Below are 55515 nucleotides of genomic sequence, written 5' to 3'. Positions count from 1 at the left end.
ATGGTTGTAGTCATGCAACACCAGCTTGCCCTGGTAATAGATGTCGAAATCCTTGTTTTCTTCATCTTCCTTTGTATCGCAGTAGAAGAATGGAATGTCTTTCAGACCGTCCCAATTAATATAAGTAGTTGGCTTCATAATATCTTTTTTGAATACGCTACATAACCTGTTATTTGCACACTTTCCATTATTCACAGAACATTTGATGAAACACTTCCTTCAGTCTTTTTATCTCACTGAAATTCAAATCTCCAATCTTTCTTTTCAGCCGGCTTTTGTCCACCGTGCGAATCTGATCCGTGGCTATCTCCCCATCACGCCCGGCTACAGAACACAGAACCCGGTAAGGATAGTTCCTTATGGTGGAGGTTATCGGAGCAATGACTACTATTGTAAGGTACATATTCAAATCTGAAGGAGTTACAACAACACATGGCCGTGTCTTTGCCATTTCACCCCCACGGGTAGGGTCTAACTCTACCCAATACACTCCATACTGTTCTACCATGTCCAATCCTCAAACTTTTCATCCTCAAACACATCAGGGATAAGCAACTCATCATCCCCATTCTCATGGGCACGTTTGGCAGCTTCCGCCCATCCCTGCCGTGGTTGTGCCTTTATCACAATATTGTTCCCGTCCAAAGAAATGCTCACAGCCGATTTCAAGGACAAACGCAACTGTTTCAATATCTCGGAAGGAAGTATTATCCCCTTGCTGTTTCCAATCTGAATAATGTTTGTTACCATAATGTTATAACTTTAAAATTGATTATCACAACACAAATATAGACAAAGTTATAACAATACCAAAAGAAAAGCCAACTTTTTTCCATTTTCACCGATAACCCGGCCAACGGCTGCACTCGTCGGGAGGCTAGTGCCCCCCTTGCCGTGCGGCGCTCCCCGACCTATGATTCTTATCATGTCTTGTGTCCTTTTCTCCGCTTCTAACAAACAAATCTGCATAAAATATAGATTTGCGTTTCCATTTGAATTTTAGTTATTTGATACCCTAACTATGAATAGCAAACAGATAACTGATTTTTAAAACAGCAGAATGTTTCTGTTTTATTAAAATAAAAAGGGAACAAATTTTTAAGGTAATACTTACGGAAAAAACAGACTTTATAACGTTTCTTTTTCGTACATTTGCAACAATATAATAAAAGCGAAACATATAATGGAGAAGCAAGGAGAAATCATACTATACCAACCGGATGAAGCTGTAAGGTTGGAAGTACGTTTAGAAGATGAAACCGTTTGGCTCACACAAGCGCAGATAGCAGAACTTTTTCAACGTGACAGAACCGTTATTACCAAACATATAAATAATGTTTTTAAGGAAAAGGAATTGGAAGAGAAAAGCAATGTGCATTTTTTGCACATTGCTAATTCCGATAAGCCTGTCAAGTTCTTTAGTCTAGACGTAATAATTTCAGTTGGATACAGAGTTAAAAGCGTAAGAGGTACGCAATTCAGGCAATGGGCAAATAAAATTTTAAAAGAATATTTATTGAAAGGTTATTCTATAAACCAACGGCTCAATGACATGGAATATAGAATGAACAATAGATTCTTCCAAATAGAGAAAACCATTGCTGAACATGATGCAAAGATAGACTTCTTTGTACGCACCTCATTGCCTCCGGTGGAAGGTATATTCTTTGACGGTCAGATATTCGATGCGTATAAGTTTGCTACAGATTTAATAAAGTCTGCCAAATGCTCACTTGTGCTTATCGACAACTATGTAGATGAATCCGTGTTACTCATGTTGAGCAAACGAAACAGTGGAGTATCAGCTACTATTTATACACAAAATAAACGCACAGCTCCAACTTGATTTAAACAAACACAATGACCAATATCCTCCCATTGAAGCTAGAACCTACAAAAGTAGTCATGACCGCTTCTTAATCATTGATAATACGGAAGTATATCATATTGGGGCATCGCTAAAGGATTTGGGCAAGAAAATGTTTGCTTTCTCCAAACTGGAACTTCCTGCCCATACGATAATTGATGTATTATGAAATAAGCTAATCACCCATGCGAGAAGCGGAAGAGAATATAAAATTCAAGATGGAAATTGACGTATTGGTTCCCATTCCACGTACTGTCACCCGTGATTTCACCAGTTTGAAGCACCTGCGTCAATGGCAGAAACGGAATGACATCGATGGTTCTCTTTACTGTTTTGCACACCGGGAATACCTGCTCAACGAAAAGGGAGAATGGGAACAATTTACCGTTATCGGCAAACAGGTAGTGACTATCGGAGAACTGGAAAGGCTTCTTTTGGCAATGAAGCAAAAGGGGTTCAACCAATACAGCCGTGAGGAATATGAAGAATTAATGTCTTCATATTTGAAAAAGTGAAGAATTAAAACCTTCATTACACATTTAAATACGAAAACAGGATGAAAATAGGATATGCCCGTGTTTCCACCAAGGAACAACATCTGGATATGCAACTGGAAGCGTTGAAGGCTGCCGGATGCGAGAAAATCTTCTCTGAGAAAATGACCGGACGTCAACAAAACCGCCCGGAACTGGATGCCTGCCTGAGCTTTCTCCGGGAAGGCGACACACTTGTCGTATATAAGCTGGACCGGCTTGGCCGTTCGCTGAAGAATATCCTTACGCTATTGGAAGATTTCAAGAATAGGGGCATCCAATTCACCTCACTGCAAGACAACATCAGTACGGAAGGCGCAATCGGCCAACTGATGAACAACATTCTCGGTGCTTTCGCTCAGTTTGAAAGAGACCTTATCTATGAGAGAACCCAAGAAGGCAGAAGAATCGCCAAGGAAAAAGGTGTCAAATTCGGCAGAAAGACACTTATCAACAAAAACAACATCGCCAAGCAGAAAAGCTGCATCCAACTCTATGAATCCGGAACGCCGGTAAGGGAGATACAGAAAATATTAAACATAGGCAGTAGCGGAACAGTATATCGCCTATTAAGAAGGAATGGAATTGCGCTGAAATCCGAGAACAAAAATAACAAATAACGAATAAACCTCTGCCCATCCTTCAAAGATGATTCTCAAAGATCGTCTGCAATTCCACCTCTCAGCAAGATTATAGGAAAGTCCCCTTCACGGGGACTGATTTTTTTTAATTTTAATACAATAACTCCATGCACTCCTGTACCGCTTTTTCCAATGCTTCTTCCAAACAACAAAAAGCGTCCGCATTACTTTCGGAGTCATACAACACATAATCTCCAGCCCTCACAACCACATGCCAGACCGCCACGTTTTGTTCTGTTTGAAACGTATATTCACGAGTCTGTATCATCCATTGGATACATGCTGCCAGTGTCGGGCACTCGCACATATACATCGGGGTATTCCTTCCCTCAATATCGGTGCGTAGCCTATCCTGTTTGTCATACCAATACTCACAAGGCACGTAATAGTATAATTCCTTCATCATAAGAGCTGTGTCGCTATTAACCAATCTCTCTTTGTTGATTTGTGTAATCAAATTTTCCATATTAGCATTATTTAAGTTGAACATCTGATTTATTCTTCAGCTAGATTCAAGACCTTTTCATTTTTTGTATCGGGAAGGTCTTTGGTCAGCCGACCTTTTTTTTGATGTCATTCCCCATCTGAGTTCTGAGCCTTTTTTCGGCATATCAAGGTCTGGATTGCAAGCAATAAGCCAAGTTTCACTTATGGAAAATGTCGGGAAGACACTTCTTCATCGTTATTTTCCATACAGTAAAGGCGCATGGCCGTAACTTGCCATTTGCGGAATCCCGAAACCTTTGCCGAGCAAAAAGCCGGACTCGGATCGGAGGAAAGAAGCCGGGGGAGGCAGCCCACAGAAAGGGCAATCCGATACAATCAAGAAATTAACCTGCTATACCCTTGTGCGAGTGAAATAATCCATCATAGACACTACATACCTAAGTAGTGGTATCAATACACCGATCACATATATCATAGCGTAGCCCAAAAGGACAAAAGGTAATGTTTTACGATAAAGACATGCAACAGCGAGCAATATAAACGAAAAAGAAAAGCCATAAACCCCATATTGAAAACCGGGTATCAACTCATAAACAGGTACGGGTTCCGGATGAAGCATGGCTCCGGCCACAATAGAATAAAGGCTGGTCAATAATATAAGCAGCGTATATAAGCAACTCTTAAGAATCCTGGGATCATTCCTTTTACAATAGAGAATCGTTCGGATATCACTTCTAAGAAACTCAATGCCCAGTAAGAGAGCCACCATAACGCCTGTATCAAAAGTAGAAAATACATTCATTCCGATCACCTTTGGCGCGAAGATATGTATTTATTCTGAAAAGCCACGTCTTTGCGTATTTTACGATGTCGCATCCGATAGTCCGGGAAGCATTTTTTTGGTTCTTTTTTGGGGTGACTGCCAAAAAAGAACCCCGAAGCCGAAATCCCGGGCAGACGGGATTTCTCCCGTCCACCTTACCTATTTTGCAATCTTCCCTCGTCCGCATAGCTATAATAGTTATTGCCTGCCACAATCACATGGTCAACCAAACGGATGTCTAATGTTTCAGCGGCTTTTTTAACTGCTTCCGTCAAGCGGTCATCCGCACTGCTGGGCTTGCGTGCTCCTGATGGGTGGTTATGTACCATGATAAAAGATACGGCGTTATAATACAATGCCTGCTTCATGATAACCCGTATATCCACAGGGGCGGTATTTATCCCGCCGCATGAGATACGGACTTTACGGATGAGTTTGGACGAACTGTTCAGCAACAGCACCCACATCTCTTCAGTAGCTATATCGCACAAAACAGGATGCATCATTTTATAAACATTATTGCTGGATAAAAGCGCAGGACTTTCAACTTGCCCTTCTTTCAGCCGTTTATATAGCTCAATCGCCGCATAAGCGACTTTTTTACGGCTGGGTGTTAGTGTTTCCAGTACATCAGACAAGCACAATCCTTCTATTTCCATCTGTTCATACTTATATTCTTCACGTTTCAGTTTCTCACTGTTCGTCAAGGTATAAATCAACTCGCTGTTTTCCATCACCCGATAAACGTCATTCACTTCAAATACGGTTCTCTTCGTTTTCATACTGCCAAAAATTAAAAGATTAATACTCGCAAACATCGCTTGTCGCCCCAACCATAAATTTTTCCTCAACTGATTGGGAACAGTGCATTGAAGAGAAAGCGGGAAAGACGGATCAGAACGGGATTGAACTGGTAAATACTACCTCCCGGAATGGGAGGATGGAGATTTGGCTTTTCAATATCGGGCGTTCCGGCCACGCCTACCTTCGCAATGTTCCTATCAGTTCAGGAAAAAATCATCATACCTCTCTTCCGGCATAGCCGGAGCGTAGAGCGTTAGGGATAGCAGGGAAAAGCCTGGAGGGTAACGAGGACTTGCAACGAATAGCCCGGTCAGAAGGGAACGCCCTGAAAAACTAATTCGGATACAGAAGATGAACAGAACCGCCTTCCAATCATATAAAAAAGCGTGAAAATCAACACATACTTCCGAAAAATCTTTTTCCGAAAGTACGTATAGGGCATGTGAAGGGAAAATTTATTTTCCCAGTCATTTCTATGTTATCGCTTTGGGGATATTTAAAGGGGTTAGGAGTTTAGGTCTTTATTATGTATTTTGGTGGATGGTTTTACACAGCCGATACCTTTTATTTAAAAATTTCTCTCTTTTATTTCACTGATATACCGACATATAAAAAAAACAGGGATTACCTATTCCCTTCATTAACGGGTGGACGGTTTTACACAGCTGACAAGTGAAACCGGACGCTTTTACACAACTAAAGCAAAAGGAGTGGACGGTTCTACACAACTAGAAGCAACAAACGGGACACTTCTACACAACTAAAACAGGCAAAGCGGATGACTCCACACATCTAATCACCCCAATAGGGACACTTCTACACAACTAATTCTATAAAAAACCGTGAAACGTGGACGGTTCTACACAGCTGGATCGTCCATGTTCACCGCCCCGTCCGTCTCCGGAGATATGAACTCTTCAGGAGCAGGAGCAACTTCCGTTCCATTGGCACTCTCCAACTCTTCCTGTGCCCATCCTTCCGGAAACCTGCCGAATACAGCCACGAAATCACTGATATATATCTGTTTCTTCTTTTCTACGCTTTCCGGGGAGTTTGCCCATAAAAGGAACTCTTTATACAGTCCGGCATCTTCCTCCACCTCTTTGATCTTCTTCCTCCTGACAGCCATATCCGTGTCCGGGTAGGCAATCTCGACATACAGCCCAAGCAGGTTCTTATAGAATTTCTTCACCACGACAGCATATTGTCCTTCATCAAAATAGTGCAGCGTATGCCTAGGAAACGAGAACAACACGGTATATGCCCATCTCTCATGATCGCCTTTCACAAAAGAGAAATTGAAATTGGTATATTTCAGGTAAGTATTCATCTTTTTCAGTATCGAGGCGACCTTCTTTTTCCGGTCTTTGGGTTCGGCAATCTCTATGCCGAGCTTTTTAGCCAGCTGATCGACTGTCAGCACATAAAAAGGAGCCTCATTCTTGGTGGTCTTATACTTGATCAGGTAAACCATCTTGGAAAGTTCCAGATAGAAATAGCGGTAACGGCTGGGCAGGCTACGGTAATCCTGAAGTTCCAAGAGGTTATAGAGCGAGAACATGAAATTCTTTATCTCCGGGCTTACCACTGCCGAGTACAGCCTTTTCGTTGACTTCTTCGTCTTGAAATCGGTCATTATGTCGAAACGTTTCAAGATCTGCACGAAATTATAGGATGTACGGCCATCCTCGCCAATGGTCGGATAGCAGAGGTTCTCCAATCCCAGTTTATAGAGAGCCGCCTCAAAAACCGTCTCGATAGGATGGCTGATTCTCTGTCCTGCCGTGTCGGTACATACATATTCCGGCTGCATATTCTTTCCGAACATGGCCGCGAGCTGCCGGCTATCCAGCTTGCGCTGCAAGTTGGTACGGTCATACCCCATCTTACGGCAGAAGTCTTCTACGGAGAACCAGGAAGTCCCGAACAAGTCTTTGAGGTGATAGCTGCCCAGGTATATGATCAGATCGAGCATGACATTTCCACCTGCCTCATACAACCGTTCAATCAGCACGGAATTATAGCTTTCCCCAAGCACCCTAGGGACACGAATCAGTTCTTTTGCCATGATAATACTTACAAAATCAATCCTTTCTCTGTTTTCATTGCCACAAAGATAGGCATACCGGCCAACATACGCGTCATAATTATCAATCAGTTTTAACGGTATGACCGGTATGGGAAAAGGAGAAGTACTTTCCTGAAGAATGCTTTATCCGCCCTTCATCAGAAAGAAAGCATCTTACACCTGTACCCCATAGACATCCTATATTACTTTTTCAGTTCTTCCGATAAAAAGGAACGGTCTATCAATACTTGCACCAATGGTTTCTCTTTGACAAACTCATCAAGCTCACGCTTTATCAATTTATTGCCCAACCCTATGCGTCGTCCAAATTCCTCGAAATCCTTCCGCCCTACCTGATGAGCAATTTGACTCCACATTGTCATCTGTAATCGACTCAACCCTCGGTCTAAGGTGTAGATCGTTAGGTTATCAGTACAGCGAAATCATCCGTTCTCTCATGAGTATCTACTTCTGTGGTGGCTCATGTATTGAGGATGTCACTACTCATTTGATGAACCATCTCTCGCTTCATCCGACACTTCATACTTGTAGTTCTGATACTATCCTCAGAGCGATAAAGGAACTGACGCAAGAAAACATCTCATACACATCAGATACGGGTAAGAACTACGATTTCAACACGGCTGACACTCTCAATACTTTACTGCTCAATTGTATGTTTGCATCTGACCAACTGAAAGAGGGTGAGAAGTATGATGCAAAGCCTACATACAAGAAGTTCTCTGGTTATCGCCCTGGCGTGGCGGTTATTGGTGACTTGATTGTTGGCATTGAGAATAGCGATGGTAACACAAAAGTTCCATTTCATGGCACGTTTTCTCGCCATGGCAGAGCTTAAGTAAACTTAGCTCTGCTCATCTGGCTTAACGAAAACCTTCGTTTTCATCAGAAGGACACGCTGAAGAGGTTCTTTGAGAGATTTGAACAGAACAGGCTCACTATCAATCGTTTCAGAGCTGATTGCGGATCATGTTCCGAGGAAATCGTGGAGGAAATAGAGAAACACTGCAAGTCCTTCTATATCCGCACTAACCGCTGCAGTTCGCTCTACAATGACATATTTGCTCTCAGAGGCTGGAAGACTGAGGAAATCAATGGCATTGAGTTTGAATTGAACTCTATCCTTGTTGAGAAGTGGAAGGGTAAAGCATACCGACTTGTGATTCAAAGACAGAAACGGATGGATGGTGTGCAGGATCTTTGGGAAGGAGAATACACATACCGTTGTATCCTGACTAACGACTATGAATCTTCCGTAAGAGAAATTGTCGAGTTCTATAACCTTCGTGGAGGAAAGGAACGTATCTTTGATGATATGAACAATGGTTTCGGGTGGGACAGATTGCCCAAATCCTTCATGGCCGAGAACACTGTGTTCCTTCTTCTTACAGCACTTATCCGTAACTTCTACAAGGCCATTATCCAAAGACTTGACGTAAAGAGGTTCGGACTCAATGCAACAAGTCGCATAAAAGCGTTTGTCTTCAGGTTTATCTCTGTACCAGCCAAGTGGATCAGGACATCAAGGCGGTATGTGCTGAATATCTATACCTGTAACAATGCTTACGCAGATATTTTTCAGACTGATTTTGGATAACGCCTACAACTTATGGGTATGATACTGCGTATTGTCTCAAGTCGCATTGTGGGGTAAGGGGATGTTGTAGGCAGAAGTGGGTGTTTCTGCCTCAATTTATCTGATAATTCAGTAATGAGAGGACGTGTACACGCAAGAAGGACGTTGAAGGGCTTAGTTGCGGATTTGAGGCAGGTAAGAAAATACAAAGAATTAACAGCAACCGAGAAACTGAAATACCGTATCGCAGTGAAAATGACGGCAGCCGACTACTTCCGCCTGCTGACACGATCGCATGAGGCGGGCGTATCACCAAGCGAGTACATGAGGGAATGTTTCCGTAACGGTCATGTGAAAGAACGGCTGTCGGAGGAACATGCCGGATACATCCGCCAACTCTGCGGCATGGCTAACAATCTCAACCAGCTTGCGCGTAAGGCAAACGCCGGAGGCTTCCACGATGAACGGTGGGACTGCAAGGTGGCAGTGGCAAGGATTCATGAACTTATAACCAAGATAGGGATATGATGGCGAAAATCGTAAAAGGAAGCGACTTCAAGGGTGCGGTGGATTACATCATCGACAAGAAGAAGGATACGCAGATAGTAGCAAGCGAAGGCTTGTTTATGGAAAATCTGGAAACTATCGCCATGAGTTTCAATGCCCAGTCACGGATGAACGATAAGGTGACAAAACCTGTCGGACATATCGCGTTGAGTTTTTCCAAAGAGGATGAGTTACGGCTGACGAACCGTATCATGGCAGGCATCGCGCTTGAATATATGGAACGGATGGGAATCAAGAATACGCAGTTCTTCATCGCCCAGCATTTCGACAAGGAGCATCCGCACGTGCATATTGCTTTCAACCGCATAGACAACAACGGCAATACCATATCGGACAGGCACGAGCGTCTGCGCAGTACCTGCATCTGCAAGGAATTGACCTTGAAATACGGCTTGCATATGGCTGGCGGAAAGGACAATGTCAAACGCAACCGCCTGAAAGAGCCAGACAGGACGAAATATGCGCTTTACGACATCATCAAAATGGAAGTCGGCAGATGCGGCAACTGGAACGTGCTTATCGCCAACCTGAAACGGCAGGGAGTGGAAGTACATTTCAAGCATAAGGGGCAGACCAGCGAGGTGCAGGGTGTTGTATTCTCCATGAATGGCTACCATTTCAACGGCTCCAAAGTGGACAGGCGTTTCAGTTATTCCAAGATTGACGCGGCTTTGCAGCACAACAGATGCAGGGAACGTATGGGAATAACAGCCGGAATATATGAAACGGCTACACCAAGCGCACCGTCCGGCACGGCACAAAGCGAGTTGTTCAACGGCTCTTGGGGATTGCTAAAAAGCAGTGGCTCATCTTATAACACTGCTGATGCGGAAGCCAATCAGGAAATGGTGGATATACTTCGCAGAAGGAAGAAAGTTAAGCGCAAGAGAGGTGTTGGGTTCTAATATTCTGTACTAATCCAATTCTCACGACACTTGCGCTCTATATTCATTCGGAGTGTAACCTACCTCTTTCTTGAACAGTCGGGTAAAATGTTGCGGGTACTGAAAACCGAGATTATAGGCGATTTCATTAACGGTGTCGTCTGTAGATGCAAGTTCCGTCTTGGCTATTTCAATAGACTTGTCATGAATGAAATGCAGGGCGGTTGAACCTGTTTCTTTTTTCAATAAATCACTGAAATAGTTGGGCGAGAGGCAGAGCTTGTCTGCACAATACTGTACAGTGGGCAAGCCTATCCGTTTAGCAGCCCCATCATGGAAGTATTCGTCAAGCAACCGCTCAAATCTTGCGAGGATGTCTCGGTTTTGGTTGTCGCGTGTGATGAACTGACGGTCATAGAAACGTGTGCAGTAATCAAGGAACGTCTTGATGCTGTCTGTGATGAGGTTCTTGCTGTGACGGTGTATCGGATGGTTCAATTCATATTGAATCTTGTGGAAGCAATCCATGATGATTTGCCGTTCTTCCACACTAAGGTGCAATGCCTCGTTTGTCTCGTAGGAAAAGAACGAATATTCACGCATTATCCGCCCGAGAGGTGTATTCCGCAGCAGGTCGGGATGGAACATAAGCAGGTAGCCATCTGGTTGGAACTGCATGCCGTCATCTTCCGCACCGAACACCTGTCCGGGCGCGATAAATATCAGTGTGCATAATTATTCCTAAGTCTGTGAAACCGGAACGCATGAAGCAGAATCTCGACATATTAGACTTCACCCTGTCGGCCGACGACATGGCACGGATAAAGACGCTGGATACCGACAAGCCTTTCTTACTCGGCTCGCACGAAGATCCAGAAATCGTAAAATGGTTCATGCAGTACAAAAACGCCTGAACATCAACAACCATATTTCGATAGCCGCTATCGACTATATTAAGAAGTTATTCGTATATGCCTTTATTGTAATCCGTCATGTACTGAGTAAATGTTTTGCCTGTTTGCTGTTTGAAGAAGCGCATGAGATGGCTCGGATCAGAGAAATTGAAATCATCCGCCATTTCACTGACAGTGCGGTTGGAGAATAGCAATTCGTTCTTCAGTTCCTCAAGCAGACGTTGTTTTATCAAATGGGTAGCTGATACTCCGAATTGGGCTTTTACTGAGTTATTGAGTGTGATGCGACTGACATGAAGCATGTCTGCATATTCCTGCACCCGCTGGTGGGTGCGGATATTCTGTTCCAACAAGTCCTTGAACCGAAAAGCGAAATTGTTTTTAGCAATTTCAGCGGGCAAGCAATAGGCGGCAGCGTATGTACGATTGATAATCAGCAAAAGATAATATAGTAAGGAAACAATGATATTGTACGTATCGGACACTGGATTCATCAGCTCATACTTAATCTTTCCGAGCAGCCGCATATATTCCTTCATTTCGTCATGTGTGGCATTGATGTAAGGCGGCGTATCTGTCTGGTAACAATACAAAAGGCGAAAAACGAAGAACTTGTCGGCGATAAAAGTACGCATGAAATCTTCGCGGAATATAAGGAACGTGTAATCCAACGCCGTCTCATCTACATGCCACTCTTGTTGCTGATGGGGTGAAAGCAGGAGAACCATGCCGTCGCGCAGTTCAATCTTGCGGAAGTTCAGTAGCAAATATCCGTTTGCCTTACGGAAAAAGTAGAAGCTGAAGAAGTCTGTCTTAAACCGCTTGTTTTCTGTCAGCACAAGTCCGATGTCCTTGTTTATGGCAGTATTGATGTAAAAATCCACGCCGCAGCGTGTCTTGTTGAACGGTACGCTGACCAGTCGATCAGGGTTGATTATCTCGTCCATATCCTTGTCGTTTTTGCAAAGATAATAATTTCATTTATCAAAATGGCATAATTACCGTTTTTTCAGGCATAGATGTTTCGCCGGATTCTTCCGAACTTTGCACCCGTAATCAATAACAAGACATATAGTCATGAAAAAGACATCTACAGTACAATTGGTGCGCAATGCCACCTTGAAAATCAGGTATGCGGGACACACCATGCTAATTGACCCCGTTTTAGCCGACAAAGGCACTTTGATATCGGCCCTCGGTGTGAATAAAACACCGAGGGTACACCTCACCATTCCTATTCAGGATATTATCGGAGGCGTGGACATGGTGCTCCTGACCCACAATCACATCGACCATTACGAGCCGAGTGTCCCCACACATTTGCCCAAAGAAATTCCTTTCTACGTTCAGCCCCAGGACGCGGACGCCATCAGAAACGACGGATTTACAAATGTGATACCCATCGAAGAAATAAAAACAATAGACGGCATATCCATTTACCGCACGACCGGACATCATGGTTTCGGGCAGATCGGGCAGATGATGGGACCTGTATCAGGTTATGTGCTAAAAGCCGAGGGCTTCCCGACCGTTTATATAATGGGTGACTGCCGATGGGAAGCATGTATCCGAGACACCGTGGAACGGTTCAATCCTGACTATATCGTGGTAAACTCCGGAGGTGCAATCTTTCCCGAATTTTCCAAAACGGACGGTCCTATCATCCCCGACGAGAACGAAGTGATGCAGATACTTGACGAATTGCCTTCGCATATCAAGCTGATAGCCGTACACATGGATGCCATCGACCATTGCCAGACCACCCGTGCAATTCTGCGCAATGAGGCAACGCATCACGAAGCCGACATGAGCCGGCTGATTATCCCGGAGGACGGAGAAACAGTTGTGTTATGAGTGTCTGCATTAAATCCCTGATAAAAAACATGAACATAGTGGTAGGGTGCACTATAGGATGCCCTTACTGCTATGCCCGTAACAACTGCCGCCGTTTCCACATTACCGACGACTTTTCCGTGCCTGAATACATGGAACGAAAACTGCGCATCATCGATACGTCCCGTCCTCATGTGTGGCTCATGACAGGAATGAGCGATTTCTCCGATTGGAAGCCTGAATGGAACGCAGAAATTTTCGAGCGGATCAGCAGCAATCCCCAGCACGCCTATATCTTTCTGACGAAGCGCCCTGACAAAATCAGTTTCTCCTCTGACGACGAGAACGTATGGATGGGCGTGACCGTTACGCGCAGTTCCGAGAAAAGGAGGATTGATGATTTGAAAAAGAATATCAAAGCACGACACTACCATGTCACGTTTGAACCTCTCTTCGATGATATCGGCGAGATTGATTTCGAGGGAATTGACTGGATTGTCATAGGCACAGAGACCGGAAACCGAAAAGGAAAGTCATATTCGCGCCCCGAATGGGTGCTTAGCATTGCAGAACAGGCAAAGGCTCATGGCATACCGGTGTTCATGAAAGAGGATTTGCTGCCGATTATGGGCGACGAAAGAATGATTCAGGAATTGCCGGAACAATTTACCAGACGAATACAATGAATATGGATACAATAAAGGAAATAGATGTAAAGAGTGTAATGACCAAATCCTCTCTGCCGGTGGGAGGATATTCGGTCAACCCTTATGTAGGGTGTCCCCACGCCTGCAGGTATTGCTACGCATCGTTCATGAAACGGTTCACCGGGCACACCGAGCCGTGGGGTACGTTTTTAGATGTAAAAAACTGGAAGCCGATAACGAATCCTCATAAATACGACGGTGAACGTGTTGTAATAGGGTCTGTGACGGACGGTTACAATCCGTATGAAGAAGAATTCCACCGTACCCGAAGGCTGCTCGAAGAGCTGCGAGGAAGCGATGCCGAGATTATGATATGCACAAAGTCCGATCTTGTCCTTCGCGATCTCGACCTGTTGAAGAGTTTTCCCAAAGTGACTGTGTCATGGTCTGTCAATACGCTCGACGAGCAGTTCTGCGCAGATATGGACAACGCCGTAAGCATTGAACGCCGTCTGAAAGCGATGCGTCAGACATACGAGGCAGGTATCCGCACCGTATGCTTCGTCTCGCCCATATTCCCCAGAATAACAGACGTAAAGGCAATAATAGAGGAGGTAAAAGATTATGCTGATTTAATCTGGCTTGAAAACCTGAATTTACGCGGGCAGTTCAAAGGCGGGATAATGACGTATATCCGTGAGAAGTATCCTGACCTCATACCGCTTTACGAGGAAATTTACAATAAAAAAAGGCTTGAATACTGGCAGGCATTGGAGCAGGACATTTCAAATTACGCCAAGGAGCAGGGCTTCCCGTATCGTATAAACGATCTGCCATACGGACGCTCGGAAAAAGGCAAACCTGTCATCGTAAACTACTTCTACCACGAAAAAATACGATTGACAAAATGAGGCTATGCCGGACTGATGCAGAAAAGTTGTAGCGCGGATAAAAGCACCATGTATGTGGATAATATCCGGCAATCTTCCGAGCGTATGCGGGAGATGCTCAACACGCTGCTGGATTTCTTCCGTCTGGACAACGGCAAGGAGCAACCCAACCTTTCCCCTTGCAGGATTTCCGCAATCACGCATATTCTTGAAACGGAGTTCATGCCCATTGCCATGAACAAGGGGCTGACTTTGATAGTGGAGAGCCACACCGATGCGGTGGTTTTGACCGACAAGGAACGTATCCTGCAAATCGGCAACAACTTGTTGTCAAACGCCATCAAGTTCACGGATAACGGTAGTGTATCATTGGCAGCGGATTATGATAACGGTTTGCTGAAACTTATCGTTGAAGATACCGGTACGGGCATGACCGAAGATGAGCAACAACGAGTATTCGGTGCATTTGAACGTCTTTCAAATGCCGCCGCAAAAGACGGCTTCGGATTAGGCTTCCTGCAACCAGCCGTTATCCAACAGCCGGGTTAAATGCGTCCTCCCTATCTCGGCCGTCCCTTGCAGGACGACACAGCGGTCTTTCTCCTGGAGCTTTCTTAATTCCTCCAGTGAAGCCGCCATTTTCTCCGCCATTGTTGCCATAACCGTTTTTATTTAGATTCTGATTATTTTCGTGCAAATACTCGTTTTTAGACACGTGTAAATACTCGTTTTTAATTATGTGCATTTACTCGTATTTGTTGCAAAAATACAATATTTGTTCCGATAATCAGCTACTAATGAAGTCTTTTTTTACTTGTTGTATCGTCGAAACGGCCTTTCCCGTGAGCTTCGCCACGTTCCGGATCGAGTAGCCTTTCTTTAACAAGGCGATCGCCTCCCGGTATTCCTCTTTCCTCTGTTCGGCCGTTTTCCGGCTTCCCGGCTTCCGTCCCAGCCTGCCCCCTTTCTGGATGTACAACTCCCGTCCGCTATTAAGGCGGTCGATGATCCCCTGGCGTTCGATCGCGGCCAGTTCCCCCAACAGGGTAGTGATCAGAGAGGACAAGGGGTTTACCGTCTTGTCCGGCCGTAACGTTTCCAGGTTCAGGTTTTGAATATACACGCATATTTTATGCGTGTGCAGCGTATCGAGTGACTTTAGGATCTCCAGGGTTGAACGCCCCAGGCGTGAGATCTCGGTCAGCAACAACATATCCACCCGGTTCTGCGGATCTGTGCAGTATTCCAGGCAACGGCTTAAAACCGGGCGTTCGATATTGGCCTTTCGTCCGCTTATCTTTTCCTCAAAGACCGCCGTCACCTCGTACCCCCGTCCGGCTGCGAACCTCTCCAGATCGACAACCTGCCGTTCGGTCGATTGCCTGGCCGACTGCGAGCTTACACGTGAATAAATAACCACATTCATCCCTTTTGCTTTTGTTCTTCCTTATCTATTGTTTTAATCACCTTATCCACCTCTTTCAAGGAGGCATTATTTCCGGATCTATCCAAAAAAGAAATTCGCTAATTAACCTATAATTACTATCTTTGCATTGTAATGCTTGGTAAAGCCTCTGTTATCAAAACACGTAACCAAGTCAAGGATATACCCGTTCATCAAGAACGGGTTTTTCTTTTGCGACAGCCCATTCATAAGACAAAGGATATTATAACAGGTCAGTAATCACAGCCGCCGGAATATCCAGCTTTGAGAAAGCGAACATCTTTTTCCCCAGATCCTTTAACGAGGCTCCGATATGGTACACGTCCGTTTCATCAACGATCAGGAAACGGTCGTGACTGTCCCGGTACGTCCTGATGTCGATAGGTGGGTACTGGCTGTTATGCCTGTCAAGATCAAGTTGGAGTTGCTGCGTGATACGCTGGGTGTAAATGGTGGCCGAGACACCGACGCTGCGTTTACTCAACATGAGCAAGACCGTTTCGTCCACATAGTTGTCGATAAGCACGATCGAACGCCTGGCCGACTTTACCAGATCGGTAGCGAACTTGTACGCATCGAAAATCTGGCCGTTATAAAAAATGCCTTCGACCGGGGGCAAGGCAGTACGCACAAAAAAATCTATCTTCTCGGTATGTTGAGCGACAGTCCTTTCAAGTTCTGACAAACGTTTATTAATGGAATACCCTTTTAAAAGATAGTCCTTTAAAACCTTATTCGCCCATTGCCTAAATAAAATACCTCTTTTACTATTGACACGAAACCCAATGGATATGATCGCATCCAAATTGTAATAAGTCAGATTGCGCATCACTTGCCGTTTGCCTTCCTGTCGAACTGTTCGGAAATCCCGAACAGTTGAACTTTCCTCTAATTCTTTCTGATCATATATGTTTTTTATATGCTCGCTTATATTTGCTTTGCTGGATTGAAAAAGATCCACAATTTGCGCCTGTGTCAGCCAAACGGTTTCATCTTCCAGCCTCACTTCCAACTTGACCGCTTCATCCGGCTGGTATAATATGATTTCTCCCTGTTCCATTACTTATTTACCTTTTCTTAATTCATCAAGCCTCTGCATCGCACCGCTGAACTTCTCACTAAACATCATATCATCGGGCAAAACAAACCAGGTGGGAATACCTCTCGACTGTGGATTACCTATACATTCATCTTGCCCGTTCTGTTTGCGGTAATCGTCCCATTCACTATAAGCGATGTTCCAACGAATACCTAATTTATAGGTATTTTCCCATTTAATAATAGCCAGTGAATAGGCCGGATCATCTTTGCCGTCATAAATCACTTCTACAACTTCAACCATCCCTTTAGGGGAATTTATAAACTTCGGATTTTTATACGAATAAGTGCTCATGTCTTTTATTTTTTATTTATAGCACACAAAGATACTCAAAAACAAATATATACATATATACATACGTATGATTAACGTATAAAAACATTTATGGTTATTCTAATCTTTGATTAATTCCGGTACAGAAACAAAACGTACCGAAAGGTGGAAACCGGATTTATTTCGGTACGCTTCCCCGATCGGCACAAAAAACACGCAAAAAACGAAAATACTACTTTTAGTATTTTAGTATATTAGTTTTTGACTATATTTGCGGACATGACAACCATTTAAAAAACTGAATTTATGAGCAAAGCAAAAGTAATCTCCGTATTGAATCACAAAGGGGGAGTAGGAAAGACTACAACCACGATCAACCTGGGCGGCGCGTTACGTCAAAAAGGGTACAAGGTTCTTTTGATCGACCTTGACGGACAAGCCAACCTGACTGAATCGCTGGGCTTCTCTGCGGAGCTTCCCCAAACGATCTACGGTGCGATGAAAGGCGAATACGACCTGCCGATCTACGAGCATAAGGACGGCCTTAGCGTCGTTCCCTCCTGCCTGGATCTCTCGGCCGTTGAAACGGAGTTAATCAACGAGGCCGGGCGGGAACTTATCTTAGCCCACCTTATCAAGGGCCAAAAGGAGAAATTCGATTATATCCTGATCGACTGTCCCCCCTCGCTGTCGCTGCTCACGCTTAACGCACTGACGGCCTCGGATCGGCTGATTATCCCGGTTCAGGCTCAATTCCTGGCAATGCGTGGAATGGCCAAACTTATGCAGGTCGTCCACAAGGTGCAGCAACGTTTGAACTCGGATCTTTCGATAGCCGGGGTTCTGATAACCCAGTACGACGGAAGAAAGAACCTGAACAAGAGCGTTTCGGAACTGGTACAGGAAACATTCCAGGGCAAAGTGTTCAGCACCCATATACGCAACTCCATTGCGCTGGCCGAAGCCCCGACACAAGGGCAGGATATTTTTCACTATGCCCCAAAATCTGCCGGGGCAGAGGACTACGAAAAGGTATGTAACGAACTGCTAACAGAAATAAAGTAACCATATGGCAAAGAAGAACGATTTAAAAAACAGTATGTCGGCCGGGCTGACCGGGGGATTAGACAGCCTGATCCAATCCACGGCCGGGCAAAAAGAGGCTCAAAAGCCGAAGAAAGCGAAAACCGTGCATTGTAATTTTGTCATGGACGAAACCTATCACCAGAACTTAAAGCTGATCGCGATCCGCAAAGGCGATTCGCTAAAATCGGTATTGCAAGAGGCTATATCTGACTACTTGGATAAAAACAGTTCCCTGCTATAATAGCGTATCGGGAATATACAGGGCAAACACTCCACAAAAGAAATTCTCCAGGAAAAAGGTACGCAGAAAAGCAACCCTACACATAAATTACAGATGATAAAAGCAATAAAAAACCCGTTGGCAGGATTAATCTTGCGTATGTTTAACCTGCCAACGGGTACGATATTAATAAACGTTTGGATTAAGGTTAGACGTTTACGTCTTTATCTGCTTTATCTGCATTACCCCAGTCTGTTGTCTCTGCATCAAACTGGATCGGATTCAACACAGCCTCTCCCTGATCATTATAACCACCACCGAAAATCAACGTGTAGATATGACGCTTGCCCGCTACCCATGTATCTCCGAACGGAACATAAATTGTTTTGTATTCGCTTGCTGAACCCAACAGATAAACTCCGTTCTGCCGGATTTTGCAGGAGATCTCCAGATAACATTGCTTCGCATTATCGGCATCATGCTTGGTTTTGGTGTCTGTTCCGGAAACGTTCCAAGCAGTCAGCGTCTGTGGTATATTCAGCATAGGAGTAGTTGTGGTAATATCGGTAACTGGGTCATTACCTTCGACCGTGATGGATTTGTCTTTCACTACGGTAAATGTGCCCAGACCTGATGCTTCACTTGGTAAACCATCAAGATCACTCCAATTCCCCGTTACATCGGCTGCCGCAGGCAATGTGAAGACGCCGCCCATTTTGACATTATAAATCTTGATCATGTTGATGTCCACCTGCATGTTATCGTATTCGGTCTTTGCTTTGAATACGACCTGTGACAGAATATGCTTGAAGTTAAATTTCACTACTCCGTTGTTCATGTCTTTTGTCCGGTCTTTGGCTATGGCATACATCACGTCGTAGTTTTCATGACCATTGTTGGCTCCATACTCATCGATGCAGCTATACCTTATCTTTTGGACATCCTTGGTGACTTCCCAACTATAAAACCCCATCATATCGTCACTAACCGTTCCGGGATTGAACGCGTAAAAGTCCAAAGCCTCGGTAGGCCAATAACGAAGGTCGCTCGCTTTTTTATAATCCCACTTATTATCTTTGTACACGATGTTCACTCCGTCATGTCCAAATACCATGTGGTCCGTTCCCATGAAGACAGTACCATCCGCCGTAAAAGCGAACACGTCGAAATCGGTGTTCTTCAAGTTGTCGGGGGTAGTAGGGGTAGCCCTCGTTTCCGCCGCATTACTTAACACGTTAAAACCAATCGCATTCCGTGAGGAGGTTTCCACATTCGCAATCTCCTCGTCTGAGCAACCCATGAGTAGAGCTCCAAAGATTGCCCAAAGCATTACTGTACTTTTTTTCATAAATAAAAACAATTTAAATTGATACATATAATTAACAAACTCGTATTACAACACTATATCCATATTCACATCATCCCAATCATCAACGTCCACATCAAATCCCGCACCGTCACTTCCCGGCTCGGATGGTACCTCATAATCAAAATTCAACACCAGATGCACATCACCGACATGCCCCGCTACCGGGACATCATGCACTTGGTCGCTCACGTCCTGTTCCAATACAGACATGCTGCCGGAACGGTTCTTGAGATACAGCCGGAAAACATTGGGCTCTCCTTCAAGTGCGGAATGTCCAAACGTATAGAATCCGCCTATAATCTGATTCCGTGAAACCATTCCATCAAAGAGCAGGCTCTCCGAAAGACCGGCGGGCAAACTGTCGGCGGACATGTTAAGCGAGCCGGACATGCCGGAAAGAGCGGCCCGCAAATCCGCCACCCTATCCAGTCCCCGAAGACCGTTCACCTCATACGTGTAGTGACATACCATGTTTACGGGAGTCAGCCGTACTATCTCCGCGCTTCCTCCCGGAATGTCCTTGAGGATAACTTCGTCTATATGGTCGCCACACAGCCAAGGTGGGGTGACAGCCATTGTCCGGTTATCCGGCGACTGCACATCACGCGTATCGGCAGTAAAAAGCGTGTAACTGCCGTTTTCTTTCCAAACCATCCCGTCGGTATCGTAGTTGAAGCAAATTACCCGGTAATCATTCTCGGGAAGCTCCACTTCCCCATCCTCTCCTCCGGGGAAATCAAATATCCACGTGTTGCTTTCATCGTCGGTCGGATAAAATACGACCCTCATGCCTTCAGGCTTGTCATGATTGGAAATCTTGGTCCAGTCGAATACTACCCGCACCGTGGCAAAGTGCGGATGATCGTAACATAAATCCTTATGCTCACAAGCCGTCAGTCCCATCCATAAAAATATGAACACCAGACTAAAGCGTATCAGTATCACTGCCTGCCTCCTTTCTTCCGGCTATAATTCCCCCGCCCGATCAACCACACCAAAGAGATACCCGCCTTGGTCGGGCCGAACCAGCAGCGTTTTTTAGTGGTCTGCCATACATAGTGACCGTCCAAAGGGATGTACTCCTTGTACAATCCTCCAAGGTAGCCGATTCCCAACGTGAAATCCACATTGAACCGATGTCCCACAGGTAACGAGTAGCCGTAAGCCACGCCTCCCCCGTAACTCCATTTATCCCCCAAGTAACCTTTCCCACCCAATTCGAAATCATAGGTGACGATCTGCCCGTACAATCCGACATGATGCCCGGAAAACGGTTTTTCCACCGCTCTCCGACCGAACCAGCGGCGCAACTCCACATCTCCCCCATAGATACGCCAATAATTATGCTTCCGATCACTTTTCCACCAGGCATACATCCAATTCCCGGCCACAGACCAGTTCTTCCCCAAACAGAACTCAACCCCGATGTCAGGTATCAAAACAGCGTCATAAAGCAAGTTTGTTTTCACCGCCATGCAAAACGGCCGTTTCTTTACCGGAGCTATGACGGTAACGGTATCACGGATGCACAACGTATCACGTGTATGTATATATACCGTATCTCTGACGGGATTTATCGGATCACTATCATAGCATATTTTCACCATCGACGAACGAAGTTTCGGAAAATGGAATTTATACAAATATGAGTATGGCCTCCCCCCTTTCAGTCTTTTCAGTTCTCCCCCCCAATAAGGGCTGTCCTGGTTTTCCAAACGTACGATCTTCTCCAACAAACGAAGGACATCCTCCCTCTCCGGAACATTCACATCCGCTCTCACCATCGTTATAAGTCCGTTCCAGTCGCTTCCCGAAAAATGAAAATCCCTCTCCAATACCGGAATCTTTATATAAGGTGATATATACCGCCACAAAACCTCTGCTCGTTTTTCAGACAGCCTTCCATTCAACAGCCCCCCTCCTTCCGGGGAAGCTCCTCCTATTATTTGAATTTTCCTGATAAGACGGACGGAGTCGTTCAATGCGGAACAGATTTTAGCAAACCGCTCCATCTCGTTCCCATTGTCAAGTAAACATGTATCTATATTTACCTTTCCTTGATGAAAATAGATCCTTACCGAATCACGCTTCTCCTGAGCGGATATTTCTCCGCTTATACTCAACACGAGCACGAACAATACACATTTAATATAAAAAAACATCTTTTCGTCATTTAATCATTTGTTAATATGACAATCCAAACCCAGGCTTTTACACCCCCTGAATTTCAACCGCTAAAGATATGCACTTATAAACCAACCTCCAAAGCAAAAAACAAGTATTTTAAACTTATAAATACTTAAAAAGACAACCACACAACAGCTACAACACTTACCACAGCAGCCAATCACGCTTACACAACAATTAAAAACACTTAACATCATAAAGAAAAGTACTTAAACATACAAAAAAAAAAAAAAAAAACAGTTATTTTTGCAGGAAACATTATACTTAATAACACTTAAAACAATAAAACACATGAAATTCAGCACAAAAGCCGCTACTTTTCTAAGTTCAATAAAAACTCAAACTTACGACAAAAAAGAAAGAGAAATGATAATAACGTATCAACAAAAACGAGTCTTTCATCTATCCCTGCTCATGCTGGTCTTATGCGCACCCATATACATATATTCAGTTCCATTTCCCAATGAACAGTTTTATTATATTAACAGCGTATTATTCCTGTTTATCATTATGTGCACTCTCGCTTATTTTAAAAAGAGAGTAAATCTGACCACGACCTTTTCCATTATACTGATAGCCATACATATCGAGATTTTTATCGAAATAATTTATTGCTCAATATGTAGCGGACATGAATATAGTTATCAAAGAGCATTGATAATGAGTAACATTACTATCTCTCTCTTATTTACCATGCTTTCCATCTGTGCCTATATGAGTAATATCTCCATCCTATTGTCCTCCCTTACCATAGCTTCCTATACAATCTGCACACTTATCACCGACGAACCGTTCCTATACAGTTATCTGCCTTTGATCATCATCATATACACCATGATCCCCTTATTAGGAAGATCCTTACGCAGTAATATCAGCAGCTTGCTAAAAAGTAGCAACTTGCTAAAAGAGGAAGAGGAAATGCTTTTGAAACGTCTCCAAATGAAAAAGGAAGAACTATTCGCGTTCGCCGAGTTGTTAAGCGAGAATAACCCGGAAGAAAAGACAAGCTCCCTGTTAAACATAATAGGGGAACAATCCAAAGAAAATCTTTTTACAGCCCTTGCCGCATACCAGAAAAAGGAAAAAAGTAAACTTGATACAATCAGGAGAATATATCCCAATTTATCCCCGTCCGAATTAAACATCTGCCGTTTAATACTGCAAGACAAGACCGTCAGCCAAATATGCGAATTATTACATCGGAGTAGCGGAAACATAACCAGCCAACGAGCGAACATACGTGCCAAACTCGGACTGAAAAAAAGCGACAATTTAAAAGAAGCATTACAAGAACGCATGAGGCTGTATGAAGAAGAACACCACCGGCAAGAGGAGTTTTCAGCCATGCGTTAGGGATTGCAGAGTAAAGCCCACAGCCTTTAGGCGAGGACTTGAAACGTAAAGCCCGACCGTCCCACGGGAACGCCCAAAAGAAAAAGAATCCCCCGAACATTCATCCAGGGGACATCCAAGCCGTCACGTCAATTATAATACAGATTCAGATCATCCGTGCCAATCTCCTTTCCGTCCCGGAAAACAAGGCGTAAATCAATCCTCTCTCTGTTTTCATTGCCACAAAGATAGACATACCGGCCAACATACGCATCATACTTATCAATCAGTTCTAACGGTATGACCGGCATGGGAAAAGGATACACCTATATTGCATATAGCGGAAAATTTGTAAGATTACCCTGTACTTTATAAGGCAACATAGAAAATCTCTCCGCATGCAATTCCGGTCTTTTTCCCAGTAATGCTGTCAACGAATTGGCCCGGACATTCCCTTCGGCCTTCACTTCTATCGGCACCATTTGGGCATTACGTTGAATAACAAAATCCAACTCAAGACGCGAATTGTCTGTGTTATGGTAATAAATCGGTGACACGCCCTTACTTTTCATCTGCTGCAATACATACTGTTCAGTCATTCCTCCCTTGTATTCCTTAAATATGTCGTTTTTAATCAAGACTTGGGCCGGATCTGTCTTGACCATAGCACCCATAAGCCCCAAATCAACCATATAGAGTTTGAAAGCCGACAGGTCTTCATAAATATCAAGCGGAAGCTCCGGTTTGGTACATCGAGGCACTTTATACAACAACCCGGCATTTACAAGCCATTGAATGGCCATCTCAAAATCATTGGCTCTGGCACCTTTTCGCAAAGCTCCGTAAATGAATTTCTTGTTTTCTTTAAATAATTGGGAAGGAATGCTGTTCCATACCATTCGGACACGCGGAACCTGTTCTTTGGGCGCATGTTTTGAGAAGTCAAGATCATAGCCTTGCAAAATCTCCGACTGTATTCTTCTGACTTCCAGCAAGGAATCCGTTTCTACATATTTGAGTACAACTTCCGGCATACCACCTACATAATAATATTGCCGAAGGAGATCCGTATATTTGTCATGCAGGAGGCTTATCGTTTCAAAATCCCCACTCATAAGCAATTTACAAGCTTCTTCTTCTCCCTTGGCGACAAGAAACTCTTCAAAGTTCATAGGAAATATATTGATGACATTTACCTTCCCTACGGGATAAGACACATCCTGATGAAGGGATATCCCCAAAAGTGAACCTGCCACAGCTATATGATACTCCGGAACCTCCTCTTTAAAATACTTCAAAGATTCCAGTGCTTCCGGGATATCTTGTATCTCATCAAGGATAATAAGCGTATCACCCGGAGTAATGTCAACGGAAGTCATCGCACGCAGCCCCCGTAAAATTCTGTCAACATTGAAATCCTGAGAAAAAAGCTGGCGTGCAAGGTTATTCTTACGGCATACCACATAAGCCTCTTTTTTGTATTCAAGTTTGGCAAACTCATGGAGCAGCCATGTTTTCCCAACTTGTCGGGCACCATTTAAAATCAGAGGTTTTCTATCCTCACGGTTTTTCCATTCTATAAGTTGTTGCAAAACAAATCTTTTCATCTACAAACAGCATTTTTATACATGTAAAAACAGCGTATAATACATTTATCCGCACTTATTTAAAGCACAAATATACTAAAATAAACAGATAATAGAAGCAATCTTATACATTTTTCCGCACTTTAATCAACTCCAATGGAAAGCAGTAGCCAATTTAGGATTGCCTTCTCCACGCTCGATGGCCACCAGCGTATTGATGCCCACGCCCGCCAGTTCGGAGAAGTTCCAGCTGATTGACCTTCAAACTCTTCCTGCACTCTTTAATCATCTTTCCTAGCTCTTTCATATTCACAACACATTGTGATTTTAGTCAGTTTTCATCCTAGTTCAAAGAAAAAAACAGCCGATAAAGCAACTATAATCATTGTATTCATATAGATTAACATCATATATTCAAGTTAATCTATATATTTACATGGATTATTTGTATATTTGCAAAAAAGGAACAACCATGTGGAATGAAATGAGCAATCCAGCTGTGCTGATGAGAATCGGCCAGCGCATCAAAGAGACACGTATCAGGCAGCATATCACGCAGGAAGAACTGGCAACGGCTTCCGGTGTAAGCCCCTTGACCGTTGCGAACATCGAGAAGGGCAAATCGGTATCGCTGCTGTTGTTCATCAGCGTACTCCGCTCGCTCGGCCTGCTGGAGAACCTGGAGCAACTGGTACCGGAAATCCGGGTCAGCCCGATAGAGCTCAAAAAACTGCAAGGAAAGAAACGCTACCGTGTACGCCATTTAAAACAAGATAACCATGAATGATTTGATAGTAGATGTAAAGCTATGGGGAGAAAGCGTAGGCTCTCTCTATTGGGAAAAGGAAAGCAATGCCGCCTTGTTCGACTATGAACGGAAGTTCATCCGCTCCGGTCTTGACATTTCTCCCATCATCATGCCCATCAGCCAGTACAGGAACACCCCCTACCGGTTCCTTGAAAACCGTACCGACTGTTTCAAGGGGTTGCCCGGCCTGTTTGCCGATTCACTGCCGGACACTTTCGGAAACCAGATCATCAATGAATGGTTTGCCAGCAAGGGATTGTCCGGAGAAGAGATTACCCCTTTAGACAGGCTTTGCTATGTAGGCAAACGTGGCATGGGCGCACTGGAGTTTGAGCCGTCCTCGCCAATCAACGGCATGAACGAATCATCAGTGCTCCATATCGAGGAACTGACGGAGCTTGCCAAATCCGTATTCACGGACAGAATGGCTTTTCAGGTCCAACTGCGCCAGGAAGGAAGAAACATTCTGGATATACTGAAAGTGGGAACATCTGCCGGAGGTGCCAAGCCCAAGGCCATCATCGCCTACAACGATATTACCGGAGAGGTACGCTCCGGACAGGTAAAAGCTCCTGAAGGATTCGGATATTGGCTGTTGAAATTTGATGGCGGCAAATACAGCGAACACACGCAGATAACGGACAATCCACAAGGAATAGGAAATATCGAATATGCCTATCACCGGATGGCAAAAGCCTGCGGTATCGATATGATGGAATGCCGGTTACTTCAGGAAAAAGAGTCATATCACTTTATGACACGCCGTTTTGACCGTATGAAAGACGGAGAGAAAATCCATGTACAGACATTGGCCGGGCTTGCCCACTATGACCGTGACCAACGCCATTCATACGAAGAGATATTCCGTATCATGCGGCAGATGAACCTCCCTTATCCAGAGCAGGAGGAACTATACCGAAGAATGGTGTTCAACGTCATGAGCCGGAACCATGACGACCATAGCAAGAACTTATCTTTCCTGATGGATAGACAAGGGAAGTGGAAACTGGCCCCAGCATACGACCTCTGCTACTCATACACACCGGGCGGCAAATGGACGAACCGCCACCAGCTGTCACTCAACGGCAAACAAGACAATTTCACGATGGAAGATCTGCAAAAGGTAGGTGAGAACATGGGTATCCGGAAACACAAACAGATTATCGAAGAGATACAGGAAACCGTATCGCATTGGCATGAGACTGCCAAGGATTGCGGGGTCAAGCCGGAACACGCCGATTTTATCGGAGAAAACCTGCTCTTGTTCGGCAAGCAACTGCATACGATCCATATGCCGGACATTGCCAACGAACAAGAGCAGGCTTTCATGAAGGCTATGCGAAATGATGACTTCAATACCATTCTGAAACTGAAGATGAGAGGATATCAGCCATCGGAGAACACACTGAAAAGCCTCCAGCCGGATGTATCCGCCACCACCTTCATCGCTGCCGCCAAAATCTTCCAAATGGAAGGGATGCTAAAAAGCCTTCAGGACATAAAACCCGCGCAAAGCCCGATTACAGGCGGCAATAAACGTAGCATGGAATTGGGGGATTAGCACACAAACTACATCGCGCACAATTCAATATAACAGTAAATATATTAATTGTTATATATAATATTTTGATTTAACAATTAATATATTTACCTTTGTAAAATGACAACGAATCACATCACCCAAGCCATGGCCAATCCGGAAATCATAGTGGAACTGGGCAGACGATTTAAGGAATACAGGCTAACCTATAGGCTCACCCAAAAAGAGGCTGCCGAGAAAGCCGGTGTCAGCCTTATCACCTTACGCCAGTTTGAGAACGGGAAGGCCTATAACATCAATATGGGCAACTTTCTTGCCCTGTTACGAGTAGTGGACTGTCTGGAACAGATGGATGATCTGATGCCGGAAATACCTGTTTCAGCCTATACAATGGAACGAATAATGAATAAAAAGCCGAAAAGGATAAGACATGGAAAATAATGTTGTGAGTGTTATGTTATGGGGAGAAGAAGTCGGAAAGCTCTATTGGGACGAAAGAAACAAAAGAGCCGTCTTCAACTATCATCCGGATTTCATCAAGAAAGGAGTGGAAATCGCCCCACTGACCGCTTCTGTCAAAGGACCGGCGGCAAAGGGTATGCCCATACTCGGAAACAAAGAAAAGACTTATCAAGGTCTCCCACCGTTTTTGGCAGATTCATTGTAGTGCCACTATTTTATAAGCAGCACTGCAATTGTTCCTTACCCCAGCAAATGCACCTCCTGTAACCTCACCAACCCCAAATACATCTTCAAGAACACCTCCTGATACACCTTCAGATCCGGGAAATAGACGAAAGACTTCCGGGCAAAAGAGAGGCACGTGAATGGCCGTTCATTCGGAACCTCCATTTCCGGATAGCGTTTCTTCGCCTGGTCAACCGCCATCTTGTTCAGTGAAGCCACGAAGTTAGCCTGGCGTATCGGATTCCATTTCGGGGTTTCAAGAATCACCATCCCATCTTTCCGCTCAGGAATAACCAAATATTCATCCTGCACGTTACGGACGTAATAGCACACAAAAGACAAGGCCTCATAGACATTATCCCCTACATGAATACCGATAACCCGTTCTTCAACCGGTGTACCGGCAAAGCATTCCGCAATCTGTTTCATGGCATACCCATGCAACAAGGCAGCATCAGAAGCCAACAGATAAGCCGGTGCGGTACGCTCTCCTCCCTTATCGATGGCAGCAAAGACAGAAGGACTCCAACAGAGATGGATGAGCTTTCCTTTTTCTTTCTCACGAAGGGAAGCGACACATAAACGGTTATCAAAGACCAAACGGGCTTCTTTCGTTTCCGGATGGAACTGGAACACGTTCCGTACCCTGTCCGGCTTATGGATATCCATCATCAGATAGCCCTGCCAACCGGACACGTGCTTTGTCTTCAAGACGGTTTCGCTTTCCTCCACATCGAAAAGATAAGACAAGAGCTTTTCTCGCTTACAACATACGAAGAGAGAAAGCTCGTCCTGTTCTTTCATCTGCTGCATATCCAAGGAAAGAACAAAAGCCAATTGCCAAGGAGTAAGCTCGGAAAAGCCATGTAATTCAATACAAGACAACGCATCCTTCTCCGGTGAGTAAACGACATATCCCCGGCCACCTATCTCATATCTCAACATGAAATCCCCCTGTTCAGTGGGATGATAATTCTGTAAAACGGTCTGATAATTCATAAAGCAAATATATTAAGTTAGTATTCATCATAATGAGAAATCGGGACCACTCTTGCGTTTCCGTTTCTTTTTGGACGGTATGAGATCATCCTCTTGCGACTTCTTCCCGCTGCCGGTAATGTCAAGTTCCGGAATGGCCATAACTCCCCCACCCTGCATATAGAAAGCCTCACGATCCACCCGCTCACGGAACTCCCCTACCCTATCGATATGTGGCGAGAGACCGACAGCCACACCATCGAAATGCTTCTGGATATTCTGATAAGTGAGCTTACGGGAAAGATCCGCACCTTTAAAGACATGAGCATTTTCCACGTTTTCCATATAAAAGGAAATCCCGTATGCGCCTTTGCTGTTTACATGTTCCGTCACACGGATCGATTCTTCCGCCAACCTTTTCTTAAAATCCTCATAGCCTAAAGAAGCGTTCAATGCCTTAAACACATGGTCATAGAGATAATGCTTCTGTTCATCGGCGCTCATGCCCCGGCCATCAAAACGAATATTACCAAAACGATATTTCTGAGGAAGTGAAACGTCCTTCAGGTAAAAGCCTGAATCCTTGATGCCATAGACATAATAGGATTTGTCCTTCTTGGTGACCAGACGCATATACAATCCTTCTTGTTCCAGGTTCCTTCGGAAATCGGATGTACTTTCGGAAAAAGAGTAGATGCGGTCAAGCTGTTGTAACAGTTCATCCTTGAACAAGGGGTTGAAAAAACCTCCTTTTTCCAGCAATGCGAAAAGGTTGTCATAGCTTTCATCCCCCAATAGGACACGCCATTCTTCATTGGCCAATTTTATTTCTTGCAAGGGTTTATTCAAAGACCGGTATGTATCGGATTGTTCCAGGACAGCCGATACCTTATCCTTGTAATTATAACTACGCATGGCTTTCTTCAAGGCCGCATCGAAATAATAGTTACGGTATTGCGCCTCTCCCAACGTGGTTCTCTTGCCTCCTTCCCTTTCCAAAGGCAACAGACCGTACTTCTGCTCCAGTTCCCTTGAGATCTTTTCGGAACGGCTGTAATTATTTCCGGAAGGAATGCTTTTGCCTTCTTCATCAATTGTGGTCAGCAGCACATGCACATGGCTGTGTGCCTTGTCGGTATTTAGGACAACGGCATAACAGGACTTTCCGTACCCCATCCTCTCGATATATTCCCCGGCAAGAGAAAGCCACTGTTCATCGGAAAGGCTTTCTCCCGGATAGAGGCTCAGAATAAATTCCGCATAAGGTAGTTTCACCCGGTCATTCAACTGGGAGATAAGTTTCATGTAGGCTGGCATGGCGGCCAGTTCGTCACCAGTGGAGGTGTAAAGCACTTTTCCGTTTCCTTCCTTGACCTTGGAAAGCTGGTATTCAATTTTCCGGCTCATGGACAGGTGGGATGAGAAAGAAGGTTGTATCTCGGCTATCATAACAATTTCCGGTTAATGGTTTCTACATCCGAAAGGTATTGGTTAATCCGATCCAATGAATACAATATATTTTCATCGGACGGAAGCGTATTGATATGTTTGGCAAGCTGGTTGATATTGGCTCCTATTTTACGAAGTTCATATATCATTTGCACATCGGTTTTCGATATGCTTCTGCCTTTCAAGGCAGACTCTCTGATAAAGGAAGAAAGGGATTTTCCCTCTTCCTTTGAACGTTGAAGAAGCTGTTCTTTCTCGGCTTCCGTCAAGCGGATCTTTATACTTATATCTCGATTCTCTTTCATATATACAGAGTATGTGAGTGTAACGAACATTGGTCGGCAGCTCGGCTGTCGCAAGGTTTTTTGTACCCACAAAAACATACCTTGCATTAGCAAAGATATACAATAATACTCAGCTGTGAAACAAAACCAGACAAAAGTCTTGATTTCTTAATCCAGATTAACCGCTCACTTTGTTACAAAGTAACTACGCACATTGTAACAGGCGAACGGAAAGCCATTAGTTACAAAATACATAATTACTAATTATATTATTACAAAGTATGAACATACATACTTAATTATAAGATTAAGTATGTACATATTTATATTTATATTTATATATGTAATTACTTATACAATTAAGTAAAAAAGTGTATAATAAATTAATTATAAAAGTATGCAATTATTTAATTTATTATTTATATATTTGCGCACATACTTAAAAACGTACATTATGGGACAAATATTACCAGGAGTAGTCGTAGCTTTTGAGAATCCCAAGGGCGGGGTAGGGAAGTCTACGCTGACAGCTTTGTTTGCAGGTTATATTCATTCGCAGTCAAACGAAGAGGGGGGCTTATCCATTGCCGTGGTGGATATCGACGACATGCAGAACACTATCGGAAAATTACGTGAGGACGAAGCCGAGGACGGAATCATGAAAAAGGAAGAAGAATATGAGGTTATCAATATCTCTTCCTCAGAGTTCATCAACCAACTGGATTTCCTTCAGGACAATTACGACATTATACTTGTCGATTTTCCGGGTAACCTGAAACAAAACGGTGTAGTTGAAACGCTGCACTTCGTTGACGTGATCATCATTCCCTTCGAACCGAACCAGACCGATTTAAGACCTACATTGACCTTTTACTATAACATCTATGAAGGGATTATCGAAAGCCGTCGAAAGATTGGTAAAAAGACTACCGTGCGTGGTGTTATGAACCGTGTTCTTCCGAATGTGCTGGAGTTCAAAGAAATTTTGAAAAATAAAAAAACCTTGCCTTTCGAGTTGATGCAAAACTACATCAAGGATTCAAGGGTTGACTATCAACGCAATTTAAGTACGCTGAGTAAAGCGTACCATCATCCCTGTGATGCTTTCTGTGAAGAGGTATTGGAATTAATCTGTAACCATATAGGAGAATAAAGCTATGGCAACCAACAAAGAAAGGACATCATCAGCCGCCATGAGAAAACTCTTGCTGCAAAGCGCCAGTAAGAAAGAGCAGGAAATCCAGCAGATCGGAAGTGTTGCGGAAAGCACTATCCCCCAACCTGCGATTGAGCACCCCATCCATGAAGAGGTGAAAGAATCGGCTCCAGTCAAAGAAACCGTCCAAGAACCTCAGCCGGAACAAATGGAAAAGCCGGAATCCAAACCTTCCGTGCAGTCTTCTCCAAAAACAGAAGAAAGCAAAGTCTGCGGAAAAAAATTCTCGGAATATCTGGAAGAGCGAAAATTAAAGAACACCGAAGTAATCCGGATATCCAGCGAAACCCACAGAAAGCTGAAGCAGATTGCTATGGCCACTGGATTAGGAATGCACAACATCGCAAACAACATTCTTGAAGACATATTGACCAGCCATAACAAGGAGATTCAAGCGATACTGAAGAAGTATATGAGCATCTGATTCTACTTTCGGAAAAATATATACGCCTGTTCGACTGCATCCGTCGGGCAGGCGTTATTTTTGCACACCGTTTTAGTGAAGGCCGGCATTGAACCGGGACACTTTTACACAACTGCGGAAAAATCCCTTTGCCTATTATCCTGGACAATATGTTAAAGAATTCAAACCTCTACTTGTTTCCACCTCAAAATTTTTTCCGAAAGTAAGAATACGGTAACAAAATCATTTCTTCGTTTTATTTAGGTTTTTAGGGATTTAAGTATTTGTGGGACACTTTTACACAACTAATAAGGGAGGTTTTCCGTATAATCAACTATATTATTGCAAGTTAGCACTTACTGGCATCTTCTCGTAACCGGGACACTTCTGCACAACTAACCGACTATTCGGGACACTTCTGCACAACTGAACAGGAAAGTCGGGATACTTTTACACAACTAGAATCTGCATTCGGGACACTTTTACACAACTAAATCAGGAATCCGGGACACTTCTGCACAACTAAACCGGCCATTCGGGACACTTTTACACAACTGGGGGATCGGAAACAGCCGTAGTCGGGACACTTTTACACAACTAAATCAAGAAACAGCACGAAAAAAATGCTTTGGAATCTTCATTTATAGGGAGTTAGATTCACTATCTCCGTAAAAAAACGTATCTTTGCATCAGTAAACAACAAGTGTCCGCCTATGAAGGAAAGTAATACACAAAAAGAGTTGAGCAGAGTCCCCAGGACTCTCAGCGAGTCTTCCAACACGAAAGTATTGGAAGTTCTATTTGATGCAGGCGGCACTGTCATGTCTGACATTATCATTTACGTGGCATCTTCACAAATGAAAGATCTGTTCGGCGACTGCTGGTTCTCCATCAACGATTTTTGTGAGGTCATGGGGTATGAACGAACCAAGTTGCAACGAAAACTGACCGAGAAGCAGCTTGATTTCCTGTTCAGCAACCAACGTCCGGTATATATCACCGAACAGAACGGCCAAAAGATAGAGCATCCGATAGAGAACACCTTTGAAGCGGCGTTATACCGTTTAGGGACATCCAACCTCAGTGTAGCATACGCCATGAACGGCAAGACGCAATATAAGTTCATTCAAATACTGGACCGCTTTGAGATAAAGGATAACTTCGGCACGAAAAAGCGCACCAAGCGGAATTACAACGTGCATCTGAGCAAAGATCTGATGAATACTTTGCTTACCGAATACAATCTGCTGGAACTGAAAGACTACCGTAACCTGCCCAACCGCAAAGGCTACCGCAAGTTTTATCTGAACCTGGCGAAAATGATTTACCTGATCAAGTATAAGATTGACCAAGGACAAGCACCTTATTTCACCGTTACGGTTGACCAACTTGCCAAGGAATTTGATGTAACGGTAAAGGACAACCATGACCGGAAGAAGAAGGTGACCAGCATCTTAAACGGTATCAACAAAAAGCTGGAGAGAACCAAATTCCAATACCAGTACATCAAAGGAAAAGGGGAGAAGTGGCCCTACACCGTACAGTTTTTCTTTGACCAGGAAACATTGGAATATTTCGACGAAAAGATAAAGGCGATACTGACCTCGCAATATCACGATGCGCTTAAATCATGCTTCTTGTTAAACAAGAAAGGCATTCCCGTGAGCAGACATTATCAATATAAGGATTTCTTTAAATTGGGAACCGGCGAATATTATCATGAATTTACCGCATGGCTTTATTCTGAAGAGGACAAGGAGATTAAGGAGAACATCTACCGGGATATCTATATAAAGGTAGTAGGCATTCGTCCAGAAGACCTTGCCGTCAACTTAAATCCCTAAAAGTTGGAACAAAAACCATAAAATAGTATCTTTGCAGCGGATTGTCAGAAAATTGGCAGCCCGCTTTTTACATACGTCCGTCTGTCTAACAAAAGAGTGGCATCTATCGTTAAGGAATTAACAACAACAGGCGCATGCCTGTACCAGTATGAAACTGGTACGGGGCGTGCCTTTGTTGTTGGAACGCCACGTCCATGTTAGAGGGTACGTTTCCGTACCCTTATATAAACATAAAACAAATTCAATGGTTCAAACAATTGCCACCCTGATAGATGAGACGCTCATGGTAATGGGCGCCCATCTTCACGTGCGGATGACAGACGAAGAAAAGGCGTATCTTGATGCTCATTTCGAGCTTATCCATATCAAAAAGGGAGAACACCTCGTCACCAGGGGCGAGGAAGTATGCTACCTCTATTATCTGGAATCCGGCATCGTCCGGTTATGGTTTCCGGACAAAGAGAATAGAGAGATTTCAGCACGGTTTATCCAAGCCAAAGAGTTCATCAATTTTTTCCTTTCACATGAAGAACACCATGCCCACTACAATATCAAGGCATTGGAGCCATGCAAGATCTGGAGATTGCCCAAAAAAGATCTTCATCAGCTATATGAGTTATCCATCAATTTCAACAAGCTGGCCAGAATACATTTGGTAAGATCCATCAACCGCAAAATAATAAGGGAAGAGGAGTTTTACACACTGGATGCCGAAGCGCGTTACAAAGCGCTTTTGGCCAATGAAAAATGGCTGTTACGTTCAATACCCTTAAAAGACATAGCAAGTTATATCGGCATCACGCCACAAGCATTGAGCAACATCCGAAAGCGCATATAAACCAAACCCTATAAGCCGGGCAGGACAGTTTTACACAACTAATCCTATCCGGCTTTTTTCTGTAGAATTATTCCACACCTGCCGGTTTACGGCACATGTATTTTTTAATGCACATTAAATAAACACGAAAGGCCCTTTAAAAGCCCTTCATAAAATTTGTCCTCCCGTATATAATCTATATGTTTGGAGCGAAAACAACGCGATAAGCACCTTGATTCGGTTCTGCCGACAGGAATCCGCGTAAATTGGAAACACCGTATGAGACAAATAGAAAAATATATAACATTAATAACCTAAAGAGTAATTCCCATGGAACACATCAGACTGACTGCTATCAGCCTTAGCCTGCTGTTATGCACCGTAAGCGCTTTTGCGCAACGCCATTATGAGAACATCCCGGCACTTGAATTGAACTACGGCACTAACCTGTTCGGCAATGCAGGCAACTATTACAACCTGTCCTTTTCCAGATACATCAACCGGACAAGCTATTGGAAAGCCGGGTTTAGCTATTTTGAGAAACCTTACGAATATACAGCCAACCTACCGCAAGTCTCTACCTTGAACCCGGAAGAAACGATTCCCGAAACGATACATGACAAGGGTAAGGACTTTTTTGTGGACGGCGGTTATTACAGAACCCTGGCCTGCAACCTGAAATCCGTTTACTGGGGCATCGGCCTGGGAGGATTCATCGGTACAGAATACGTCCGCCACCCCGATAAGGAATACAACTTCATCATCGGCCCGAAACTGGAAACGGAACTGGAAGTATTCATCCTGCCCCGAACGGCATTGCTTGCCCGCATACAACAACATTGGAATCCCCTATCCATTGACAAGTGGAACACTGTCTGGAACGTAGGAATAAAGATACTGCTCTACTAACCGACAAATCATATCACCATGCTTATTATCATATTGTTAGCCGATACAAATGTATCCGGCCTGATCTCCTTATACCGTGAAATAGGCGCCATGCTGATAGGGGTAGGCTTTCTATGTGCCGGACTAGCGGTACTTAAAAAGCTGATAAGCAACCACGAGCGCACCAAAGAGGCCATCATCACCTATATCACGGCATTGGTCACTTGGCTCATTATCTGGCAACTCTTATGAACGTAGTGGATTTGATACTGGTTGCCATACTCGCCTGTGTCACGCTTCACTTTTACTTTCGGAAAAAGAAGAAAGCACTTTCTTCCGGAAAGGAGAAAGAGAAGCCGATAAGGGAGGCGGTGCGCAAGGAAGGGCAGGAGAGAGCCTGTCCGGTCATCTGCGTGGTATTTCAGCCTGAGCTGGAAGAAGAGGAATTGGCTGCCGAGATAGCCGATATGTACCTGCATGGAAGAGCCTACTACTACTCAGGCAAACCACTGCCGGAACAGCCGAAAGAAGAGCCCATATCCATCAAGTATAAGGATGTGCAATGGGAGAGACTGAAAACGATTCATGTTTAATTAAAAAATAGGAACAAAATGAAAGCAATCGAAAATGTAAGAGAAAAAGCGAACCAAGTCATTAACCGCTATGGAAAGGTTATCTTCACCTTTCTCATATTCTTCACGCTGTTGGGAACGGCACAAGTGGCGGAGGCACAAAGCGGCCTGAAGATTAACAGCCTATCCGAAGTGACAGACAAAGCCAAAGAGGGTGCGGACACCATTCTGGACGTAGCCAAATACATTTTGGCGGCGGTACTCGGCATCGCTCTGGTCTTTGTCATCTATTCGCTTGCCACGAACAATCCCCATGCCAAGGAATACCTGCTCGGCTGGATCATCGCCGTGGTAGTCATCATGGTAGCCTTCCTGATTATCTAAAAACGAAGAGCCATGAGAACCATGCGTAAAATCAACAAGCCGATCAAGTTCTTCGGTCTGTCATCGGGACAGTTCGCCATCTTCATGCTGCTGACGGCCATCATCATCATCGTGAGCATATTCAAGCAGCTGCACCCGATACTCATCATCGGAATCATTTCCGCCATTCTGTTTCTATCCGGTCTGCTGTTCCAAACCTTGAAAAAGGAACACAAGGCCGGTAACCCGGACTACCTGACCGGCCTCCGGATCAAGAACGCCACCCCCCGGCAGATAACGGACAAACGGCAGATTTTCAAATTCATCCTAAAACAGCAACCATGATAGGAATCATCATACTCATATCCCTGCTAATCTGTGCGCTGTGCCTGCTGATTGCTCTGCTGTATATCCGGCAGACAGAGATAGAGGTGAAGGACAAATCCGTGGATCTGGAAAGTGTCTTGCCTATCCAGACCATCACGGAGAACGCCGTCATCAACGGGAACGGTGACATCACCGTCGGCTACCGGCTGCTTCTGCCCGAAGTGTTCACCTTGTCGGAAAGCGAGGCGCAATACATCCATGAGCGGTTGGAGGCTCTTTTGAAGCTGCTTCCGGCAGGCACGGTCATCCATCAGCAGAATTTCTACTATACGGGGCGATACCATCATGCAGAATACTCTTCCAATGCCCTGATAGCGGAGAACAACCGTCATTTCAACGGCAAGGAGATACTGAACAGTTACACCAACCTGTATGTGACGTTCACGAACGGCAGCCGAAACGGTAAGATACGCAAAAGCGCATCGGGCACCTCGCTGATGCGAAAGCTGCACTACCCGTTCAAGCAACCTTATAAGGAATATCAGCAACGGCTGACAGAAATGGAAGCCTTTCTGATGAACTTTGAGAACGGTTTGTCGTCCATCCAGCAGTTTGAGATACGCAAGATGGATGATACGGAACTGAACAACGCCATCTACGACTACGTCAACCTCTCTTACGAGACACCGGAAAACGATGCCACGCAGAAGAGCGTCAACCCTATGGCTGTCAGTGAAAGCGGAAGCATGAAAATAGGGCAGCAGCACGTTTCCATCCTTTCGCTGACCAACGAAGGCGAGCATCTTCAGGAACTGGCCGTGCCGCACACCGGCAAGTCGAAGGCATACGGGGGAAACATAGAGATACCGGACAGCATACGGAGCAAATGCTCGATGCTGTACCCCGTAGGACTTGGCCTGCCGTTCAACCACATCGTAAACATCGTGATAGAGATAACCGATCCAGATGCCACCGTAACGGCCATCGGTGCGGAGAAAGACGCGCTGAACTACATCACCAACTTCTACCCTCCGGCGGCAGAGAAGCAACGCGAGCAGGCAGCCTTCTGCGATGAGATTACCCAGTTCGACTACCAGACCGCCTATACCGCCTTCAATGTCGTGCTGAACGATACAGACCGCACCTCGCTCATGCGGAAAACCGCACTGGTACAGCAAGGCTTCAGCTTTATGAACCAAAGTTCGTGCTATGTGGAGAACGCCGAGCTGTGCAACCTGTTCTTCTGCAACATACCCGGCAATGCCAGGGCCAATTACCGGGGCTTCGTCAACACGACCAAGCAGGCCATCTGCTATCTGCAAAAAGAGGGGATGTACCTTTCGGACGAGAAAGGGCATATCTACCATGACCGTTTCGGTACTCCCGCCAAGATAAACCTCTGGGATTATCCGGCGCTGAACAACAAGAACCGCATCGTTATCGGCCCGTCCGGTTCCGGTAAATCTTTCTGGCTGAACAATTACATCCTGCAAAGCTATGAGCTGGGCCGGGATGTGATGATCATTGACATCGGCGGCTCTTACCGCTCGATGATAGCCTTGAACCGGGGCAAATACTTCGACTCTACCGAGCAGAAGAAATTTGCGTTCAACCCCTTCTTGTGTGACCGTGACAAGAACGGCAAATACCTGTACATCGACACCACGGATGCCGAGTCTGCCGATGACCAGATAAAGACCATCGTCGCCATTATCAGCTACATTTGGAAGGTACGTGAACCCATGCTGCCTGCCGAAAACGCCATTCTCAGGAAATCCGTCATCGGATTTTACGACTATGTGAACAATTCTTCAATAGGAGAGAAGCATGAGCGTATCTTCCCGACGCTGATAACTTACCGGGCTTATCTGAAGGAAGTGTTCAGCAAACGGATGACCGAGTTTGAGAAACAGAAATTCGAGATAGAGGAGCTGTTGCTTTTACTGGAACCCTATACGGACGGAGAGCTGTCATTCCTGCTGAACGCTACCGAGAACGTGGATATCGTGCATGACCGGCTGATAGCCTTCGATATGGAAGATGCCTCTAAGAAAGAGTACTTTCCACTCGTTGCCATCATCACCCTGCAAATGATCGTGGATAAAATCAAGAAACGCCAGGGGTTTGCCAAAGAGCTAATCATCGACGAAGCACTCGACTTCCTGCAAGACGAGAAATTCGGAGACTTCATCGCCTACCTGTACCGAACCTTCCGTAAAAAGGAGGGAAGCATCACGCTGGCCGCACAGAACATCCTGTTTTTGAAAAACATGCCGTCCAGTATCAAGGACTCCATCATCATCAACTGCGCGACCAAGATTATCCTCGACCATTCAGAACACCGGCAGAACCTGCCGGAAGTGAAAGCCGTGCTTTCCATCACGGACGAAGAGGCCTATATGATCGAGTCGTTGCAGCGCACGGAACGCTGGAGAGAGTTTTTCATCAAGATGTCGAACGATGCCTTCATCTTCCGCAACGAGGTGTCCGACTTCGCCGCCGTAGCCTTCGATTCGCGCCAGGCGACAGTAGTACGACTGAAGCAGTTGTTCAACGAAAGCGGCTCGACCTATACGGCCATCAACCGCTATCTGGAGGAAAGGAGGAAAAAGTATGGATGACGCCACCCAAGGGCTGACCGCCCTTCTAGGCTGGTCAACCGACTTCAACGGCAGCGCATACAATCTTGCCGGAAGCATTGCCGCCGCACTTTTGGGCGTTGCGCTCATTTTCGTGGTATGGGCACTCGCCACGAAAAAGGAAAATGCCAAGAGCTATCTGACAGCCTGGCTGGTATGTGTCATATTCACCCTATTATTCATCACCAACAAATAACCGTCATGAAAAGAATCATTCTCATACTCGGACTTGCCGCCTCGATAGGGCTGATGGGAACCGGCAGTGTTCATGCCCAGTTCGTCGTGCATGATCCCGGCCACACCCTGCTGAACTCAACGGAATGGATCGCCAATGTCAAGAAATGGGTTACACAAATCAATGAAATGATCGATGCCCAGGAACTGCGGCTCGGCCTGCAAAAGATCGACCAGTTGAAGGAACTCAAATCATTGAAAGAGCTTGCCGACCTGCTGGACGACGTAGCCTGCCTGAGCAGCGACTACAGCTTTTACCTGAACGTAGGATCGAATTACCACTGCCTGAAATTTCTCAACTTTCAGCGTGTGACCGTCAATCTGAGCCTGAGTACCGACCTGCTGTTCAAGGTGGCCACCGTGACCAGTTACTTCTCGATGAACTCGGAAGGGCGCATGTCCTTTATCGAGCAGGTGAAGGAATCGGTGGAAAAAGCCGCCGAAGAGATGCGTGAGTTTAACGAATCCGTGCGTTCCACGGTCATTTACAAATCCATGAAGGGGCATAACCGGAAGACCTATTACCAGGGACGGTTGGCCGCTTTCACACGACACACCAATTAAAGCGTTATGAATCAAGATAATTTTCTCTGGGGACTTCAGATCACGGACGGTCTGACGATGGAACTCGTTTCGCAAATGACAGTCATCGCCTTCGGTGTTGGTGTCATCTGCTTTATCTGCAACCTAGCATACAACTATCTCTATCACGGAGCCAGCCAGCTGTTAAGCCCGAATGAGGACAAATTTCCCGACATGATGGAAATCGCCCGTTGCCTGGTACTGTTCTTCTGCCTAAGCATATACACCCCCATCGCCCAAACCATCGTAGGCACGATGGAAGTAATCAACGAAGCCACCTCGCTGACCTCCGAGCGTGCGCAGGAATTTGCCCAGTTCATGGCACAATCAGCCATCGAACAAGGAGAGATGATTGCCGAATACGACAAACACAGCCTCCAGTCGGAGGTAGCAGCCGGAGAAGACAGCACCGGCGCCATGCAGCACGAACTGGATAAAAAGATGGAAGAGGACGAAATGACCGGTGTACGCTCCAGCGTGGAGAAGATTGTGCAGCTGCTCAACCCCGCCAACCTCGCCACCCTTGTGCTTCATGGCATTTCCGCCCTATTGGTAGGAATCATACAAGTAGTCATCTTGGGTATCGGCGTGGTCATTGTCAAGCTACTGGTCATTCTCGGCCCGTTTGTCTTTGCCGTAAGCATGTTGCCGGTCTTTCAGAAACAGTTGAGTATCTGGTTCGGTACGCTCTGCTCCGCCTGTATGGTATTCACCGTCATCAATATTCTGAACCAAATCATATGGCAGACCTTCAAGGCCATCTATACGGAAAGTGCCGACATGGTGGACGCAGCTACGCAGCAGATACAATATTTAGGAATGGATCTCGCCCTGATTGGTGCTTATTGCAGCTGTTTCTGGCTATCCTCCAAAATCGTAGGACACAGCGATGCCGGGAAAATCATTTCGAAAACCGTGTCAATCGTCACCACGGCGGCCACCATCGCCCTGATGGGAGGCGCAGCGGCAGGCGGCAAGCTGACCAACGTAGGCGGTGCCGCCTCTATCGGGGCAAGTTTCATAAACGACAACAATAAAAAATAGAACTATGAATCTGATGAAATTCAAAGGAGCAGATGATGCGGTCAAGCTGACTATCCGGCTTTCAGCCGGGTACTGCATCATTCTGACTATCGCTTTTGCCAGCAGTATCATCTTCCTTATCAACAAAATAGAAAAAGCATACGGCCAGGCTCTCGTCATCGACAGGCAGGGAGAAGTCTATGAGGCAAGCAGCCTGTCTGCCAGCGATATGCGGCAATACGAATACATGAACCATGTAAAGACCTTCGTAACCCACTGGTATGCCTTTGACGAGAGCAGCTACGAGAAGAACATTTCGCTTGCGCTCAACCTCATAGGCAACAAGGGGAAGGAGCTGTTGAACGAGTACAACGATGTGAATATGCTGAACTCACTCATACAAAAGAATATCCGTTACGGGGTACGCATCAAGGATGTAGAGATTAACACACAAACGATACCCGTTTCCGGAAAGATAATCTTCACGCAGACCGGGTACCGGGCACGGGGAAGCATCTCACGTAATATCGAAGCGGAGTTCACCATCTATGATATGCTGTCCCGCAGCGAGGAAAATGCGCACGGAGCCAAGATAGAAGATTGGATTGTCCGCTATTCCGAACCCGTGGAAAGCAACGGCACCAACACATCGCAGGCAGCTTCTCCGGGCAAGAATGAAAACCAGTCAGAAACCTCTAAACCAACCGACCATGGAACCGAATAAACTTATCAAAGACAAGAACAAGCTGTTGATGGCCATCCCGGTAATCCTGGGCATCCTCTTCCTTTATGTATTCTTCATCCGTGAGGACGGGAACGTGCCGTCAGGGAGTGACAGACAGGCCGCCTCGCAAGCCTTTTTGGAACCACAGTCGGAAATGGCCGACAAGGTGAACGACAAGATGGAAGCCTATAAGCAGGACAAACTGGAAGAGCAGGAGAAGGCACGCATCCTGAAAGAGTCTCAGGTCAAAGGATCTGATTTTTACTTCGAGCTGCAAAACCAGCAGGAGCGGTATGACCGTGCCACACTGGAGCGCATCCGCCGTATGCAGAACGATCCGTACAGCGAAGTCATGGCAGAATACGGAGGTGGCCGGAACGGACGCTTCTCTCATCAGCTGGAAAGCCAACTGGACGGACTGGAGGACGAGCAGGCGCTCAACGAGATTATCCGGGAAGCCAAGAAGAACTCACGCATCCGCAAGGAACTGGAAGAATCCGACAAATACCGCAAGCGCATGTATGAACGGATTGTCAATTATGACCAAGAGGGAAAAACGGAGAAAGCCGCTGCCAACCCTTCCGGCCATCCATCCGCCGACAGCCTGATGCAAAAAGGCCCGATCTACCATGCCGAAAACGGCAAGCGGGTACGCCGCCAACCGACCTCCGCACCGGGAAACAGCAACCTCTTCAGGGCTTGCATCCACGGCGACCAGACCGTAGTCACGGGCAGTACGGTACGGATGCGGTTGCTTCAGGACGTAACCCTATCCGGCATGAAGATACCGGCCAACACGCTGTTTTACGGTATCGCCACTTTGGGAGCCAACCGCCTCGATGTGGTAGTCAGCAACCTGAAGGTAGGAGACAACCTCAATCCCGTATCGGTGGTTGTCTTCGACAATGATGCCATGGAAGGTTTGAACCTGCCCAATAACCTGAAAGCCAGTGCAGCCAAGCGTATGGAACAAGGTCTTGTACAGAACATTGACATGCCGCTCTCTTCCATCGGCACGATGGCCAGCGAAGTGACCAGCGTAGTCAACGCCACCACCCAGGTAGCCAAGCAAATCTTGAACATGAGCCTCTCACAAGTGAAGGTACATCTCAAGTCCAACTACGAAATGTATATCCAAGAAGAGAGTCAGGAATCGAAGTTGCGTAGGCAAGCCGTGCAAGCGGAGTTACAGAAGCTCTATGAGCAAATGGAACAAGAGAAAACGAACAAGAAAAATCATCCCCTTCAAACATTGATAGACAAATTATGATAGACATTCTCAATTACCTGCTTGCGCTGTCAGCGGTCTTTTTCGGCTATCGGATCTACGTATCACGCCGGAACGGACGAGCCTTTAAAGAAATCCGTCCGCTGACCGTTTCTTTCGGCATTACCCTGCTTCTTCTATGGGGCATTACCGTATTCACCGCCTTTTTTTCAAGAACCGTTTAACATATCGACAACATGAAGAAATATATTTATCTACTGTTTTACTGCTTTGTGTGCAGTCTGCCGCTCTTCGCTCAGGAAAACGGCACTCCCCGGAAACAAGCCATCAGCCAAAAAGACATCTTTATCTCTTTCGACTGTGTGAAACACCTGGTATTTCCTGTGCAAGTATCTGATATCGCCATCGGCGAACAGGAGCTTGTCATGGCCAGCCGGGTAGAAGAGGCGCCCCATATCGTCAGGCTCTCGGCGCAAGCGGAAGGATTCACCGAAGAGACCAACCTGACCGTAGTCTGCATCGACGGAAGCGTTTACACCTATCACATCCGCTACCTTCCCGAAGGCGGCACGGATTCGTACCCGAACATTTACGAGGACAACGGGAAATGGCAGCACCATGACTATCAGGCAGAAGTCAGCGACCTCCATCTGGCCGAGTTCTTCTTTCCGGAGGACATCGCTTACGGAACGCCCGGCAACGAGGTGTCCTTCACTCTGGCCGCCTACAACAACCAGTTGAAAGTATCAACCGCCAAAGATGCCGTGGCATATTCCAACCTGTTTGTGGTGGATAAGGCCATGAACACTTACCACATCACCATCAAACGGGGCAATACCTCCGTATTCACCTACAATTTTGATGACCAGCGCAAATATACCGCCCATGTGGATGTGAACAGCGAGGAAATGGAAAGATGCATCCAAGAGCTGCGCACCAAGAAGCGCAACATCTACAGCCTGGGGGTCATCGAGAACAAGTTTGAGTTGTCAATGGCCAATCTGTATGTGCATGAGGACTTCATGTTTTTCATCTTTGACCTGAAAAACAAATCATACATCGACTACGACATCGAGTTTGTCAAATGTTTCCAGCGTGACCAAAAGAAGAGCAAGAACGCCATCCAGCAAGAAACGACCATCGAACCTATCTATCAGAAAGATTTTGATACGAAAATCAAGGGCAAGAGCCGGAACCGGCTGATACTTGGTTTCGACAAATTCACGATACCCGATGATAAGGTATTCGAGATCGAGATTTACGAGCGAAACGGCGGGCGGCACATCAAGCTGGCCGTGTTGAACGAATACATCCTTTCCGCAGAACCCTTATACAAGCCACAGCCATGAAACTGAGAGAAGCATTAGACACCTATATGTTCGACAACGTGGGACAGTTCGGCGGCATCGCCGAATCACTGGGCTATCAGACCGAATACCGGGACGGATATTTCCGGTTCCGCAAAGACGGGGAAGAGCTGAGCATGAGCGTAAGCGAAATCAGGGAAAAAGCCGGAGCAAAGTACGATGAAAGCCTTCGTGACCAATCAAAAGAACGTGTATCCGCCCTTTTTGACAAGGAACGTGCCAATGATCCTAAATATGTCGCCGAGCTGGAGAAGGATGGCATCAGCATCAAGCGGTGGGAGAACCTGAAGGGACATGACAAGGACGGCTTTACCGTCATCGACCATCGCCTGAAGGTATGCTACACCGGACAGTCGCTCTATGAATACGCCTACAAGCAAGGGAACATCCTCGACGGGAAAGGCACCAAGCTGGAAAAGGGTGTCATGTCTGATTTGATGGAGATACACGGCAAACCGGGGAAGCTCCGTTTCAACGATGACGGAATCTCCGTATTCTACCGCAAAGAGGCGTTGGTTATCCCGGACAAGGTGCTGGGAAAGAAGTTGGGCAAGAAAGAGAAAGAACAGCTGCTTGCCGGTGACATCGTACCCATCACCGTAAATAAGAAGGACATCCTGCTGCAAGTTGACCGGGATCTGAACTCCGTCATCCTGCGCACCAACCAGGAAATCAAGATTCCCGACATCATCGGGCAGACCAGCGAATATGGCGGCTACAAGTTAACCAAAGCCGACAAATACCTGCTCGCCAACGGCCATGCACTGGAGAACAAGCTGCTGCACAGTCCGGAAGGCTACTTCATTGCCGACATCCAACTGACGGATGACAGGAAAGGAGTCATGATACAGAACATACAGAGTATCACTCCCGGCAAGGCACAAGAGCTGATCAAGGCCATGACCCCCAAACTGGAAGCCCATGCGGCCAACATAGAAGCTGCAAAAGAGCAAAAACACGAAGAGGGGCGCAATATGGAAGCCGAGTTTAAGGAAGCGGTGGGCAAACATGACTTTGAAAAAATCGGGAAGCTCAAAGAGGAAGGATATAAACCCAGTGAAGAGTTTATCAAAGGAATCGGTAAGGAACACGGTCTGGATGAAAGGCAAACCCATGAAGTCATCCAGCTGTTCGGCACCAAGCCGGAAGAACAGGGCGAACATGAAAGGCAGGCCGCACGTCTGTTGGATGCCGCACAGACCGACAACTTTCATGTCATCCAAGAGATACAGAAAGAAGGGTACCGGCTCACTCAAGAAGACCTTACCCGGATGCGTGAAACGGGTGTGCAAGCCAACACACTGATAGCCGTACAAAAGATTTTCGGGATGGAAGGCAGCACAAAGACACTGGGAGATGTCAAACTGGCCAGCACACCCAAACCCGACAACAGCAAGGAAATGGCCCGTCCGATAGCCAGCACCATCAACCGGGCTTTCAATGACTTATAACCTAAAAAATCAGGAATTATGGATTACGATGAATTAGTACAGAAAAACATTGCAGGAGAAATCAGTGACTTAGAGTTTCTACTTGCACAGGAAGAGCTTGCACAAGCCTATCAAGAAGAGATGGCTGCCAAGCAGCAAGAGACAAACAACCAAACGGCCAGAGAATGGCTGCTTGATTACGAGAACAGAAATCTATACCAATAAATCATGGATACAGCAAGTGATAAAGCATTACAGCGTTTCGCCGAACTGATGATCGAAAAGATAAAGCAGGTGGAAGACAACTGGCAAAAGCCTTGGTTCGGGATAAAGGGTGGGGGACTTCCGCAAAATATCGAGGGAAGAACCTACAACGGAGTAAATTCCTTCATGTTGTTTCTACTTTCGGAAAAAGAGCAGTACAGCCTGCCGGTCTATATGACCTTCATGCAAGCCAAAGACAACGGCCTTAACATACTGAAAGGAGAAAAGTCATTCCCAGTCATTTACTGGAATTTCTCAGTAAGAGACAAGAACGGAAAGAAAATACCTTTCGACGTATATAAGAACCTGGATAAAAACGAGCAGCAGGAATATAAGGTCACGCCGTTTCTGAAGACATACAATGTGTTCAACGTACAGCAGACCAATCTTCAGGAAACGAAACCGGAGAAATGGGAAGCATTGAAGGAGCAATTCAAGATACCGGCCATCAAGGACGAGCAAGGGATGCTCACCGTGCCTCTGATTGATGCGATGGTACGGGAACAGCAATGGATCTGCCCCATTTATTCCAAGGAAGGAAATAGTGCTTACCATGCAAGGGGAGAAGATAACCATATCGTCGTACCCCTGAAGGGGCAGTTTAAGGACGGAGAGAATTTCTACTCCACACTACTGCATGAGATGGCGCACTCGACTGGAGAACCTGAGCATCTGAACCGGGAAAAAGGCGTGATTTTCGGAGACAAGCAATATGCCAAAGAGGAACTGGTTGCCGAACTCACCTCCGCTACCGTCGGGCAAAGCCTGGGAATATCCACCCATATCCGGGAAGAAAATGCCATGTATCTAAAAAACTGGCTGGGAGCCTTGAAAGAAGATCCCAAATTCATCTACAACATCCTTGCCGATGTAGGAAAAGCCAGCAATATGATTCAGGAACATACCGCACGGATGGAACAGTACCTCACACCGGAGGAACGGTTCACGCAGGCCGTCCTGCAAGACAACCGTCCGGTATTGGAGCAGATGAAAAACGAAGGTTTTACCCCTTCATCACGGTTATTGGAAAGTGTTGCGGCAAACCATCCTACAGCCGACAACCTTGAAACGCTACACAGCACTTTCGGCATTTCGCTGCCTTCCATGGAAGCGGAGCCAGCCATGAAAAATATGAATGAGCCACAGCTCGGATTATAAACTTTTAAAAACCATCATTATGTTTACAGGACAAATTATCGGTTATGTCGGTGCGGATGCCCGGCAGAACAAGAACGGAAAAGGATTCAACTTCCATGTATCCACCAAGTACAAGAACGTGAACAACGAGGAACAGACCCTATGGGTATGCTGTTTCGTGAATTACGAGAGTAAAGTCTTTGAGTATCTGAAAAAAGGGACACAGGTATATGTCTGCGGCGATGTGTATGCCGATGTATTCCAGAAGGATGACGGTAGCCACATCCCATCCGTCAGCCTGACCGTCTCACGCATTGAGTTACTGGGAAAGGCAGAGAAAAAAGAGAGCGGTGACGGAACGGCATCCGGACAACCCCAATAACAGCAACGGCCATGGAAAGAGAGAAGAAAGACCTGTCATTCATCCTGATCCTGCTATCCACGCTCATCGGGACAGCCGTACTGTTTCAGTGGGCTATCGTTACGGGATTATACGCTCCACTACGTAATCCGGCCATGTGGGAAAGGCTGATGGAGAAGGATATCCTATTCCGGTTTCTCTACGTTATCCTGATCGGAGGCCTCGCTTTTCTCTTTCCGGTTGGCAAAGTGAAAGACGAAAACAAGAAATGGGTTTACACCAGTATGACACTGGTTACGGCATCCATGCTGGTTGTCGGATTCAGCCGGTTATCAGCGTGGTATAACCTATTTGTATTTCCCATTCTATTCGTAGCGTACACGCTGCTTGTCATCAAGACTCTGCCTTATTTCATCCGGCGTCATGCCCAATCCGATGATAGCATTTTCGGGTTAAGCCGGGAAGAATCGGCTTTCTACTTCCGCTTTGAAACCGCCTCCGGGCCGCTGGTCATCCATAAGCCGCAGCAGAATGTCTATATCGACGGCGGTCCGGGAAGCGGTAAATCAGAGAGCTGGATCAAGGGAATCATCTACCAGTGCGCCGAGCGCAACTATGCCGGATTCGTGTACGATTGGGAGGGTGATCCCACCAAGGACAAGTCACCCATCCTCTCACGTATCGCATACGGAAGCATCGAACATTTCCGGAACAAGGGGATGGAAACACCCCGTTTCGCCTATATCAACTTTGTGGATATGTCACGCACGGTCAGGGTGAACGTACTTTCTCCGCAATACATGTCAAAGGGAAACGAATCGCTATTCATCCGCAATATCATCATGACACTGATGAAGAATCTGGAAGCAAGCTGGAAGGAAAAGACCGACTTTTGGGCCAACAATGCCATCAACTACGTCTATTCAATCGCCTATAAATGTTTCAAGGAAAGGAAGCTTGGTATCTGTACGCTGCCCCATGTGATAGCCCTTGCCCTTTCTGACAGCAACCTAGTATTCCACTGGCTGTCGGAAGATCCTGAAATCGCATTGAACATGTCCTCCATGCTGACCGCCTGGAAACTGGGTGCACAACAGCAGACAGCCGGAGCCGTATCATCCGCACAGACTCCGTTGGTACTCCTGAACAACAAATACATCTTCTGGGTGTTGTCGCCACTTCCCGAAGAAGAGTTCTCTTTGGATATAACCAACAAGGAACACCCAACGCTGTTATGCGTAGGCAATGCGCCCACCATCAAGGAAGCCGTTTCCCCTGCTATTTCCTGCATCGGCAGCGTCTTGATGTCACAGATGAACAATCCCGGCAAAGCGACCAGCATATTCATGGTAGATGAATTTCCGACCATCCTGTTGCAAGGCATTGACACTTTCATCGGAACCGCCCGGAAGCACAATGTCGCTACCATTCTCGCCGTTCAGGACTTCAACCAAGCGGTCAGGGACTATGGAGAGAAAAGTGCCAACATCCTGAAAGCCTCCTGCGGAACGCAGGCTTACGGTATGACCGGAAATGAGAAGACCGCCAAAGACATCGAGAACTTGCTTGGGGAGAAGAAAGAAGCGCAAGAATCTTATTCACACCAAGCCGGTGGCAATAACAGTGTCACGGAGAGCCTGCAAAAAGAAAAAGTCTTAAAGGCAAGGGACATTGCCGGACAAGCAGCCGGACACTTCATTGGCAAGATTGCCGGAGGCAAGCCGCCATTCTTCAGCGTGCAGATGGATATGTGCCGTTTTGAAGAGAAGGAGATACCCCGTTTCTCCTTACCGGTCAAACTGGGCAACGGCAAAGAAGAGATGGAACTGGAAATCCTGGAAGAGATTATCCAGCAGAACTACATCAAAATCATTGAAGATGTCAACGCCATCCTCAAAAAGATAGAGGACAAATTAAAAGAAAAGTCAGCAGTTCCGCCAACCGGGACACACAAGACAGAACAAAAAATCATCCGATAACATTCAACAAAAGAATCCTACCATGAGAAAAATTCATTCATTATTAGCGGCAGCCTGCTTATTGGCCGCTTCATGCAACAAAGAGGAAATCCAATCGGAAACAGACAAAGCCGGCATGTATCACATCACCGTAGCCGTAACCGGTTCCTCACCCAAAGGCAGTGTGCATATATATAATCTTGACGGCGTGAGATTCAGGAACGAACGCACCGGTACCTCCGCAGCTTCCGTAGATGAGAGTTTCACCGATAAAGCGGAATACAGCACGGAAAAGCCTGTCAGCCAAATTACCGTGCAAGGCATTCTCTATTCAAAAGAGAGTGCTATCATCACCATGCAGATAAAAAAAGACGGGGAAAGCGTATTCAACCAGAGCAAACAGTTGGAGGCCGTTCCCGGTATAGACACTACTGTTGATTTGGTTTACAGTACCTTGAAATAAAAATGCAGACGAATCAAAAAACATATACTTTCTCTTCCATATTTAGATGATATTTCTTATCTTTATGAAAGATAATCTTTCTCATTTATAATCTAAGCTCAGATAAAATGAGATTCAACTAATCCAGTCAACGTTATGAAAGTCGATTTCAATCAGATAAAAACAACCATTTCTCTGCCCGATTTCCTGCTGGAACTAGGATGGAAAATCGTGGAAGGCTCTTCCAACTCCTGTCCCAAAATGAGCAACGGAACGCATACCATCGTCATCAAGCGGAACTCGCAGAACCAATACACCTATTGGGACGTGCATAGTGACAGCGTGCGTGGCCGCAGTATCATGGATCTGATGCAGGAACATCTATTTGAAACAACCGGAAAAATGCCGTCCTTGCGCGAGGTGGGGGAGATCCTTCAGAACTACATCAACACCAACCGCATCACGACACCCGAAAAAAGCCGGTATGAAGTAGGTAACACAAGCATGAGAGCGGACGAACTTCAATTCTACTTGAGCCAGCTACAACCCTACAAGGGCAATTATCTCCAGAAAAGAGGTATCCTGAAAGAAAGCATTGAAAGCCGGTTCTTCAAAGACACTTTCTTTATCCGTGAGGTAAAGAACAAAGGGAGTGTTTACCGCAACGTGTGCATCAAGATGTACAATGAAAACGGTGTGCAAGCCATTTCTCAACGAAATGAAACATTCAAAGGGATTATCGGTGGCAAGTTCGACTGTCTGGCGACCAGCAACCATGACAAAAGCCGCCCGATAGACATTCTCTACATTGGGGAGTCATTTATAGACTGTATCTCCCACTATCAATTACGCCATTCCGGAAACGACCTCAATCTTGTATATGTATCTACGGAAGGGACATTCACGGAAGGACAAATGAGGCTATTACGCCTGATTCTTGACAAGAACCAGGTAAAGGAGCTCCGGAGCATCTTTGACAACGACAAACAAGGGCACAAGTACACTCTATGGCTGCATCGTTACTTTCATGGCGATACGACTGATGTCGAGAGCCTGAGTAACGATGAACTCCGCAACAAGGTACGGAAACTGAAGAACGTCGAACTTTCGGAAAACAAGGATTGGAACGATGATCTGAAAATCTCGTGTGGCATCTGTTCCTCCACGGAGGACGGCCAGTAACCTCATAGATTTGCTCCATCACATAATACGACAACCTATAAAATCAGATCAATATGAATATCAAGCATTTATTTTTTTGTATGCTGCTCATTGCCTTTTCCTCATGCAGCAAACCCGGCTATGAGAAGGCCATTGCGGAATGGGTTCAGACAGATTCTCACGGCACCTGGACGGATTTAAAGTTCGAACTACTGGAAGTGTTGGAAACAGAAGACGTCACCGTATCGGACAGCCTGTGCTACCTGAACAACAAAAGCGCACAATTATCCGCTGTCATACAGAAAGCGGAAAGTCCCCGTGCCTTATTCAAACCGTCCTTTTCCGCCTATATGGAAGCCGAAAAAAGCCTGAAAGCAACGGATGCCATGAAAGCCATGTACCTGCACCGTGACAGTACGGAAGTTATCGGCAAGATATTAAAATGCAGGTATGCCATCGTCCAGCCACACTCAGGGGTGCAGCAGAAAAAGACGGCTTCTTTCCTATTGTCCCCCGACATGGAAAAATGTATCGGCAAACTAAAGCCGACAAGCAAATAATCCGAGCGTAACGATGTGTAGCGACAACGTTTTTTGGGGTTCTTTTTTGGGCGTCTTCCAAAAAAGAACTCCCACACATTTAGATGTGTGGGCTATTCATTACACTACCATCCTTTCCCTTATCAACGGTATATTATCCCGTACCAAATTCAGAATCCGGTCATGATAGGCTGATAATTGGTTAGACTTTCCACGACACTGGCACACCTCCATCCTGCTAAGTGAAAACTCCACCGTTTCCATGCGCCTTCCATCCACCGTTGCCGACATTATCAACGAATCTTCTCTCTTATAATAGGCGTTGCTGAATACACAATGATGCAGCAACTTTCCCTCTTTGTAAAAGTCCGAAAGGCTTTCCAATACCCGAACCATAATATTTCCATCCGCAAACGAAAGATTAAAGAAACGTGATTTGGCAGCAATATAGTCTTTTTCATCCTTTTCAGAATATTTTTTCTTACATTTCCCCATCACCCAATCATGCGCTTCTTCTACATTCAACGGACACAAATAATGAGGATTTCTCGCATCCAATTTATTTTCTATCAGCATATCCACATAGTCCAGCCACAAGTCCGCATCATGTATCACATAGTCATGTCTTAAACAGATTTTTACATACGTCCAATACTTATCTATACCGTATTTTCTCTCTAAAAATCTCAAGAACAAATTCATTTGCCCTGCCTTATATAATATCTCCATCCGATTATCAGTTAATAATGTCATAAAGAAGGAACTCGGACAAATATCATAAAAGGCACCCTTAAATCCATTCCTCGTAAGTTCGGGTATCACTTTCATTCTCGGATAGATAACTGCCGGGCAAATATCATAAATACGGTCATGATGCACATTCCGCTTACGCAATTCCAAAGAACTTCCATATATCCATGCATCGTAATAAAATATAGACATGCCCCGCAGCAAAGACAGCGTTTCTGTCTTGCCCTCTTTATTCATCCAACACTGTACCGCCTCAATTATAAAGTAATTAGCCGGAGACCCTTTTTTCAGCCGGCAGTCCACCATAAAAAAACGGATAACTTGATATTGCTTGTATGTAGTAATCACACAAAAATATTCTTTATATACAGCCGTCCTTTTCCTGCTATTCTCCAATTTCAGGTTCATACCGCAATGAGGACATTTACAGTTTTTCTTATCTTCCTTATCCCGCCATGTATGCCCACAATCCAAACAAAAGCAATTCCCCTTTGCATCACGCTTGAAATAATGCACAAAGCAATGTTTATAGGCATAACGCTTTTGAGCCTCTGAAACGGGAGCTAACTTCCTGCTCCCATTCACGATTTCCATTTGTAATTTTGTCTTGGGTTTCATATCAAAAAAGAGTTAACTGGGTTTGTACTTCGGTGTTGTTCTCACGTTTAGCTTGTTGACGCTTCTTCAACTTTGCCAATTCTTCCTCCTGCAATTTTTTGATAGCAGCCTCACGAGCCGCTTTCTTTTCTTCCTCTGACAATTCAACATGATGATTTACGACTACATTACATTTCAATGGGCTACCCACCTCAATATTATCTTCCTGATAATAGTGCAACGCCATACCAAAAATTTCATCATCACTAAAACCACAGCAACCGCTTTTCTTCACTTGGTTTAAAATATAGGTAATGCAATTATCTATATTCTTTGTAGGTTTTTGATAGACTGGAGCAAACAGACTATCCACCGCTGCCATATTATCAAGGTATGCCTTGATGGTACTTTTAAATTGTTCTGACACTTTCATAGTATATCATTTTTAGATTTCATTTCACAATAAGCCAATTTCACGAGAAACAAGGAGAATAGGCAAATAAGAGCCAACAACGTAACCGACACAACCTTTATCGGACTTGGCGTTATTACCGCTCCGACAAACATAGCCACTGCACAAAGAGCGATGATGACCGAAAAAACAAATTGAATGATTTGCATATACTTCTGCTACTTAGTTTGTTAAACTTCTAATTTTATGCTTCAGCTAGATTTAAAGACCTTTTTTTAAAACCCCTTTCCGGGATGGCCTTTTCTTTCTGCCGACTTTTTTTTTGAGCTTTCATGCCCCATCTGAGTTTATGAGCCTTTTTTTTACGGCACACAACAATAAGGAAGGAGGGATTAAGAAAAGTTTTGGACGACAAAAAATGTTGGGGACAGCGAAGCCGTCCGGCGTTATTTTTTTCGGGACAAAGGGGCGAAGACCGGAACTCTTTCGTATCCATCCACCGAAATAAATTTGCCGTTCAAAAACAAAGGATCTCAGATGGAGCTATGAAAAAAGCACATTAGGGGAGGCAGAAAACAAGGAAAAGGGCAGTACGGAAAGTAAAACAAACCATACGGTTTTGCTTGCAAAACCGTATTCCTATCTCCCTGCCACAAGTGACAGGGGGGGAACGGGTTAGCAACGGACTGCCGGGACAAACGGTAAAAGGAAGGAACTGCAATACGGAAGAAGGAGGTTGTTTCGGCAATGCCGAAGCTCCGGATGATGACCATTGCAATCCCGCCCACGTTTGGAACTTCTCTTTTCTGGTTTGCCCATAATCAGCCGCATAGCGGATGACTACGGGCAAACCGGGAATGAGAACAGTCATTCCGATGAAGGGGAGGGTGGGGAAGAATACTGCGTGAACGCAAAAACACTCTCGGATATGTAGCAAAAAAAAGCGGCACTAGGCCGCTTCAATCATTTGCTTGCTTTTTTCTTTTTAGAGACAGCCTTCTGTTTAGGCTGATCCGGTTTTTCTTCTTCTTTTTCCGGAGCCGGATAAAACTTGGTGGCTACCATCACAATGCGGTTACGCTTCTCCCCACTTTTAGAATCCGTCCATTCTTCCGGCTTAAAGTAGCCTTCAACGGTTATCAGCTCACCTTTTTTCAATACATCGAAGGAATCCAGTGCTTCATTCTTTCTCCAGGCTTCAATCCCCATGAAAGCGGAAACATAAGAGGTTTCTTCACCTGTCTTGTCTGCACGGCTGACCGCGATAGAAAAGCGTGCTACGCTTGCTGTTTCAAAACTACGGATTTCTGCATCCTTACCGATAAAACCTGTTACTGCGAATGAATTTTCAATCTTTTTCATATCTCTGATTTTTTAGAA

63 protein-coding genes and 5 pseudogenes (1 of these 68 only partly in view) are annotated in these 55515 nt (G+C 45.4%); 43 read left to right on the top strand and 25 right to left on the bottom strand.

Annotated elements, in window-relative coordinates; genetic code table 11:
- The 3 genes in view from DWW91_RS26065 to DWW91_RS26055 are tightly spaced (at most 49 nt apart) and all read right to left on the bottom strand, a layout consistent with a single transcriptional unit that may run on beyond the window.
- Positions 1-138, bottom strand: the start of a protein-coding gene (locus DWW91_RS26065) for a hypothetical protein (RefSeq protein ID WP_005868776.1). Its footprint begins 261 nt before the window's first position; the window shows 138 of its 399 coding nt (coding positions 1-138); the start codon lies at positions 136-138; the stop codon falls past the left edge of the window.
- A gap of 49 nt (positions 139-187) precedes the next feature.
- Complete coding sequence (locus DWW91_RS26060; protein ID WP_005868777.1) at positions 188-508, bottom strand: type II toxin-antitoxin system PemK/MazF family toxin; 321 nt, start codon at positions 506-508, stop codon at positions 188-190.
- A complete protein-coding gene (locus DWW91_RS26055; protein WP_005868778.1) occupies positions 502-750 on the bottom strand; it encodes an AbrB/MazE/SpoVT family DNA-binding domain-containing protein in 249 nt (82 codons plus the stop codon). Before DWW91_RS26055 ends, DWW91_RS26060 begins: the two co-directional genes overlap by 7 nt.
- Positions 751-1183: 433 nt before the next feature.
- On the opposite strand from DWW91_RS26055, the pseudogene DWW91_RS26050 reads away from it, so the two are divergent.
- The 3 genes and pseudogenes from DWW91_RS26050 to DWW91_RS26035 all read left to right on the top strand — a co-directional run bounded on the left by DWW91_RS26050 (position 1184) and on the right by DWW91_RS26035 (position 3020).
- A pseudogene (locus tag DWW91_RS26050) lies at positions 1184-2036 on the top strand (virulence RhuM family protein).
- A 16-nt stretch (positions 2037-2052) separates the two neighbouring features.
- Positions 2053-2382, top strand: a complete 330-nt coding sequence (locus tag DWW91_RS26040; protein ID WP_005868780.1) for a hypothetical protein — start codon at positions 2053-2055, stop codon at positions 2380-2382.
- Positions 2383-2423: 41 nt separating this feature from the next.
- Positions 2424-3020: a recombinase family protein gene (locus DWW91_RS26035; protein WP_005868781.1), complete on the top strand. Its 597-nt coding sequence runs from the start codon at positions 2424-2426 to the stop codon at positions 3018-3020.
- 112 nt (positions 3021-3132) lie between these two features.
- Here DWW91_RS26035 and DWW91_RS26030 read toward each other — a convergent pair whose 3' ends face one another.
- The 5 genes from DWW91_RS26030 to DWW91_RS26005 all read right to left on the bottom strand — a co-directional run bounded on the left by DWW91_RS26030 (position 3133) and on the right by DWW91_RS26005 (position 7560).
- Positions 3133-3531 carry a hypothetical protein gene (locus tag DWW91_RS26030; protein ID WP_005868782.1) on the bottom strand — a complete coding sequence of 133 codons (399 nt, stop codon included), beginning with the start codon at positions 3529-3531 and terminating at the stop codon, positions 3133-3135.
- Positions 3532-3879: 348 nt separating this feature from the next.
- Positions 3880-4290 (bottom strand): hypothetical protein, encoded by a 411-nt coding sequence (locus DWW91_RS26025; RefSeq protein WP_005868783.1) that lies wholly within the window; start codon positions 4288-4290, stop codon positions 3880-3882.
- A 176-nt stretch (positions 4291-4466) separates the two neighbouring features.
- Positions 4467-5093 carry a RadC family protein gene (locus DWW91_RS26015; protein WP_005868785.1) on the bottom strand — a complete coding sequence of 209 codons (627 nt, stop codon included), beginning with the start codon at positions 5091-5093 and terminating at the stop codon, positions 4467-4469.
- 881 nt (positions 5094-5974) lie between these two features.
- Positions 5975-7183: a hypothetical protein gene (locus DWW91_RS26010; RefSeq protein WP_005868786.1), complete on the bottom strand. Its 1209-nt coding sequence runs from the start codon at positions 7181-7183 to the stop codon at positions 5975-5977.
- Between the two features lie 203 nt (positions 7184-7386).
- Positions 7387-7560 (bottom strand): hypothetical protein, encoded by a 174-nt coding sequence (locus DWW91_RS26005; protein ID WP_224201638.1) that lies wholly within the window; start codon positions 7558-7560, stop codon positions 7387-7389.
- Here DWW91_RS26005 and DWW91_RS26000 point away from each other — a divergent pair.
- The 3 genes and pseudogenes from DWW91_RS26000 to DWW91_RS25985 form a co-directional block, all read left to right on the top strand.
- A pseudogene (locus tag DWW91_RS26000) lies at positions 7542-8801 on the top strand (IS1380 family transposase); the annotation flags it as partial. The gene DWW91_RS26005 and the pseudogene DWW91_RS26000 sit on opposite strands and share 19 nt — an antisense overlap.
- Before the next feature lie 114 nt (positions 8802-8915).
- Entirely contained in the window at positions 8916-9308 is a 393-nt protein-coding gene (locus DWW91_RS25990; protein ID WP_005868789.1) for a MobC family plasmid mobilization relaxosome protein, read from the top strand.
- Positions 9305-10252: a relaxase/mobilization nuclease domain-containing protein gene (locus tag DWW91_RS25985; protein ID WP_118036831.1), complete on the top strand. Its 948-nt coding sequence runs from the start codon at positions 9305-9307 to the stop codon at positions 10250-10252. The genes DWW91_RS25990 and DWW91_RS25985 overlap by 4 nt, the downstream gene beginning before the upstream one ends.
- A gap of 21 nt (positions 10253-10273) precedes the next feature.
- Here DWW91_RS25985 and DWW91_RS25980 read toward each other — a convergent pair whose 3' ends face one another.
- Positions 10274-10933, bottom strand: coding sequence for an AraC family transcriptional regulator (locus DWW91_RS25980; RefSeq protein ID WP_004329304.1), 660 nt, complete (start codon positions 10931-10933; stop codon positions 10274-10276).
- Positions 10934-10956: 23 nt separating this feature from the next.
- Here DWW91_RS25980 and DWW91_RS27580 point away from each other — a divergent pair, with 23 nt between their 5' ends.
- Positions 10957-11145, top strand: a complete 189-nt coding sequence (locus DWW91_RS27580; protein ID WP_005775886.1) for a hypothetical protein — start codon at positions 10957-10959, stop codon at positions 11143-11145.
- Positions 11146-11192: 47 nt separating this feature from the next.
- On the opposite strand, the gene DWW91_RS25975 is transcribed toward DWW91_RS27580, so the two are convergent.
- Positions 11193-12092 (bottom strand): AraC family transcriptional regulator, encoded by a 900-nt coding sequence (locus DWW91_RS25975; RefSeq protein ID WP_004329302.1) that lies wholly within the window; start codon positions 12090-12092, stop codon positions 11193-11195.
- A 130-nt stretch (positions 12093-12222) separates the two neighbouring features.
- Between DWW91_RS25975 and DWW91_RS25970 the strand changes: the two genes are divergently transcribed.
- The 4 genes and pseudogenes from DWW91_RS25970 to DWW91_RS25955 all read left to right on the top strand — a co-directional run.
- Positions 12223-12999 carry an MBL fold metallo-hydrolase gene (locus tag DWW91_RS25970; RefSeq protein ID WP_004329300.1) on the top strand — a complete coding sequence of 259 codons (777 nt, stop codon included), beginning with the start codon at positions 12223-12225 and terminating at the stop codon, positions 12997-12999.
- Positions 12996-13664 carry a radical SAM mobile pair protein A gene (locus DWW91_RS25965; RefSeq protein WP_004329299.1) on the top strand — a complete coding sequence of 223 codons (669 nt, stop codon included), beginning with the start codon at positions 12996-12998 and terminating at the stop codon, positions 13662-13664. The genes DWW91_RS25970 and DWW91_RS25965 overlap by 4 nt, the downstream gene beginning before the upstream one ends.
- Entirely contained in the window at positions 13661-14536 is an 876-nt protein-coding gene (locus DWW91_RS25960; RefSeq protein ID WP_004329298.1) for a radical SAM mobile pair protein B, read from the top strand. The genes DWW91_RS25965 and DWW91_RS25960 overlap by 4 nt, the downstream gene beginning before the upstream one ends.
- Positions 14537-15028: pseudogene (locus DWW91_RS25955) on the top strand (sensor histidine kinase); the annotation flags it as partial.
- A 274-nt stretch (positions 15029-15302) separates the two neighbouring features.
- On the opposite strand, the gene DWW91_RS25950 reads toward DWW91_RS25955, so the two are convergent.
- The 3 genes from DWW91_RS25950 to DWW91_RS25940 all read right to left on the bottom strand — a co-directional run bounded on the left by DWW91_RS25950 (position 15303) and on the right by DWW91_RS25940 (position 17352).
- Entirely contained in the window at positions 15303-15941 is a 639-nt protein-coding gene (locus DWW91_RS25950; protein ID WP_007564634.1) for a recombinase family protein, read from the bottom strand.
- A 241-nt stretch (positions 15942-16182) separates the two neighbouring features.
- Positions 16183-17019, bottom strand: a complete 837-nt coding sequence (locus DWW91_RS25945; RefSeq protein ID WP_007564633.1) for a virulence RhuM family protein — start codon at positions 17017-17019, stop codon at positions 16183-16185.
- Positions 17020-17022: 3 nt separating this feature from the next.
- A complete protein-coding gene (locus tag DWW91_RS25940; protein ID WP_007564632.1) occupies positions 17023-17352 on the bottom strand; it encodes a hypothetical protein in 330 nt (109 codons plus the stop codon).
- A gap of 285 nt (positions 17353-17637) precedes the next feature.
- Here DWW91_RS25940 and DWW91_RS25935 point away from each other — a divergent pair, with 285 nt between their 5' ends.
- Positions 17638-18396: a ParA family protein gene (locus DWW91_RS25935; protein ID WP_007564630.1), complete on the top strand. Its 759-nt coding sequence runs from the start codon at positions 17638-17640 to the stop codon at positions 18394-18396.
- A gap of 4 nt (positions 18397-18400) precedes the next feature.
- Positions 18401-18658, top strand: a complete 258-nt coding sequence (locus DWW91_RS25930; RefSeq protein WP_005648607.1) for a hypothetical protein — start codon at positions 18401-18403, stop codon at positions 18656-18658.
- 187 nt (positions 18659-18845) lie between these two features.
- Here DWW91_RS25930 and DWW91_RS25925 read toward each other — a convergent pair whose 3' ends face one another.
- The 3 genes from DWW91_RS25925 to DWW91_RS25915 are packed head-to-tail and all read right to left on the bottom strand — an operon-like array spanning position 18846 to position 22168.
- The gene (locus DWW91_RS25925) at positions 18846-19985 is read right to left on the bottom strand and encodes a fimbrillin family protein (protein ID WP_117707934.1); all 1140 of its coding nucleotides are present in this window, start codon (positions 19983-19985) and stop codon (positions 18846-18848) included.
- Positions 19986-20030: 45 nt separating this feature from the next.
- The gene (locus DWW91_RS25920; RefSeq protein ID WP_117707933.1) at positions 20031-20951 is read right to left on the bottom strand and encodes a DUF5119 domain-containing protein; all 921 of its coding nucleotides are present in this window, start codon (positions 20949-20951) and stop codon (positions 20031-20033) included.
- Entirely contained in the window at positions 20948-22168 is a 1221-nt protein-coding gene (locus DWW91_RS25915) for a DUF3575 domain-containing protein (RefSeq protein ID WP_032849859.1), read from the bottom strand. Before DWW91_RS25915 ends, DWW91_RS25920 begins: the two co-directional genes overlap by 4 nt.
- Positions 22169-22484: 316 nt before the next feature.
- On the opposite strand from DWW91_RS25915, the gene DWW91_RS25910 reads away from it, so the two are divergent.
- Positions 22485-23546 (top strand): LuxR C-terminal-related transcriptional regulator, encoded by a 1062-nt coding sequence (locus DWW91_RS25910; protein ID WP_117707932.1) that lies wholly within the window; start codon positions 22485-22487, stop codon positions 23544-23546.
- Between the two features lie 305 nt (positions 23547-23851).
- Here DWW91_RS25910 and DWW91_RS25905 read toward each other — a convergent pair whose 3' ends face one another.
- Together DWW91_RS25905 and DWW91_RS28235 are read right to left on the bottom strand one after the other, a co-directional pair.
- Complete coding sequence (locus DWW91_RS25905; protein ID WP_005868811.1) at positions 23852-25132, bottom strand: ATP-binding protein; 1281 nt, start codon at positions 25130-25132, stop codon at positions 23852-23854.
- 126 nt (positions 25133-25258) lie between these two features.
- Positions 25259-25418, bottom strand: a pseudogene (locus DWW91_RS28235) (helix-turn-helix domain-containing protein).
- A 129-nt stretch (positions 25419-25547) separates the two neighbouring features.
- Between DWW91_RS28235 and DWW91_RS25895 the strand changes: the two are divergent.
- The 4 genes and pseudogenes from DWW91_RS25895 to DWW91_RS25880 form a co-directional block, all read left to right on the top strand.
- Complete coding sequence (locus DWW91_RS25895; protein WP_005868812.1) at positions 25548-25898, top strand: helix-turn-helix transcriptional regulator; 351 nt, start codon at positions 25548-25550, stop codon at positions 25896-25898.
- A complete protein-coding gene (locus tag DWW91_RS25890) occupies positions 25891-27480 on the top strand; it encodes a type II toxin-antitoxin system HipA family toxin (protein ID WP_117707931.1) in 1590 nt (529 codons plus the stop codon). Before DWW91_RS25895 ends, DWW91_RS25890 begins: the two co-directional genes overlap by 8 nt.
- Positions 27481-27579: 99 nt before the next feature.
- The gene (locus DWW91_RS25885) at positions 27580-27900 is read left to right on the top strand and encodes a helix-turn-helix transcriptional regulator (protein WP_005868815.1); all 321 of its coding nucleotides are present in this window, start codon (positions 27580-27582) and stop codon (positions 27898-27900) included.
- Positions 27890-28123: pseudogene (locus DWW91_RS25880) on the top strand (HipA N-terminal domain-containing protein); the annotation flags it as partial. The gene DWW91_RS25885 and the pseudogene DWW91_RS25880, both read left to right, overlap by 11 nt.
- Before the next feature lie 38 nt (positions 28124-28161).
- Here DWW91_RS25880 and DWW91_RS25875 read toward each other — a convergent pair.
- From DWW91_RS25875 to mobC, 3 genes are read right to left on the bottom strand one after another with little or no spacing between them, the layout of a single operon-like run.
- Positions 28162-29145, bottom strand: a complete 984-nt coding sequence (locus tag DWW91_RS25875; RefSeq protein ID WP_005868869.1) for a hypothetical protein — start codon at positions 29143-29145, stop codon at positions 28162-28164.
- A gap of 27 nt (positions 29146-29172) precedes the next feature.
- Positions 29173-30573, bottom strand: coding sequence for a relaxase/mobilization nuclease domain-containing protein (locus tag DWW91_RS25870; protein WP_005868870.1), 1401 nt, complete (start codon positions 30571-30573; stop codon positions 29173-29175).
- Positions 30570-30908, bottom strand: a complete 339-nt coding sequence (mobC, locus tag DWW91_RS25865) for a plasmid mobilization relaxosome protein MobC (protein WP_008770294.1) — start codon at positions 30906-30908, stop codon at positions 30570-30572. The genes DWW91_RS25870 and mobC overlap by 4 nt, the downstream gene beginning before the upstream one ends.
- Positions 30909-31311: 403 nt before the next feature.
- Here mobC and DWW91_RS25860 point away from each other — a divergent pair, with 403 nt between their 5' ends.
- The 25 genes from DWW91_RS25860 (at position 31312) to DWW91_RS25740 (ending at position 52397) form a co-directional block, all read left to right on the top strand.
- Complete coding sequence (locus DWW91_RS25860) at positions 31312-32010, top strand: ParA family protein (protein ID WP_005868872.1); 699 nt, start codon at positions 31312-31314, stop codon at positions 32008-32010.
- 4 nt (positions 32011-32014) lie between these two features.
- Positions 32015-32497: a DUF3408 domain-containing protein gene (locus DWW91_RS25855; protein ID WP_005868873.1), complete on the top strand. Its 483-nt coding sequence runs from the start codon at positions 32015-32017 to the stop codon at positions 32495-32497.
- Between the two features lie 692 nt (positions 32498-33189).
- Positions 33190-34320, top strand: coding sequence for a hypothetical protein (locus DWW91_RS25850; protein WP_005868874.1), 1131 nt, complete (start codon positions 33190-33192; stop codon positions 34318-34320).
- A 244-nt stretch (positions 34321-34564) separates the two neighbouring features.
- Positions 34565-35158 (top strand): Crp/Fnr family transcriptional regulator, encoded by a 594-nt coding sequence (locus DWW91_RS25845; protein ID WP_005868875.1) that lies wholly within the window; start codon positions 34565-34567, stop codon positions 35156-35158.
- Positions 35159-35467: 309 nt separating this feature from the next.
- Positions 35468-36046: a conjugal transfer protein TraO gene (locus DWW91_RS25840; RefSeq protein ID WP_005868877.1), complete on the top strand. Its 579-nt coding sequence runs from the start codon at positions 35468-35470 to the stop codon at positions 36044-36046.
- 18 nt (positions 36047-36064) lie between these two features.
- Positions 36065-36277: a hypothetical protein gene (locus DWW91_RS25835; RefSeq protein ID WP_005868879.1), complete on the top strand. Its 213-nt coding sequence runs from the start codon at positions 36065-36067 to the stop codon at positions 36275-36277.
- The gene (locus DWW91_RS25830; protein ID WP_005868881.1) at positions 36274-36618 is read left to right on the top strand and encodes a hypothetical protein; all 345 of its coding nucleotides are present in this window, start codon (positions 36274-36276) and stop codon (positions 36616-36618) included. The genes DWW91_RS25835 and DWW91_RS25830 overlap by 4 nt, the downstream gene beginning before the upstream one ends.
- Positions 36619-36636: 18 nt before the next feature.
- Entirely contained in the window at positions 36637-36981 is a 345-nt protein-coding gene (locus tag DWW91_RS25825) for a hypothetical protein (RefSeq protein WP_005868883.1), read from the top strand.
- Between the two features lie 12 nt (positions 36982-36993).
- Positions 36994-37305: a hypothetical protein gene (locus DWW91_RS25820; RefSeq protein ID WP_005868885.1), complete on the top strand. Its 312-nt coding sequence runs from the start codon at positions 36994-36996 to the stop codon at positions 37303-37305.
- Positions 37302-39908: a TraG family conjugative transposon ATPase gene (locus DWW91_RS25815; RefSeq protein ID WP_005868887.1), complete on the top strand. Its 2607-nt coding sequence runs from the start codon at positions 37302-37304 to the stop codon at positions 39906-39908. The genes DWW91_RS25820 and DWW91_RS25815 overlap by 4 nt, the downstream gene beginning before the upstream one ends.
- Positions 39901-40122: a hypothetical protein gene (locus DWW91_RS25810; protein ID WP_005868888.1), complete on the top strand. Its 222-nt coding sequence runs from the start codon at positions 39901-39903 to the stop codon at positions 40120-40122. Before DWW91_RS25815 ends, DWW91_RS25810 begins: the two co-directional genes overlap by 8 nt.
- Positions 40123-40127: 5 nt before the next feature.
- A complete protein-coding gene (locus tag DWW91_RS25805) occupies positions 40128-40724 on the top strand; it encodes a hypothetical protein (RefSeq protein WP_005868889.1) in 597 nt (198 codons plus the stop codon).
- Between the two features lie 6 nt (positions 40725-40730).
- Positions 40731-41786: a hypothetical protein gene (locus DWW91_RS25800; protein WP_005868890.1), complete on the top strand. Its 1056-nt coding sequence runs from the start codon at positions 40731-40733 to the stop codon at positions 41784-41786.
- Positions 41787-41790: 4 nt separating this feature from the next.
- Positions 41791-42489 (top strand): hypothetical protein, encoded by a 699-nt coding sequence (locus DWW91_RS25795; protein WP_005868891.1) that lies wholly within the window; start codon positions 41791-41793, stop codon positions 42487-42489.
- Positions 42476-43759, top strand: a complete 1284-nt coding sequence (gene traM / locus DWW91_RS25790; RefSeq protein ID WP_005868892.1) for a conjugative transposon protein TraM — start codon at positions 42476-42478, stop codon at positions 43757-43759. Before DWW91_RS25795 ends, traM begins: the two co-directional genes overlap by 14 nt.
- Entirely contained in the window at positions 43756-43941 is a 186-nt protein-coding gene (locus tag DWW91_RS25785; protein ID WP_007564699.1) for a hypothetical protein, read from the top strand. The genes traM and DWW91_RS25785 overlap by 4 nt, the downstream gene beginning before the upstream one ends.
- Before the next feature lie 12 nt (positions 43942-43953).
- Positions 43954-45066, top strand: coding sequence for a DUF4138 domain-containing protein (locus tag DWW91_RS25780; protein ID WP_005868893.1), 1113 nt, complete (start codon positions 43954-43956; stop codon positions 45064-45066).
- The gene (locus DWW91_RS25775; RefSeq protein ID WP_005868895.1) at positions 45063-46535 is read left to right on the top strand and encodes a DUF3945 domain-containing protein; all 1473 of its coding nucleotides are present in this window, start codon (positions 45063-45065) and stop codon (positions 46533-46535) included. The genes DWW91_RS25780 and DWW91_RS25775 overlap by 4 nt, the downstream gene beginning before the upstream one ends.
- Positions 46536-46553: 18 nt before the next feature.
- Entirely contained in the window at positions 46554-46739 is a 186-nt protein-coding gene (locus DWW91_RS25770) for a hypothetical protein (protein WP_005868897.1), read from the top strand.
- 3 nt (positions 46740-46742) lie between these two features.
- Entirely contained in the window at positions 46743-47936 is a 1194-nt protein-coding gene (locus DWW91_RS25765) for an ArdC family protein (protein WP_005868899.1), read from the top strand.
- Entirely contained in the window at positions 47914-48297 is a 384-nt protein-coding gene (locus tag DWW91_RS25760) for a single-stranded DNA-binding protein (protein WP_007564694.1), read from the top strand. Before DWW91_RS25765 ends, DWW91_RS25760 begins: the two co-directional genes overlap by 23 nt.
- Positions 48298-48308: 11 nt before the next feature.
- A complete protein-coding gene (locus tag DWW91_RS25755) occupies positions 48309-50255 on the top strand; it encodes a type IV secretory system conjugative DNA transfer family protein (RefSeq protein ID WP_005868904.1) in 1947 nt (648 codons plus the stop codon).
- Between the two features lie 22 nt (positions 50256-50277).
- On the top strand, positions 50278-50697 hold the full coding sequence (locus DWW91_RS25750; protein ID WP_005868906.1) for a hypothetical protein: 420 nt from the start codon (positions 50278-50280) through the stop codon (positions 50695-50697).
- 135 nt (positions 50698-50832) lie between these two features.
- Positions 50833-51858, top strand: a complete 1026-nt coding sequence (locus tag DWW91_RS25745; RefSeq protein ID WP_005868908.1) for a toprim domain-containing protein — start codon at positions 50833-50835, stop codon at positions 51856-51858.
- Between the two features lie 53 nt (positions 51859-51911).
- Complete coding sequence (locus tag DWW91_RS25740; protein WP_005868909.1) at positions 51912-52397, top strand: hypothetical protein; 486 nt, start codon at positions 51912-51914, stop codon at positions 52395-52397.
- A gap of 99 nt (positions 52398-52496) precedes the next feature.
- Here DWW91_RS25740 and DWW91_RS25735 read toward each other — a convergent pair whose 3' ends face one another.
- The 4 genes from DWW91_RS25735 to DWW91_RS25710 form a co-directional block, all read right to left on the bottom strand.
- Positions 52497-53744 carry a PcfJ domain-containing protein gene (locus tag DWW91_RS25735; RefSeq protein WP_005868910.1) on the bottom strand — a complete coding sequence of 416 codons (1248 nt, stop codon included), beginning with the start codon at positions 53742-53744 and terminating at the stop codon, positions 52497-52499.
- A gap of 1 nt (position 53745) precedes the next feature.
- Complete coding sequence (locus DWW91_RS25730; RefSeq protein WP_005868911.1) at positions 53746-54156, bottom strand: PcfK-like family protein; 411 nt, start codon at positions 54154-54156, stop codon at positions 53746-53748.
- Between the two features lie 538 nt (positions 54157-54694).
- Complete coding sequence (locus DWW91_RS27910; protein ID WP_165852472.1) at positions 54695-55006, bottom strand: hypothetical protein; 312 nt, start codon at positions 55004-55006, stop codon at positions 54695-54697.
- A gap of 92 nt (positions 55007-55098) precedes the next feature.
- The gene (locus DWW91_RS25710; protein ID WP_005868746.1) at positions 55099-55497 is read right to left on the bottom strand and encodes a single-stranded DNA-binding protein; all 399 of its coding nucleotides are present in this window, start codon (positions 55495-55497) and stop codon (positions 55099-55101) included.
- Between the last annotated feature and the right edge of the window lie 18 nt (positions 55498-55515).

It is taken from the genome of Parabacteroides sp. AF17-3, from assembly GCF_003635445.1.
Lineage (GTDB): Bacteria > Bacteroidota > Bacteroidia > Bacteroidales > Tannerellaceae > Parabacteroides > Parabacteroides goldsteinii.
Note: the sequence above shows the minus strand (reverse complement) of the source record. Positions and strands in the feature narration are given on the sequence as shown.

Excerpts from the sequence above, each read along its gene's own strand:
- DWW91_RS25940 (WP_007564632.1), bottom strand. The coding sequence starts at position 17,352 with ATGAGCACTTATTCGTATAAAAATCCGAAGTTTATAAATTCCCCTAAA.
- DWW91_RS25755 (WP_005868904.1), top strand. The coding sequence starts at position 48,309 with ATGGAAAGAGAGAAGAAAGACCTGTCATTCATCCTGATCCTGCTATCC.
- DWW91_RS25745 (WP_005868908.1), top strand. The coding sequence starts at position 50,833 with ATGAAAGTCGATTTCAATCAGATAAAAACAACCATTTCTCTGCCCGAT.
- DWW91_RS26005 (WP_224201638.1), bottom strand. The coding sequence starts at position 7,560 with ATGTGGAGTCAAATTGCTCATCAGGTAGGGCGGAAGGATTTCGAGGAA.
- DWW91_RS25870 (WP_005868870.1), bottom strand. The coding sequence starts at position 30,573 with ATGATAGCCGAGATACAACCTTCTTTCTCATCCCACCTGTCCATGAGC.
- DWW91_RS25990 (WP_005868789.1), top strand. The coding sequence starts at position 8,916 with ATGAGAGGACGTGTACACGCAAGAAGGACGTTGAAGGGCTTAGTTGCG.
- DWW91_RS26025 (WP_005868783.1), bottom strand. The coding sequence starts at position 4,290 with ATGAATGTATTTTCTACTTTTGATACAGGCGTTATGGTGGCTCTCTTA.
- DWW91_RS25885 (WP_005868815.1), top strand. The coding sequence starts at position 27,580 with ATGACAACGAATCACATCACCCAAGCCATGGCCAATCCGGAAATCATA.
- DWW91_RS25960 (WP_004329298.1), top strand. The coding sequence starts at position 13,661 with ATGAATATGGATACAATAAAGGAAATAGATGTAAAGAGTGTAATGACC.
- mobC (WP_008770294.1), bottom strand. The coding sequence starts at position 30,908 with ATGTTCGTTACACTCACATACTCTGTATATATGAAAGAGAATCGAGAT.
- DWW91_RS25795 (WP_005868891.1), top strand. The coding sequence starts at position 41,791 with ATGAATCTGATGAAATTCAAAGGAGCAGATGATGCGGTCAAGCTGACT.
- DWW91_RS26010 (WP_005868786.1), bottom strand. The coding sequence starts at position 7,183 with ATGGCAAAAGAACTGATTCGTGTCCCTAGGGTGCTTGGGGAAAGCTAT.
- DWW91_RS25860 (WP_005868872.1), top strand. The coding sequence starts at position 31,312 with ATGGGACAAATATTACCAGGAGTAGTCGTAGCTTTTGAGAATCCCAAG.
- DWW91_RS25925 (WP_117707934.1), bottom strand. The coding sequence starts at position 19,985 with ATGAAAAAAAGTACAGTAATGCTTTGGGCAATCTTTGGAGCTCTACTC.
- DWW91_RS25765 (WP_005868899.1), top strand. The coding sequence starts at position 46,743 with ATGGATACAGCAAGTGATAAAGCATTACAGCGTTTCGCCGAACTGATG.
- DWW91_RS26055 (WP_005868778.1), bottom strand. The coding sequence starts at position 750 with ATGGTAACAAACATTATTCAGATTGGAAACAGCAAGGGGATAATACTT.
- DWW91_RS25910 (WP_117707932.1), top strand. The coding sequence starts at position 22,485 with ATGAAATTCAGCACAAAAGCCGCTACTTTTCTAAGTTCAATAAAAACT.
- DWW91_RS25970 (WP_004329300.1), top strand. The coding sequence starts at position 12,223 with ATGAAAAAGACATCTACAGTACAATTGGTGCGCAATGCCACCTTGAAA.
- DWW91_RS25800 (WP_005868890.1), top strand. The coding sequence starts at position 40,731 with ATGAATCAAGATAATTTTCTCTGGGGACTTCAGATCACGGACGGTCTG.
- DWW91_RS25890 (WP_117707931.1), top strand. The coding sequence starts at position 25,891 with ATGAATGATTTGATAGTAGATGTAAAGCTATGGGGAGAAAGCGTAGGC.
- DWW91_RS25930 (WP_005648607.1), top strand. The coding sequence starts at position 18,401 with ATGGCAAAGAAGAACGATTTAAAAAACAGTATGTCGGCCGGGCTGACC.
- DWW91_RS26035 (WP_005868781.1), top strand. The coding sequence starts at position 2,424 with ATGAAAATAGGATATGCCCGTGTTTCCACCAAGGAACAACATCTGGAT.
- DWW91_RS25950 (WP_007564634.1), bottom strand. The coding sequence starts at position 15,941 with ATGAATGTGGTTATTTATTCACGTGTAAGCTCGCAGTCGGCCAGGCAA.
- DWW91_RS25775 (WP_005868895.1), top strand. The coding sequence starts at position 45,063 with ATGAAACTGAGAGAAGCATTAGACACCTATATGTTCGACAACGTGGGA.
- DWW91_RS25835 (WP_005868879.1), top strand. The coding sequence starts at position 36,065 with ATGCTTATTATCATATTGTTAGCCGATACAAATGTATCCGGCCTGATC.
- DWW91_RS25785 (WP_007564699.1), top strand. The coding sequence starts at position 43,756 with ATGATAGACATTCTCAATTACCTGCTTGCGCTGTCAGCGGTCTTTTTC.
- DWW91_RS25805 (WP_005868889.1), top strand. The coding sequence starts at position 40,128 with ATGAAAAGAATCATTCTCATACTCGGACTTGCCGCCTCGATAGGGCTG.
- DWW91_RS25750 (WP_005868906.1), top strand. The coding sequence starts at position 50,278 with ATGAGAAAAATTCATTCATTATTAGCGGCAGCCTGCTTATTGGCCGCT.
- DWW91_RS25730 (WP_005868911.1), bottom strand. The coding sequence starts at position 54,156 with ATGAAAGTGTCAGAACAATTTAAAAGTACCATCAAGGCATACCTTGAT.
- DWW91_RS25830 (WP_005868881.1), top strand. The coding sequence starts at position 36,274 with ATGAACGTAGTGGATTTGATACTGGTTGCCATACTCGCCTGTGTCACG.
- DWW91_RS25710 (WP_005868746.1), bottom strand. The coding sequence starts at position 55,497 with ATGAAAAAGATTGAAAATTCATTCGCAGTAACAGGTTTTATCGGTAAG.
- DWW91_RS25760 (WP_007564694.1), top strand. The coding sequence starts at position 47,914 with ATGAGCCACAGCTCGGATTATAAACTTTTAAAAACCATCATTATGTTT.
- DWW91_RS25840 (WP_005868877.1), top strand. The coding sequence starts at position 35,468 with ATGGAACACATCAGACTGACTGCTATCAGCCTTAGCCTGCTGTTATGC.
- DWW91_RS25895 (WP_005868812.1), top strand. The coding sequence starts at position 25,548 with ATGGATTATTTGTATATTTGCAAAAAAGGAACAACCATGTGGAATGAA.
- DWW91_RS25975 (WP_004329302.1), bottom strand. The coding sequence starts at position 12,092 with ATGGACGAGATAATCAACCCTGATCGACTGGTCAGCGTACCGTTCAAC.
- DWW91_RS25935 (WP_007564630.1), top strand. The coding sequence starts at position 17,638 with ATGAGCAAAGCAAAAGTAATCTCCGTATTGAATCACAAAGGGGGAGTA.
- DWW91_RS25845 (WP_005868875.1), top strand. The coding sequence starts at position 34,565 with ATGGTTCAAACAATTGCCACCCTGATAGATGAGACGCTCATGGTAATG.
- DWW91_RS25855 (WP_005868873.1), top strand. The coding sequence starts at position 32,015 with ATGGCAACCAACAAAGAAAGGACATCATCAGCCGCCATGAGAAAACTC.
- DWW91_RS25945 (WP_007564633.1), bottom strand. The coding sequence starts at position 17,019 with ATGGAACAGGGAGAAATCATATTATACCAGCCGGATGAAGCGGTCAAG.
- DWW91_RS25815 (WP_005868887.1), top strand. The coding sequence starts at position 37,302 with ATGATAGGAATCATCATACTCATATCCCTGCTAATCTGTGCGCTGTGC.
- DWW91_RS26040 (WP_005868780.1), top strand. The coding sequence starts at position 2,053 with ATGCGAGAAGCGGAAGAGAATATAAAATTCAAGATGGAAATTGACGTA.
- DWW91_RS25810 (WP_005868888.1), top strand. The coding sequence starts at position 39,901 with ATGGATGACGCCACCCAAGGGCTGACCGCCCTTCTAGGCTGGTCAACC.
- DWW91_RS25985 (WP_118036831.1), top strand. The coding sequence starts at position 9,305 with ATGATGGCGAAAATCGTAAAAGGAAGCGACTTCAAGGGTGCGGTGGAT.
- DWW91_RS26015 (WP_005868785.1), bottom strand. The coding sequence starts at position 5,093 with ATGAAAACGAAGAGAACCGTATTTGAAGTGAATGACGTTTATCGGGTG.
- DWW91_RS25875 (WP_005868869.1), bottom strand. The coding sequence starts at position 29,145 with ATGAATTATCAGACCGTTTTACAGAATTATCATCCCACTGAACAGGGG.
- DWW91_RS25820 (WP_005868885.1), top strand. The coding sequence starts at position 36,994 with ATGAGAACCATGCGTAAAATCAACAAGCCGATCAAGTTCTTCGGTCTG.
- DWW91_RS27910 (WP_165852472.1), bottom strand. The coding sequence starts at position 55,006 with ATGACTGTTCTCATTCCCGGTTTGCCCGTAGTCATCCGCTATGCGGCT.
- DWW91_RS25850 (WP_005868874.1), top strand. The coding sequence starts at position 33,190 with ATGAAGGAAAGTAATACACAAAAAGAGTTGAGCAGAGTCCCCAGGACT.
- DWW91_RS25770 (WP_005868897.1), top strand. The coding sequence starts at position 46,554 with ATGGATTACGATGAATTAGTACAGAAAAACATTGCAGGAGAAATCAGT.
- DWW91_RS25740 (WP_005868909.1), top strand. The coding sequence starts at position 51,912 with ATGAATATCAAGCATTTATTTTTTTGTATGCTGCTCATTGCCTTTTCC.
- DWW91_RS25915 (WP_032849859.1), bottom strand. The coding sequence starts at position 22,168 with ATGTTTTTTTATATTAAATGTGTATTGTTCGTGCTCGTGTTGAGTATA.
- DWW91_RS25780 (WP_005868893.1), top strand. The coding sequence starts at position 43,954 with ATGAAGAAATATATTTATCTACTGTTTTACTGCTTTGTGTGCAGTCTG.
- DWW91_RS25905 (WP_005868811.1), bottom strand. The coding sequence starts at position 25,132 with ATGAAAAGATTTGTTTTGCAACAACTTATAGAATGGAAAAACCGTGAG.
- DWW91_RS26060 (WP_005868777.1), bottom strand. The coding sequence starts at position 508 with ATGGTAGAACAGTATGGAGTGTATTGGGTAGAGTTAGACCCTACCCGT.
- DWW91_RS25735 (WP_005868910.1), bottom strand. The coding sequence starts at position 53,744 with ATGAAACCCAAGACAAAATTACAAATGGAAATCGTGAATGGGAGCAGG.
- DWW91_RS25825 (WP_005868883.1), top strand. The coding sequence starts at position 36,637 with ATGAAAGCAATCGAAAATGTAAGAGAAAAAGCGAACCAAGTCATTAAC.
- DWW91_RS26030 (WP_005868782.1), bottom strand. The coding sequence starts at position 3,531 with ATGTTCAACTTAAATAATGCTAATATGGAAAATTTGATTACACAAATC.
- DWW91_RS25965 (WP_004329299.1), top strand. The coding sequence starts at position 12,996 with ATGAGTGTCTGCATTAAATCCCTGATAAAAAACATGAACATAGTGGTA.
- traM (WP_005868892.1), top strand. The coding sequence starts at position 42,476 with ATGGAACCGAATAAACTTATCAAAGACAAGAACAAGCTGTTGATGGCC.